At 63.4% G+C, this 57144-nt stretch carries 51 protein-coding genes, 2 tRNA genes and 1 pseudogene (1 of these 54 only partly in view); 35 read left to right on the top strand and 19 right to left on the bottom strand.

Going from position 1 to position 57144, the window contains the following annotated elements; translation table 11 throughout:
* The 3 genes in view from minD to H7A85_RS18210 are tightly spaced (at most 56 nt apart) and all read left to right on the top strand, a layout consistent with a single transcriptional unit that may run on beyond the window.
* Positions 1–483, top strand: partial view of a septum site-determining protein MinD gene (gene minD, locus H7A85_RS18220; RefSeq protein ID WP_182421944.1) — the 3' portion only. It extends 333 nt beyond the left edge of the window; the window shows 483 of its 816 coding nt (coding positions 334–816); its start codon lies off the left edge, out of view; it ends in the stop codon at positions 481–483.
* A complete protein-coding gene (gene minE / locus H7A85_RS18215; protein ID WP_182421943.1) occupies positions 480–746 on the top strand; it encodes a cell division topological specificity factor MinE in 267 nt (88 codons plus the stop codon). The genes minD and minE overlap by 4 nt, the downstream gene beginning before the upstream one ends.
* A 56-nt stretch (positions 747–802) precedes the next feature.
* Positions 803–967, top strand: a complete 165-nt coding sequence (locus tag H7A85_RS18210; protein ID WP_182421942.1) for a hypothetical protein — start codon at positions 803–805, stop codon at positions 965–967.
* 55 nt (positions 968–1022) lie between these two features.
* Here the strand turns inward: H7A85_RS18210 and H7A85_RS18205 are convergent, their stop codons facing one another.
* Positions 1023–1931 carry an ABC transporter substrate-binding protein gene (locus tag H7A85_RS18205; RefSeq protein ID WP_182421941.1) on the bottom strand — a complete coding sequence of 303 codons (909 nt, stop codon included), beginning with the start codon at positions 1929–1931 and terminating at the stop codon, positions 1023–1025.
* Between the two features lie 199 nt (positions 1932–2130).
* Between H7A85_RS18205 and H7A85_RS18200 the strand changes: the two genes are divergently transcribed.
* The gene (locus tag H7A85_RS18200) at positions 2131–2295 is read left to right on the top strand and encodes a hypothetical protein (protein WP_182421940.1); all 165 of its coding nucleotides are present in this window, start codon (positions 2131–2133) and stop codon (positions 2293–2295) included.
* Positions 2296–2380: 85 nt separating this feature from the next.
* Positions 2381–2725 carry a RidA family protein gene (locus tag H7A85_RS18195; RefSeq protein ID WP_182421939.1) on the top strand — a complete coding sequence of 115 codons (345 nt, stop codon included), beginning with the start codon at positions 2381–2383 and terminating at the stop codon, positions 2723–2725.
* Between the two features lie 195 nt (positions 2726–2920).
* Here the strand turns inward: H7A85_RS18195 and H7A85_RS18190 are convergent, their stop codons facing one another.
* Positions 2921–4465, bottom strand: coding sequence for an undecaprenyl-phosphate glucose phosphotransferase (locus H7A85_RS18190; RefSeq protein ID WP_182421938.1), 1545 nt, complete (start codon positions 4463–4465; stop codon positions 2921–2923).
* Positions 4466–4588: 123 nt separating this feature from the next.
* Positions 4589–5149, bottom strand: coding sequence for a polysaccharide biosynthesis/export family protein (locus tag H7A85_RS18185; protein WP_244631270.1), 561 nt, complete (start codon positions 5147–5149; stop codon positions 4589–4591).
* 218 nt (positions 5150–5367) lie between these two features.
* Between H7A85_RS18185 and H7A85_RS18180 the strand changes: the two genes are divergently transcribed.
* A complete protein-coding gene (locus tag H7A85_RS18180; RefSeq protein ID WP_182421936.1) occupies positions 5368–7269 on the top strand; it encodes a hypothetical protein in 1902 nt (633 codons plus the stop codon).
* Positions 7270–7274: 5 nt separating this feature from the next.
* On the opposite strand, the gene H7A85_RS18175 is transcribed toward H7A85_RS18180, so the two are convergent.
* Positions 7275–7490, bottom strand: coding sequence for a DUF2842 domain-containing protein (locus H7A85_RS18175; RefSeq protein ID WP_182421935.1), 216 nt, complete (start codon positions 7488–7490; stop codon positions 7275–7277).
* A gap of 187 nt (positions 7491–7677) precedes the next feature.
* Between H7A85_RS18175 and H7A85_RS18170 the strand changes: the two genes are divergently transcribed.
* A complete protein-coding gene (locus tag H7A85_RS18170) occupies positions 7678–8781 on the top strand; it encodes a COX15/CtaA family protein (protein WP_182421934.1) in 1104 nt (367 codons plus the stop codon).
* 4 nt (positions 8782–8785) lie between these two features.
* Here H7A85_RS18170 and argC read toward each other — a convergent pair whose 3' ends face one another.
* From argC to H7A85_RS18140, 6 genes are all read right to left on the bottom strand, one after another.
* A complete protein-coding gene (gene argC / locus H7A85_RS18165; RefSeq protein ID WP_182421933.1) occupies positions 8786–9709 on the bottom strand; it encodes an N-acetyl-gamma-glutamyl-phosphate reductase in 924 nt (307 codons plus the stop codon).
* A gap of 45 nt (positions 9710–9754) precedes the next feature.
* The gene (gene speB, locus H7A85_RS18160) at positions 9755–10726 is read right to left on the bottom strand and encodes an agmatinase (protein ID WP_182421932.1); all 972 of its coding nucleotides are present in this window, start codon (positions 10724–10726) and stop codon (positions 9755–9757) included.
* Positions 10727–10863: 137 nt separating this feature from the next.
* Complete coding sequence (gene rpsI / locus H7A85_RS18155; protein ID WP_182421931.1) at positions 10864–11340, bottom strand: 30S ribosomal protein S9; 477 nt, start codon at positions 11338–11340, stop codon at positions 10864–10866.
* Complete coding sequence (gene rplM / locus H7A85_RS18150) at positions 11340–11804, bottom strand: 50S ribosomal protein L13 (protein ID WP_182421930.1); 465 nt, start codon at positions 11802–11804, stop codon at positions 11340–11342. Before rplM ends, rpsI begins: the two co-directional genes overlap by 1 nt.
* A gap of 296 nt (positions 11805–12100) precedes the next feature.
* The gene (locus H7A85_RS18145; RefSeq protein ID WP_182421929.1) at positions 12101–13138 is read right to left on the bottom strand and encodes a heme-binding protein; all 1038 of its coding nucleotides are present in this window, start codon (positions 13136–13138) and stop codon (positions 12101–12103) included.
* A gap of 262 nt (positions 13139–13400) precedes the next feature.
* Positions 13401–16718, bottom strand: a complete 3318-nt coding sequence (locus H7A85_RS18140) for a DEAD/DEAH box helicase (protein WP_244631269.1) — start codon at positions 16716–16718, stop codon at positions 13401–13403.
* 174 nt (positions 16719–16892) lie between these two features.
* Between H7A85_RS18140 and H7A85_RS18135 the strand changes: the two genes are divergently transcribed.
* Entirely contained in the window at positions 16893–17666 is a 774-nt protein-coding gene (locus H7A85_RS18135; RefSeq protein ID WP_244631268.1) for a polyphosphate kinase, read from the top strand.
* Positions 17667–17682: 16 nt separating this feature from the next.
* Here the strand turns inward: H7A85_RS18135 and H7A85_RS18130 are convergent, their stop codons facing one another.
* On the bottom strand, positions 17683–18105 hold the full coding sequence (locus H7A85_RS18130) for a DUF4174 domain-containing protein (protein ID WP_182421927.1): 423 nt from the start codon (positions 18103–18105) through the stop codon (positions 17683–17685).
* A 118-nt stretch (positions 18106–18223) separates the two neighbouring features.
* On the opposite strand from H7A85_RS18130, the gene pncA reads away from it, so the two are divergent.
* Entirely contained in the window at positions 18224–18853 is a 630-nt protein-coding gene (gene pncA, locus H7A85_RS18125) for a bifunctional nicotinamidase/pyrazinamidase (protein WP_182421965.1), read from the top strand.
* A 19-nt stretch (positions 18854–18872) separates the two neighbouring features.
* Here the strand turns inward: pncA and H7A85_RS18120 are convergent, their stop codons facing one another.
* Positions 18873–19460: an NAD(P)H-dependent oxidoreductase gene (locus H7A85_RS18120; protein ID WP_182421926.1), complete on the bottom strand. Its 588-nt coding sequence runs from the start codon at positions 19458–19460 to the stop codon at positions 18873–18875.
* 111 nt (positions 19461–19571) lie between these two features.
* Entirely contained in the window at positions 19572–21206 is a 1635-nt protein-coding gene (locus tag H7A85_RS18115) for a peptide chain release factor 3 (RefSeq protein ID WP_182421925.1), read from the bottom strand.
* 224 nt (positions 21207–21430) lie between these two features.
* On the opposite strand from H7A85_RS18115, the gene H7A85_RS18110 reads away from it, so the two are divergent.
* From H7A85_RS18110 to H7A85_RS18075, 8 genes are all read left to right on the top strand, one after another.
* Positions 21431–22198, top strand: coding sequence for a FadR/GntR family transcriptional regulator (locus tag H7A85_RS18110; protein WP_182421924.1), 768 nt, complete (start codon positions 21431–21433; stop codon positions 22196–22198).
* Between the two features lie 48 nt (positions 22199–22246).
* Positions 22247–23248 (top strand): D-erythronate dehydrogenase, encoded by a 1002-nt coding sequence (denD, locus tag H7A85_RS18105; RefSeq protein WP_182421923.1) that lies wholly within the window; start codon positions 22247–22249, stop codon positions 23246–23248.
* Entirely contained in the window at positions 23245–24087 is an 843-nt protein-coding gene (locus tag H7A85_RS18100) for a TIM barrel protein (protein WP_182421922.1), read from the top strand. Before denD ends, H7A85_RS18100 begins: the two co-directional genes overlap by 4 nt.
* Positions 24074–24853 carry an SDR family oxidoreductase gene (locus tag H7A85_RS18095; RefSeq protein ID WP_182421921.1) on the top strand — a complete coding sequence of 260 codons (780 nt, stop codon included), beginning with the start codon at positions 24074–24076 and terminating at the stop codon, positions 24851–24853. Before H7A85_RS18100 ends, H7A85_RS18095 begins: the two co-directional genes overlap by 14 nt.
* Positions 24854–24961: 108 nt before the next feature.
* Positions 24962–26020 (top strand): sn-glycerol-3-phosphate ABC transporter ATP-binding protein UgpC, encoded by a 1059-nt coding sequence (gene ugpC, locus H7A85_RS18090; protein ID WP_182421920.1) that lies wholly within the window; start codon positions 24962–24964, stop codon positions 26018–26020.
* A gap of 94 nt (positions 26021–26114) precedes the next feature.
* Complete coding sequence (locus tag H7A85_RS18085) at positions 26115–27431, top strand: ABC transporter substrate-binding protein (protein ID WP_182421919.1); 1317 nt, start codon at positions 26115–26117, stop codon at positions 27429–27431.
* A gap of 79 nt (positions 27432–27510) precedes the next feature.
* The gene (locus H7A85_RS18080) at positions 27511–28452 is read left to right on the top strand and encodes a sugar ABC transporter permease (protein ID WP_182421918.1); all 942 of its coding nucleotides are present in this window, start codon (positions 27511–27513) and stop codon (positions 28450–28452) included.
* Between the two features lie 13 nt (positions 28453–28465).
* Complete coding sequence (locus tag H7A85_RS18075) at positions 28466–29368, top strand: carbohydrate ABC transporter permease (protein ID WP_182421917.1); 903 nt, start codon at positions 28466–28468, stop codon at positions 29366–29368.
* Between the two features lie 13 nt (positions 29369–29381).
* On the opposite strand, the gene H7A85_RS18070 is transcribed toward H7A85_RS18075, so the two are convergent.
* Positions 29382–30191: a transglutaminase family protein gene (locus tag H7A85_RS18070; protein ID WP_182421916.1), complete on the bottom strand. Its 810-nt coding sequence runs from the start codon at positions 30189–30191 to the stop codon at positions 29382–29384.
* A gap of 299 nt (positions 30192–30490) precedes the next feature.
* Between H7A85_RS18070 and H7A85_RS18065 the strand changes: the two genes are divergently transcribed.
* Positions 30491–31330 carry a type 1 glutamine amidotransferase gene (locus H7A85_RS18065; RefSeq protein ID WP_280514933.1) on the top strand — a complete coding sequence of 280 codons (840 nt, stop codon included), beginning with the start codon at positions 30491–30493 and terminating at the stop codon, positions 31328–31330.
* Between the two features lie 27 nt (positions 31331–31357).
* Here H7A85_RS18065 and H7A85_RS18060 read toward each other — a convergent pair.
* Positions 31358–31433, bottom strand: a tRNA-Lys gene (locus H7A85_RS18060).
* A gap of 150 nt (positions 31434–31583) precedes the next feature.
* Here H7A85_RS18060 and H7A85_RS18055 point away from each other — a divergent pair.
* The 3 genes from H7A85_RS18055 (at position 31584) to glmS (ending at position 35660) form a co-directional block, all read left to right on the top strand.
* Positions 31584–32324 (top strand): cytochrome c biogenesis protein CcdA, encoded by a 741-nt coding sequence (locus H7A85_RS18055; RefSeq protein ID WP_182421914.1) that lies wholly within the window; start codon positions 31584–31586, stop codon positions 32322–32324.
* Positions 32325–32363: 39 nt separating this feature from the next.
* Positions 32364–33725 carry a bifunctional UDP-N-acetylglucosamine diphosphorylase/glucosamine-1-phosphate N-acetyltransferase GlmU gene (gene glmU / locus H7A85_RS18050; protein ID WP_182421913.1) on the top strand — a complete coding sequence of 454 codons (1362 nt, stop codon included), beginning with the start codon at positions 32364–32366 and terminating at the stop codon, positions 33723–33725.
* Between the two features lie 108 nt (positions 33726–33833).
* Complete coding sequence (gene glmS, locus H7A85_RS18045; protein WP_182421912.1) at positions 33834–35660, top strand: glutamine--fructose-6-phosphate transaminase (isomerizing); 1827 nt, start codon at positions 33834–33836, stop codon at positions 35658–35660.
* A 10-nt stretch (positions 35661–35670) separates the two neighbouring features.
* Here the strand turns inward: glmS and recG are convergent, their stop codons facing one another.
* Positions 35671–37779, bottom strand: a complete 2109-nt coding sequence (gene recG, locus H7A85_RS18040; RefSeq protein WP_182421911.1) for an ATP-dependent DNA helicase RecG — start codon at positions 37777–37779, stop codon at positions 35671–35673.
* Positions 37780–37913: 134 nt separating this feature from the next.
* Here recG and H7A85_RS18035 point away from each other — a divergent pair, with 134 nt between their 5' ends.
* Positions 37914–38210, top strand: coding sequence for a succinate dehydrogenase assembly factor 2 (locus tag H7A85_RS18035; RefSeq protein WP_182421910.1), 297 nt, complete (start codon positions 37914–37916; stop codon positions 38208–38210).
* A gap of 137 nt (positions 38211–38347) precedes the next feature.
* A complete protein-coding gene (gene mfd, locus H7A85_RS18030) occupies positions 38348–41719 on the top strand; it encodes a transcription-repair coupling factor (protein ID WP_244631275.1) in 3372 nt (1123 codons plus the stop codon).
* Between the two features lie 9 nt (positions 41720–41728).
* On the opposite strand, the gene H7A85_RS18025 is transcribed toward mfd, so the two are convergent.
* Positions 41729–43471 (bottom strand): extracellular solute-binding protein, encoded by a 1743-nt coding sequence (locus H7A85_RS18025; RefSeq protein ID WP_182421963.1) that lies wholly within the window; start codon positions 43469–43471, stop codon positions 41729–41731.
* Between the two features lie 322 nt (positions 43472–43793).
* On the opposite strand from H7A85_RS18025, the gene H7A85_RS18020 reads away from it, so the two are divergent.
* Entirely contained in the window at positions 43794–44414 is a 621-nt protein-coding gene (locus tag H7A85_RS18020) for an invasion associated locus B family protein (protein WP_244631274.1), read from the top strand.
* Between the two features lie 67 nt (positions 44415–44481).
* Here H7A85_RS18020 and hspQ read toward each other — a convergent pair whose 3' ends face one another.
* Together hspQ and H7A85_RS18010 are read right to left on the bottom strand one after the other, a co-directional pair.
* On the bottom strand, positions 44482–44820 hold the full coding sequence (gene hspQ, locus H7A85_RS18015; RefSeq protein ID WP_182421908.1) for a heat shock protein HspQ: 339 nt from the start codon (positions 44818–44820) through the stop codon (positions 44482–44484).
* An 8-nt stretch (positions 44821–44828) separates the two neighbouring features.
* The gene (locus tag H7A85_RS18010) at positions 44829–46052 is read right to left on the bottom strand and encodes a UbiH/UbiF family hydroxylase (protein WP_182421907.1); all 1224 of its coding nucleotides are present in this window, start codon (positions 46050–46052) and stop codon (positions 44829–44831) included.
* 162 nt (positions 46053–46214) lie between these two features.
* Between H7A85_RS18010 and pcsA the strand changes: the two genes are divergently transcribed.
* The 11 genes and pseudogenes from pcsA to H7A85_RS17955 form a co-directional block, all read left to right on the top strand.
* The gene (pcsA, locus tag H7A85_RS18005; RefSeq protein WP_182421906.1) at positions 46215–46925 is read left to right on the top strand and encodes a phosphatidylcholine synthase; all 711 of its coding nucleotides are present in this window, start codon (positions 46215–46217) and stop codon (positions 46923–46925) included.
* A gap of 3 nt (positions 46926–46928) precedes the next feature.
* Positions 46929–47909: a quinone oxidoreductase gene (locus H7A85_RS18000; RefSeq protein WP_182421905.1), complete on the top strand. Its 981-nt coding sequence runs from the start codon at positions 46929–46931 to the stop codon at positions 47907–47909.
* Positions 47910–47972: 63 nt separating this feature from the next.
* Positions 47973–48062 (top strand) — tRNA-Ser (locus H7A85_RS17995).
* Between the two features lie 647 nt (positions 48063–48709).
* The gene (locus H7A85_RS17990; RefSeq protein ID WP_182421904.1) at positions 48710–49849 is read left to right on the top strand and encodes a septal ring lytic transglycosylase RlpA family protein; all 1140 of its coding nucleotides are present in this window, start codon (positions 48710–48712) and stop codon (positions 49847–49849) included.
* Between the two features lie 112 nt (positions 49850–49961).
* Positions 49962–51128 carry a D-alanyl-D-alanine carboxypeptidase family protein gene (locus H7A85_RS17985; protein ID WP_244631267.1) on the top strand — a complete coding sequence of 389 codons (1167 nt, stop codon included), beginning with the start codon at positions 49962–49964 and terminating at the stop codon, positions 51126–51128.
* Positions 51125–51835 carry a dTMP kinase gene (gene tmk, locus H7A85_RS17980; RefSeq protein WP_244631266.1) on the top strand — a complete coding sequence of 237 codons (711 nt, stop codon included), beginning with the start codon at positions 51125–51127 and terminating at the stop codon, positions 51833–51835. Before H7A85_RS17985 ends, tmk begins: the two co-directional genes overlap by 4 nt.
* A complete protein-coding gene (locus tag H7A85_RS17975; RefSeq protein WP_182421902.1) occupies positions 51832–52863 on the top strand; it encodes a DNA polymerase III subunit delta' in 1032 nt (343 codons plus the stop codon). Before tmk ends, H7A85_RS17975 begins: the two co-directional genes overlap by 4 nt.
* An 89-nt stretch (positions 52864–52952) precedes the next feature.
* Positions 52953–54500 carry a methionine--tRNA ligase gene (gene metG, locus H7A85_RS17970; protein WP_182421901.1) on the top strand — a complete coding sequence of 516 codons (1548 nt, stop codon included), beginning with the start codon at positions 52953–52955 and terminating at the stop codon, positions 54498–54500.
* Complete coding sequence (locus tag H7A85_RS17965) at positions 54500–55309, top strand: TatD family hydrolase (RefSeq protein ID WP_182421900.1); 810 nt, start codon at positions 54500–54502, stop codon at positions 55307–55309. The genes metG and H7A85_RS17965 overlap by 1 nt, the downstream gene beginning before the upstream one ends.
* Before the next feature lie 122 nt (positions 55310–55431).
* Entirely contained in the window at positions 55432–56112 is a 681-nt protein-coding gene (locus H7A85_RS17960; protein ID WP_348519704.1) for an MBL fold metallo-hydrolase, read from the top strand.
* A gap of 112 nt (positions 56113–56224) precedes the next feature.
* Positions 56225–56782, top strand: a pseudogene (locus H7A85_RS17955) (IS630 family transposase); the annotation flags it as partial.
* Positions 56783–57144 lie beyond the last annotated feature (362 nt).

Raw genomic sequence — 57144 nt, 5'->3', positions numbered from 1 at the left:
ATGTTCGATTGGGTCATCTGCGACAGCCCGGCCGGCATCGAGCGCGGCGCGACGCTGGCCATGCGCCATGCGAACGTCGCGGTCGTCGTGACCAACCCGGAAGTGTCCTCGGTTCGCGACTCCGACCGGATCATCGGTCTTCTCGATTCCAAGACGCTGCGTGCCGAAGACGGCGGGCGGATCGACAAGCACCTCCTCCTGACGCGCTACGATGCTGTGCGCGCCGAGCGTGGCGACATGCTGAAGGTCGAGGACGTTCTCGACATCCTCTCGATCCCGCTTCTCGGCATCGTGCCGGAAAGTGCGGAAGTGCTGCGCGCCTCGAACCTCGGAACGCCGGTCACGCTGAGCGATGCGGCGAGCGCTCCGGCCCGCGCCTACATGGACGCGGCCAAGCGCCTCATGGGCCAGACGATTCCCATGAGCGTTCCGTCTGACAAGAAGGGACTCTTCGGCAAGTTCTTCGGGCGGAGGGCGGCATGAGTCTTTTCGGCTTCTTCAACAAGCGCACGACGGCCCCGGCCGCTCGCGAGCGCTTGCAGGTTCTGCTGGCACACGAGCGCGCCGAGATCGGACAGTCCGATCTGGTCGCCGTGCTTCGCGAGGAGATCCTCGCCGTGATCGCCAAGCACGTCGCGATCAGCCGCGACAAGGTGAAGGTCAAGATGGATCGTGGCGAGCAGATCTCGACTCTCGAGGTCGATATCGAGCTGCCTCAGCTTGCGAGCGTTGCGACCACTCATTGAGCGTGTCCGGCGAGTGCTCGCCGGACCGTCATGCCATCGTGAAAAAGGAGATAGCGATGAATCGAGCCGAACTCCTCGTCCGTCTGCAACGGGTCCAGGAACTCCCCCAGATGCAGGGTCGGAACATCCGCAGCATCGCGGCGGTGCTGTCGATGGAAGCGCTCCGAAAGCACGTCGAAGTCTGCGAAGCGCAGGCCGAAAAGACGGCCCCCCGTCAGTGATCGAGAAGGCCCGGAGCGATCCGGGCCTTTTCCGTTTCCGGTTCGCAGGCGCTTCCTACTTCACCAAGCCCTTGCCCCGCAGATAGTCCTGAGCCACCGTCTTGGCCGGTTCGCCGCCGACTTGAACGCGCCCGTTCAGTTCCTGGAGCGTAACGAGATCGAGCCCTTCGAAGACGGGCTTCAGCAACTCTTCGATCTGCGGGTTCGCCTTGAGGACGTCTTCGCGCACGATCGGAGAAGGCTGGTAGACGGGCTGCACGTTCTTGTCGTCTTCCAGCACGACGAGGCCGGACGGGGCAATGCCGCCGTCCGTTCCGTAGACCATGGCCAGATTCACGCCGTTCGTGTTCTGGGCGGCCGCCGCGATGGTCGCAGCCGTATCGCCACCCGAAAGCGTCAGGAGTTGCTCGGGCTTCAGGGTGAACCCGTAGGTCGTCTGGAACGAAGGAAGGGCGGAGGCGGAATTGACGAACTCGGCGGATGCCGCGAGCTTCGCCTCACCACCGCCCGAAACCCAGCGCCCGAAGTCGCTCAAGGTAATGACCTTGTTCTCTTCCGCGACATCCTTGCGGGCGGCGATGCCCCAGGTGTTGTTGGCCGGCGAGTGCGTCAGCCAGACGATCTTGTTGGCATCGTAGTCGAGCTTCTTGGCTTCGGCGTAGGCCTTGTCGGCGTCCTTCCAAAGCGGATCCTCGGCCTTGTTGAAGAAGAAGGCGGCGTTGCCGGTGTACTCCGGATAGATGTCGATCTCGCCGGCCGTGATGGCATTGCGCACCACCGGCGTTCCGCCGAGCTGGATGCGATCGGTGGCTTCGATCCCGGCGTTCTGCAGAACCAGGAGGATCATATTGCCGAGGACGCCCCCCTCGGTATCGATCTTCGACGACACGACGACCGGTGCGGCCAACGCGCTTCCGGATGCTAGGACGGTTGCCAGAACTGAGATCACTACGCGCAAGGCCATCGTTTCCACTCCAATCGGGGCGACGATTCGAGCGACGTCGCTTTCGCCTTTCCATTCTGTTGCTTCACGCCGGAACCTCAAGGGCACGGTCCGGTCAGGACGGAACTTTCCCGAAAACGGTCCGGCGAAAAGTTAACAACGATGGAACCAATCCTGATTCGGCGGATTCCGCGAACTGGACATGGAAAGGGCGGGACCCATGACGATCACCGACATCGTGCGTGCCTATGAGAACGGACTCATCACCGGCGACGAGGCCATCGAGCAGGGAATGGTCGAGAGCCTGGACGGTCTCTATGAGAAATTCACGCGTGTGTCGCGGTTCCAGCCCGACGACGGGGTTGGAATGCGCCGCTTGATTTAGCGGTAGCTTCCACGTTGGATCGACGGCGAGATGTGGCTAAGCTTATGGGCGAGCCAACATCTTACCGAATGATTCGGAGCATAGAATGAGCATTCGTCGTATCGATCCCGGACGCCGCATGAGCGACGCCGTGGTTCACGGGAACACGGTCTATCTCAGCGGCCAGGTCGGAAATCCCGGCGACGACGTGACGCAGCAGACCCATACGGTCCTGGAGCAGATCGACGCTTTGCTTGCGGAAGCGGGCACCGAAAAATCCAAGATTCTACAGGCCACGATCTGGCTTGCGGATATCAAGGACTTCGGTGCGATGAACGCGGTCTGGGACGCCTGGGTCGATCCGGCGAACCCGCCTGCACGTGCGACTGGCGAGTCGAAGCTCGCCACGCCAGACTACCTTGTCGAGGTCATCGTCGTCGCCGCGGTTTGAACCTGAACCGAGGACGGCACTCCGCGATCGCGATGGCGGAGTGACCGGAAGCCTCCGTTCGCCCTTCGCTTAGGCAATCGTAGGCAGGCGCGGCTGATCGATAGGCCGCGATCTGCGAATGCCACCGCCCACCCCACGGATGGGGTGGGCGTCAAGTCGTATTATCGTCGCGCCATCGAACCCTTATGGGTGCTTTCAGTAGGCGTTGCGTGTCGTGACCAGGCTGAGCGGGGTTGCGGCGAGGATGTAGAGATCCAGGAGCACCGACCAGTTCTCGATGTAGAAAAGGTCGTGTTCGAACCGCTTCTGCAGTTTGATGTCGTCGTCGATCTCGCCGCGCCAGCCTTTGATCTGCGCGTAACCCGTGATTCCCGGCTTCACCTTGTGGCGTCCGAAATAGCCGTCCACGATCTCCGTAAACGTGACCTGCCGGCTGGATTGGGCCGCCACCGCATGAGGGCGGGGGCCGACCATCGACAGGTTTCCAGCGAGAACGTTGAAGAGCTGTGGCAGTTCGTCGATCGAGGTACGCCGAATGAACTTGCCGACTCGCGTCACGCGGGGGTCGTCGCGTGTGACGAGCTTGCGCGCAGACGGGTCGGACATTTCGTGCCGCAGCGAGCGAAACTTCCAGACGTCGATGATCTCGTTGTTGAATCCGTGGCGCTTCTGCCGGAAGAAGATCGGCCCGGGGGTGTCCCATTTGATGGCCAGCGCCGTCAGCAGCATGATCGGCGAAACCGCAGCTAGCGCCACCACGCCGAACGCAAGGTCGAACACGCGCTTGGCCACGCGCGACCAGTCGGCGATCGGTCGGTCGATCACGTCCAGCATGGGTACGTCGCCGGCATAGGAATAGGATCGCGAGCGGAAACGCAGGTTCTGCGACAAGGCCGATATGCGGATATCGAGGGGAAGCACCCAAAGCGCCTTGAGGATCGCGAGGATCCTTCGTTCCGCCGAAAGCGGCAGCGTGATCACCAGCATATCGATCCGGGCGAGCCGGGCGAATTCCGTCAGTTCGGCGATCGTACCCAGCTTCGGATAGCCGGCGACGATGGGGGGCGAGCGGTCGTCCTCGCGATCGTCGAAGATCCCGCAGATCCGAATATCGCTGTCCGGCTGCTTCTCCAGCGTCCGAATAAACTCTTCCGCGGCGCGTCCGCCGCCGACGAGGACAATGCGTCGTTCGAGCCGACCCGTGCGTGCCCAGTGGCGAACTCGGGCAGCAAGCAAGCTCCTCACGAGGGACAATAGGAGAAACGAGACCACGCCCGATATCGCGAGCCAGGTCATCTGGTCGGGCAGGCTGAAGGAACCCAGGGCAAAAGCCAAGGCTGCGGACAAAGCAGCGCCGCCCGACAGTCCCAACGCCAATCGACGCGACTGCCGCCGCTGCGACCGCAGTTGGGACGCTTCGTAGCCGTGCAGAAGGGAAACGATCGAAACCGTCCCGAGCGCAAACCCCACAGTCGACACAACGGGGTGGGCGACATCGACGTAAGCGTGCAAGGCGTAGCGCATTCCGGTGAGGAAGGTGACGAGGATCGCGAACTCGGCGAGGCCCGAAAGACCCGATAGGAGCCGGGGGGACAGGACGTGCCCCGAGAACTGCGAGGCCGCACGGCGCGCCGCGGCGTTGAGATCGATGCTGATCGGCGCAGGGGCGCCGCCGACGCCTTGGAACGTCCGGATAGCCTCGCGTGCAAGGGTCGTATGCTCGCTTTGGTCGGCTATCATTTCGGCCCCATGGCGGTCGTTAGCTGCGTTCGTGCAGCCTCCATCATGAGCGAAAAGTCTAAAACCGTTCCTTCGCGAACGGTATCATTTGAAGGAATCTCGATGTTCGGCGCAGGTTCGGTTTCAGAAAAGCCGCTCGCGCACGGAGATCGTGTCTCCCGGAAGCACCGGATCGGACAAGACGACACGACCGGTCATCACCTGCCCGTTGACTTGCCGCGTCACGTCGACCGTTCGTTTTTCGGCACGGGAGGTGAAGCCGCCTGCGATCGCAACGGCGTTCTGAACGGTCATGCCCGGCACGTAGGAATACTGGCCTCCGGTGGTCACTTCGCCCATCACGAAGAAAGCCCGGTACTGTTCGACCTGAACCGACACGTCGGGATCGCGCAGATACCCGCCACGCAGCGCGGCCCCGATCTCGGCCCGGACCTCGTCCGGCGTCTTGCCGCGAGCGGGAACGGCACCGACGAGTGGAAGGGACAGATAGCCGGCTTTATCCACGGTGTAGGTATTGGAAAGGCTGTCCTGTTCGAACACGGTGACGCGAAGCCGGTCGCCTGCGTCCAAGCGGTACTCGGTGTTGAGCGCAGCATGAAAAGCCGGCGGCGGTGGCGGAGCCGACACGCACCCGGCAAGCATCGAGCCGGCAAGCGCGATGATGAACGCACGGGCGGTGGACATGGGTTTCTCCATGGTACGGCACCGTCGCGGCGCAGGTCCGATCACTTCGAGGATAACGTAACGTCGTTAGGGTTAATCAACTGTAAAATTTCCGCCTCATTGCTGCTGGCTGCGTGGCTACTATCCTCGAAACAGGAAGTCGATGTCGCCGTCCGATTCTAGGACGGCGATCGCTGGGACGCGCCATCGCGTCGAAATCCAATGGGAAAGACGAACGGGTGCTCAAGGTTCTGTGGATCAACCGGTCGGTCCTAATGCTGACAACCGCGTTGTTCACGGGCGCGGCGCTCTTGGCCGCAACGATCGCGCCACGCGACCATCGCGTTTCGTTCGAAGTGTCGGGAACATCGGACCAGATCGCGCGATGGGTGCGAGCCGTCGACGTGTCGGAGCCGTCAGGCTCCACGCATGACGGCGGTCTTGTCGGACGCTGGATCGACCTTTTTTCATCGAGGGCTTCGGGATCTGCCGACGAGCGACACGTTGCGTCCGCCGGCATCGATAGGACAGGTGTCGGTTCGATCGTCATCTGGGCGGAGGATGTCGATGCGGATGCGGCGCGAATACGTGCAACGGCTCTGTTGGATGAGGTGAGAGCTGCGGAAGCTGGCGGGATGCCCACCCCGTCGCCAGCCCAATCGCCCGTCCTACGACCTGACCCGCAGGCACCGAGCCTGACAACAGCCGTGTCGGAAGCTGGAAACCGTCTGCGGGACAAAGAGGCGGTCGTGATACGGTCGCGCGACCGTTTGGATGCTTTCGACAGGGAACATCCGGCAGACACGCTGGGGGAGCCGCTTGGGAATGATGCCGCAGGCGGGCAACGAGAGCGACAACGGCGCGCCGATCTGGAGGCACTCCGCGCTGACGTGCGGCGCGGACGTGTGTCGGATGGTGATACGGCCGGATCCGATGTTTCCGGGCTAGCCGAATGGGCGCGGATGCAAACCACGCGAAACCGGCTTGCGGCGCAGGTCGAGGACCTGTCCCGCACACTGCTCGACGGTCATCCCCGAATGGCGATGGCGCGACTGCGGCTGGCAGACCTCGACCGCGAGGTTTCCACCGCACGCGAACGCGTGGATCGAGTTCTGAGTCGGCGTATCGTCGCTCTCGAGAAGCAAGCCGGTGACGCGGACAGGCGCCGACGCCGGACGCAGGAGCTTTCAGCGGAACGCGAGAAACTTCAGGCGGACCTCAACAAGTCATCGGAAGCGGTCGAAGTCGAAAGGCGACTCCTAGCCGAGTTGCGGCGCGCCGACGAGGCAACGACGATGTCGGAGCTGCCTGTCGAGCCGGTCCTCGAGCCGGAAGCCGCCGAGCGTCCCACCGCCGAGACGCCGCTCGAGATCACGGAGCTTCCGGCGTCCGTGGACGGGCGGCCCGTGTGGCCGCTGATAGCCGGTGCCGCCCTCCTAGGGCTACTCGGGTCTGCGGCGTTCGTGACGGTGGGCTCGCTTCGACAGCCGGGCCGGAAGAGGATGACAGCGCCCTCGGTCGCGCCCGTCGCCATTCCGGCGGCGCCGGGCAAGCCGCGCGGCGACGGTAGTTTCAGGTCACCGGCGATGGACACCGCCTCGATCGACGATGTCATCGGGGCGATCATCGCGAGCGAAATCTCCCGCGCGGTCGTCGTAACCCCGGAGCCGACCCTGAGCCGCCCGATAGCGACCGAGATCGTCCGCCGTCTGGCTCTTCGAGGGCATTCCGTGGCGTTGATCGACGTCGGCGGCGAGCAGCGTTCGGCTCTCGCCATGGGGGTGCCGCCGGGTTCCGTGGGGCTCTCGGATATGGCGTCGGGCGAGGGTACCTTCGCCGAGGCGGCGCGGCGAGATTTCGCAACCGCGGCCGACGTGTTTCCGCTCGGTCGCCAGCCTGAGTGGTTGAACGAGCGTTCGCGAGACCTCGCGGACGCGATGGAGTTCGTGGAACGGAACTACGAGACGGTTATCGTCGACTGCGGGGCACTGGCGGAGCGCAAGGTCGCCGATGCGATGACGGTCGAGGCAGCTCTGCTTCTGGCCACCGGCTCGGCAGGAGCGACAACGGTCGAGGAGGCGGTGGCTCAGCTCCGGGCCTCAGGATTCGATGACATGGTGGTCGTGGGCGAGGGGACGTAGCGGACCTATCGGCGGCTCTTCGGCTCCCGTTCCATCCACCGGATGACGAACATTGCCGGCACGATCCAAAGCAAGCCGGTCAGCAGAAAATATAGGAGATGCACGTAGCCGGGCGACTGGCCGAGGCGGAGCGAGGCGTAGGCGGTCGCCAGAACGGCGTAGGCGATCACCAGAAACAGGAGGATCACGGCTCCGATGAGTTTCTTCAACCGGACGGGCATGGCTCTTCTCGCGCACGAAACGATGCGGCTTCCTCGCAGGTCGTGCCGCTGAGAACAAGAAGGTAGGACAATATGAACCTTGCCTTCTGGAACCGTTCGTAAGAGAGCTGGCTTGGAAAAGCCGCTGCGGGCTGGGCTCGCGGACCCTTTGCGGCGGCCTTCGTTTCGGCGAACGCTAGGCGATTGCATGACATCGATCACGACCGACCCGACCCGATCCATCCAACGTCGCTTGGCGGATCGCCGCGCGATCCGTATCTGGCTCTATCTCGTGGCGGCGATGGTGATGGCGCTCGTCGTCGTCGGCGGCGCGACGCGGCTCACCGAGTCGGGCCTTTCCATCACGGAATGGAAGCCGATCCATGGGATCGTACCACCGCTGTCCGACGCGGAATGGCAGGAGGAGTTCGATCTCTACCGTCAGATTCCGCAATACCAGCAGATCAATCGCGGCATGTCGCTGTCCGACTTCCAGACCATCTACTGGTGGGAGTGGACGCACCGTTTCCTCGCCCGCGCCGTCGGCTTCGTTTTCGCGCTACCGCTCGCTTGGTTCTGGATCGCGGGGCGCGTCGAGTCTTGGTTGAAGCCGAGGCTGGTGGGCCTTCTGGCACTCGGAGGCCTACAAGGCGCGATCGGCTGGTGGATGGTCGCCTCCGGTCTCGTGGAGCGGACCGATGTCAGCCAGTATCGGCTGGCCATCCATTTGACGACGGCTTGCATCATCCTGACGGCGACGCTCTGGATCGCTCGGGGGCTGTCCTCCAGACCGGCCGCCGCGCCGCCGACGGCGCATTCGGGCAAGGTTGGACTGCTGATCGTCGCGCTGACGCTCGTTCAGATCTATCTCGGCGGCCTCGTTGCCGGCTTGAACGCGGGCTTGAGCTTCAACACGTGGCCGCTGATGGACGGGCAGATCATCCCCTCCAACCTTCTGCCGATGTCGCCCATCTGGCGCAATTTCTTCGAGAACGTGATGACCGTGCAGTTCGTCCACCGGACAGGCGCCTACGTTCTGCTGACGGTCGCCCTACTTCATGCGTTCGCCGCATGGCGGATCGCTCCGGGCTCGCATCATGCGAAGGGAGCGCAGCTCTTGGCGCTGGCCGTCACGGGACAGGCCGCGATCGGGATCGCGACCCTTCTGCTTCATGTTCCAATCGATGCGGCGCTGACGCACCAGGCCGGCGCCTTGCTCGTCCTGACCGGTGCAGTGGCGCATGCGCGAGGCATGCATGGACGCTACCCGCTCGCGCAGCCCGGCGTCGAGTTGCGCGCCGTCGGCGCCTGAAATCTCAAGCCGAAAGCATCAGGTCCATGTTTTGGACGGCGGCACCGGACGCCCCTTTGCCGAGGTTGTCGAGGAGAGCGACGAGATTGGCCCGGGCGCCGTCCGGCGAGGTGAAGACGAAAAGCTTCATCCGGTCGGTTCCAGCCAGCTCCGTCGCGTCGATACGCTTGAGGGTCGCGCCCTCGCTGAGAGGCACGACGGTCACGACGTCCTGACCTGCGTAGTGATCGGCCAGTGCGGCATGAAGCTGGGACGGCGTCCTCGATTCGTCGAGCAGCAGGGGGATCTGAACGATCATGCCCTGCGGGAACTTGCCGACGGACGGCGCAAAGATCGGGTCACCAGCCAACTGCCCGTAGACACGCATCTCCGGCAGGTGCTTGTGCGCCAGATCGAGGCCGTAGAGGAAATGCGGTGCGGTGATGCGATCCTCGCGCGTTTCGTCCTCCATCTGCGCGATCATCTGCTTGCCGCCGCCGGTGTATCCCGAGACGGCGTTGACCGAGACGGGATGCTCAGCGGCGAGAAGGCCAGCCTCTCGCAGCGGGCGGAGAAGGGCGATCGCACCCGTCGGGTAGCAGCCCGGATTGGCCACGAGGCGGGCCGAGCGGATCGCGTCGCCTTGGCCCCGCGTCAGTTCGGCAAAACCGTAGGCCCATCCATCCGCCGTCCGGTGCGCCGTGCTCGTGTCGATGACGCGGGTGCGGCCGTTGCCCGATAGCAGCGATACGGCCTGCCGCGCGGCATCGTCCGGCAGGCACAGGATCGCGATATCGGCTTCGTTCAGAAGATCCTCGCGGATCGCCTCGTTGCGCCGCTCCGCCTCGGGGATCGAGAGAAGTTCCACGTCGTCGCGGCCCGCCATGCGCGAGCGGATCTGAAGGCCCGTGGTTCCATGCTCGCCGTCGATGAAGATGCGCGGTTTCATATCGATACCCGTCGTGGATGGAATGCGGAAGGCTTTGGCGAAACGTCAGCCCTGACGCTTGGCCTTCTTATCGGCAAGGATGCCGAGAATGTACACGGCGACGGTGGAGCCGGCGATCGCCGTCATGTCGGCGTGATCGTAGGGTGGAGACACCTCCACGACGTCCGCGCCCTTGAGATCGAGGTTCTTCAAGTGATGGAGAACCGCGAGCATCTTCGCGCTGCTCGGACCGCCCGCGACCGGCGTTCCCGTTCCGGGTGCGAAGGCCACGTCGAGGCAGTCGATGTCAAAGGTCAGGTAGCAATTGGTGCCGCCCGTCCGCTCGTAGATCCGTTTGGCGATTTCGGCCGAGCTGAGATCCTCGACCTCGTGGCCGTAGACGATCTCAAGACCGCCTGTCTCCGGCGCGTGGGTGCGGATGCCGATCTGGATCGACGTGTCCGGATCGATCAGCCCGTCGCGCAGGGCGGCCGAAACGAAGGAGCCGTGATCGACGCGCGGGCGCCCATGCGTGTCGCCTGCCAGTGGCCACGTGTCCTGATGCGCATCGAAGTGGACGAGACTGAGCTTGCCGTGCCGCTCGGCATGCGCCTGCAGCAGCGGATAGGTGATCGAGTGATCGCCGCCCAGCGTCAGCAGGAAGTCGGTCTTCTCCAAAAGCTCGCTCGCTTCCTTGCGCATGGCGAGATGCGCACGCTCGGGCAAGCGATAGTCGAGTAGGCAATCTCCATAGTCGACGACGTCGAGGACCTCGAAGAAGTCGGCATGGAACGGGTATTGCGGGTCGTTGTCGAAGATCGCCGAAGCGCGGCGTATGGCCTGCGGCCCGAAGCGGGTTCCCGGCCGGTTGGAGACCGAGGCGTCGAACGCGATGCCCCACACGGCGACGTCGGTGCCCGAAACGTCCTTGGTATAGCGCCGCCGCATGAAGGAGAGGGCGCCGGCATAGGTCGGGTCGCTGGCCGCTCCGAACGGAGCGGATGCGGTGAAGGCGTTGTCGATCGCTTTGGTGGCCATGATGATCCCGGCGTTCGTGGTCGAGGCGATCCATAGCGCCCGCGCGTGAAAGCATGAAGTCCTTCGAACGGCCGCACGCATACGAAAAAGGGCCCCGGTTTCCCGGAGCCCTTCGATGGCGAATGGTGCCGAGCCGATCAGCGCTTCGAGAACTGGAACGAACGGCGAGCCTTGGCGCGGCCGTATTTCTTGCGCTCGACGGTACGCGAATCGCGGGTCAGGAAGCCGCCCTTCTTGAGAACCGAGCGAAGGCCCGGCTCGTAGAAGGTGAGGGCGCGCGAGATGCCGTGGCGAACGGCACCCGCCTGGCCCGACAGACCGCCGCCCGCCACCGTCACGACGATGTCGAACTGGCCGTCGCGCGAGGCTGCGACGATCGGCTGCTGAAGCACCATCTGGAGCACCGGACGCGCGAAGTAGTCCGTGTAGTCCTTGGTGTTGACGGTGATCTTGCCGGAACCCGGCTTCACCCACACACGAGCGACGGCGTCCTTACGCTTGCCGGTCGCGTAGGCGCGGCCATGGGCGTCGAGCTTCTGCACGTGAACCGGAGCGGCATTGGTCTCGGCGACGTTCGAGGTCGCGAGGTCCTGCAGCGAGTTGAGATCGGCCATTATGCAGCCCTCGTGTTCTTGGAGTTCAGCGCCTTGACGTCGAGCGTCTCGGGCGACTGAGCAGTGTGCGGATGCTCGGTGCCGGCATAAACGCGCAGGTTCTTGAGCTGGCGACGGCCGAGGGGCCCGCGCGGAAGCATCCGCTCGACGGCCTTCTCGAGAACGCGCTCGGGGAAGCGGCCCTCGAGGATCTCGCGAGCCTTGCGCTCCTTGATCCCGCCGATGTAGCCGGTGTGCCAGTAGTAGGTCTTGTCCTGGTACTTCTTGCCCGTGAACACGACCTTGTCGGCGTTGACGATGATGACGTTGTCACCGTCGTCGACGTGCGGCGTGAAGGAGGGCTTGTGCTTGCCGCGAAGGCGAAGCGCGACGAGGGAGGCGAGGCGACCGACAACGAGCCCTTCGGCGTCGATGACGATCCACTTCTTCACCACCGTCTCGGACTTTTGCGAGAAGGTCTTCATTCGGAAATCCTTGGGTCGTTCGCTGCTTGGGAAGAGATCGAACTCGACCCGTGCCAATGAACGCAGGCTTCCCCGCGTTCGATTGACGCTCCATAGCCGCGAGTTGCGTAGAACGCAAGCGCTCAGCGCTACACCAGTGCTGCAGACGGTAAAAATAAGAGAGCAATTTCAATGTCTTGATATTGTGGTATTATAGAACCCCAAATTTGGCACTCAAGTACCACATAAGGCGCGTCAGGAAACGAAAAAGGGCGCCTTGGGAGCGCCCTTATTTATCACAGCTATAATCGAACGACTTACCGCTCGACCTCGATCAGGATCTCGTTGCGCTTGAGAAAACCCGGGGTGATCGGCGAGTTGTAGAAGGCGTAGACCGGGTCGCCCTTCTGCTTCAGCGACTCGTCGGAGATGTAGTTGTAGAGCGTCATCAGCTTTTTGCTGGCAACGGAGGCGGTGAAATTGCCGTTGAACCGGATGGCGACCAGCCGGCGGGCTGCAACCTCATGGATGCGGACGTCGTCCGAATTCGGCGTCGGGAGGCTGGCCTTCGTGTATTTCTTCGGCATGACGAAGCGGATCGCCCAGCCCTTGACCCGGCCTTCGCCCTCGGACAACTGCTGGAGCACCGGCACCGTCATCGCGATCTTCTTGCCGGACCGGTTGTTCGCGGTGATGAAATCGTAGAGCGTCTCGAACCCGCGGCGGCGAGCCTTCTCGTGGTAGCCGGTCTTGATCGTCTCGGCGACGACCAGCGCATCGTAGTCGCGGATCTCGATATCCCCGTCCTTGCGCACGACGTCGTAGTCCGGCTCCTCGGCGTGGTCGGCGATCTTTTTCGTGATGTAGAAGGCACCACCAATCGCCAGGATCGCGCCGCCGGCGACGAGGGCCGTCGTGACGTTCGGACGGTCGCGGAAGTAGTCGGCGCCGCGCTGATAGCCGCGCCCGCCCTTGAAGCTCGACCGATGGGTTAGGGAAGGCCAGAACGACGACAGGGCCGGTAGATGGCTGCGAGCGTCGCGAACCTGATCCTGCAGATCGTTGGCGCCGTCTAGAAGCGAACGCCGTGCCTTGTTGACCCCAGCCCGCGCGTCGTCGGCCGAAGGCAGCGACAGGTTGGAAAGGAAAGACGGCAGGTAGCGGGAATAGGACGGTTCGGCCGTATCGTAGAGCCGGTGCAACTCGCGGTCCACCGCGCGGCGCAGGCGCTCGGCTTTCGAGGGCTTCGGGTTGATGCGCTCGACGATCTGGGACTCGAGGTCGGACAGGCGTTCCCCGATGTCGCCGATCGCGTCGGTCAACCGATCATAGGCCGAGGGCTTATCGCGGAACATCTCTTTCTCCTCAACTGATCCAACATGGCGCCGCGCGGAGTTCTGCTCCGGCAAGCGGCGCGAGGCAGGGGCGTAACGCCTCCACACGCCCTTAGTTGCGGCGCGAAAGGAAATCGGGAAGGGAAAGGCCGTTCGTTAAATTTCCGCAACCTTTGTCGCAACCTTTAGGGTCAACAACCAATTCATGAGCATCGGGTTTTTCATGACCTGATACTCCAGCCAAATTGGGCGGCCCTCGTGCCGCCCTTTTTTGTGTCCGACATCAGCCTCTTGGTTCGATCGTATCCAACACCTGTCGGGCGGCAACGAAGCGCTCCGACAGTTTGGACGCCGCAATCGGCGCGACGAGCTTCGCCTCGTTCCACTTCCACCCGGCCGGACAGCCGAGCTTGCGGGCGGCGTCCGCCTGCGCACGGGTGCGAAAGGTGATCGCCGTGCCCTTCGGGCCCGAGGCCAGCTTCTGCAAGCCGAGCTCGCGGCACCGAAGCTTCAACTCTGCCAGTTTCAGGAGAATCTTCGTTTCGCGCGGGATCGCTCCAAAACGGTCTGTGATCTCCTCGATCAGGAGTTCGAGCGTCGAACGCTCGCGCACCTGATCGATCCGGCTGTAGAGATTGATACGTGCGGCGGGATCGGGAATGTATTCAGCCGGAATGCTGCCGATGGCCCCGATCGCCACATCGGGCGTCCAATCGTCGGGCGCTTGCCTGCCTTCGGCGACAATGAGGGCGCGCTCTAGAAGATGTCTGTAGAGGCCGAGCCCCACGAGTTGCAGATGCCCCGCCTGTTCGTCGCCGAGGAGTTCTCCCGCGCCACGCAGGTCCAGGTCGCGAGCGCTGATCGCGAACCCGGCGCCAAGGCTCGACATCGCTTCCAGCGTGCGCAGCCGGCGCTCGGTGTTCTCGCCAAGTGTCTGGCCGCTTTCCATCAAGAGATATACGACGCCGCGGCGCGAGCCGCGCCCGACACGGCCGCGGATCTGATGGAGCTGCGCCAACCCAAACCGGTCGGGCCGCCAGACGATCATCGTGTTGGCGGCGGGCACATCCAACCCGCTTTCGATGATGTTGGTCGCCAGAAGAACATCGCCCCGTCCTTTGGAGAAGTCGAACATCGTCTCGTCGACGACGTCCGGCGCCAGTTTCCCGTGCGCCACCGCGACCGCGAGATCCGGCACCAGCGCGCGAAGGCGTTCGGCCATCGGTTCGATATCCTCGACGCGCGGACAAACGACGAAACTCTGACCGCCGCGCCGGCGCTCGCGCATCAGCGCATCGCGAACGAGATTGTCGTCGAATTCGGCCAGCACCGTTCTGGTCGGGCGGCGCAGCGTCGGCGGGGTCGCGATCACGCTGATCTCGTTCAGGCCGACGAAGCTGGCCTGCAGGGTGCGCGGTATGGGGGTCGCCGTCATCGTCAGGATATGACGATCTTGCGCCATGCGCCGCAAAGCCTCCTTCTGCTTCGTGCCGAAACGCTGCTCCTCGTCGATCACCACGAGACCAAGATCAGCGAAGTCGATCGTGGACGAGCACAGAGCGTGGGTGCCGACCACGACGCGGATCTCGCCGCTCTTCAAGCCGTCCTTGATCCGCTTGGCGTCGCTCGCGCTCGTCAGCCGAGAAAGATGCGCGACTTCGATCCCAAGCGCATGAAAGCGCTTGGCGGCCGAGCGCGTGTGTTGTTGGGCGAGAACGGTGGTCGGGGCGACGATGGCCACCTGACGCCCGGCAGATGCGGCAACGGCGGCGGCACGAAGCCCGACCTCGGTCTTACCGAAGCCGACATCGCCGCAAATCAGTCGGTCCATCGGTCGCCCGGATGCCATGTCGGCGAGAACGGCATCCACCGCACTTTCCTGATCCACGGATAGCTCATACGCGAATCCTGCGCAGAAGCGCTCGTAGTCGCGTCGGTCGGGACGCAATGCGGGGGCCTTCGCCTGACGGCGCTCGCGCATAAGCTCGACCATGCCGGCCGCCGTCTTCTGCACACGCTGCATCAGGTCGTTGCGCCGGTTTTCCCAGCTTTCGCCCTTCAACTTGTCGAGGCGCAGATCGCCGGTTTGACCGCCGTATCGCCACAGCGCGCCCACGTCCGACATCGGCACGATCAGCGAGGCGTCGTCCGCGTAGCGGAGGCGGAGCACGTCGTGCGCCTTCCCATCCCGCTCCAGATGTTCCAGCCCTTCAAGAATGCCGACCCCATGGTCGAGATGGACCACGGCGTCGCCGATCTCGTAGTCTTCGGTGCTTCCCATCAAAGCGGACGCCGCGCTCCGATCGTCGGAGGCCGCGTTTCGTCCGCCGAGATCGCGCGGGCATACGACGAGAATGTTCCGGTCGGCGAGGTAGAAGCCTTCCTTGATCGGAAGGATAGCGGTCCAGCGTGTCCCGTCCTTCGCCCCCTTGACGCTTTTCCAGTGTCCTGCCCGCTCCCAGGTGCCGCCGAGGTTGCGACGCGCCCTTCGCTGCCAGTCGTTGAGAACGAGTTTCGAGTTGGCCGCCAGCACTACGCGAAGCGGCGCCCCTTTTTCCTCGATAAAGTCGCGCAACGCGTCCCACGGCTGCGAAGCGGCGGAGAAGGACCCCACGCTGCTGCTCGCGCCGTCCGGCAGATCGTCGATGACGGCGCCGAGACGCTTGCGCACCTTCCCGACCCATTCCTCGTCGCCCAGCAGGAAGCGCTCGGGGGAAGGCGTGCGACCTTTTCGCTCGCCGCGATCCTCCGTTTCGCGAAAGGCTTCGTCCGCAGCTTGAAGAAACGCTTCGGCCCGTCGTTCGACCCCATCCTCGATCAGGAGTTCGCTTTCGCCGAGATAGTCGAACACCGTTTCCAGGTCGCCGTGGACCTGGAGGAGACGGATTTCCGGCGTCGAGGCTGCGCTCGTTTTCTCGGGGTCCGCTCCGACCAGTTCGCTGGCCGGGTCGATGATGAGCATCTCGATTTCGGAGATCGTTCTCTGAGTGATCGGGTCGTAGGAGCGAATGGCGGTGATGCGACCCTTTTCGTGCTCGATACGGCAGGGAAGCTGTCCACCCGCCGGAAAGAAATCGACGACCTTGCCTCGAATCGCGGCCTCGCCCGGCTCGTCCACCCGGTCGTCGAATACGTAGCCGAGCGCCTCTAAGAAGGGTTTGACCTCTTCGACCTCGAACACGTCTCCCGGACGGAACTCGCGATGGAGCTTCTTCCAGACCGACCGGGGAGGAACGCGGCGCATCAAGCCCTCGGCCGTAGTCACGACGATGTCGGGAAGGTTCGCCGAGTTGGTCAGCCAGCGCAGCACACCCATCCGCTGCCCCATGACGGAAAGAGATGCCGACAGACCGTCATAGGGCAGACAGTCCCAAGGGGGCAGGTAGGCCAGCTTCAGCTTCGGCTCGAGGGCGCAAAGGATTTCCGAGATATCCCGGGCTCGGCGCACCGTCTGCGCGACGAAGACGAGCGGGAACTTCCGAGGAGCGTTCCAGGTCTCCAGGACGCGAACGGCCGTGGCGCCGACGGGGTGGAGCGGGCTGATCGCCGGAACGACGGAGGAACGGGTGTCGAGATCGGCGGACTGAAACATATTACGCATCACTCTGAACGGTCGGACTGAACTGCCGGTGAAACGCTCGGCCCCGGAGTCCGATCCGCGCATTTCTCCGCATGGTTCGTTTGGACGCAGTCCCTTGATGAAGAAAAGGCAGAGACGATGAATGCCAAGGCCTCTTCCTCCGACACCGAACATCGCCCGCTCGATCGGTTGGACATGTCGAAGTCGATCGAGCACGACGAGTACGATCGTCGGCTGAAGGCGGTGCAGACCCGATTTCAGAAGATTCATCAGGCTTATCTGCATACGAAGGACACCGCAGTCGTCGTCTTCGAAGGCTGGGATGCGGCGGGAAAGGGGGGCGCGATCCGTCGTATGTCGGCGGTGATGGACCCGAGGGGTTTCAAGGTCTGGCCGATCGCCGCGCCGACGCCGGAGGACCTACGCCACCACTACCTCTCGCGCTTCTGGAGCCGGTTGCCCGGCACGGGAGAGATCTGTGTGTTCGATCGGTCCTGGTATGGACGCGTTCTGGTGGAGCGCGTCGAGGGATATGCCAAGCCGTCGGAATGGGGCCGCGCCTTCGAGGAAATCAACCAGTTCGAGAAGCTATTGGCGGACGCGGGGACACGGATCGCCAAGATCTTCCTCTACATCACTCCCGACGTGCAACTCAAACGCTTCGAGGATCGGATGAAGGATCCGTTGAAGCGTTGGAAATTGTCCTACGAGGACTTTCGCAATCGCGAGAAATGGGCGGAATACGAAAATGCGGCCAACGAAATGTTGGAGCGAACGTCGTCCCGTTCGGCACCGTGGCTCGTCGTTCCGGCCAACGACAAACGCTACGCGCGCATCGCCGCGCTGGAGGAGATCGCCGATCGGCTGTCGGACGGCGTCGATCTCGAACCTGTCCCGGTGGGCAAGGATGTCGAGAAGCAGTTCGCCAAGCTCATGAAGCAAGAGAAGAGCGCTCGAAAGGATCGCTGAACGACGGTGCCGGCGCTCAGCGCGAACGGTTACCCCGCCGCATCGGCATGGCGTCGACGACTGCGTTGATGTCCGCCAAGGGAGCGGGAGCGTCCGCACGCCATTTCACGCCGCCGTCAAGCCCGATGAGGACGATTGCGAACTCGTCGTTGGAAACGCGGAAGGTTCGGCGCCATCCCGCACCGTCGCTCTCGCGCGCGGCCTTTCCACGAACCGGATTCACGTCATCTCCAACCACGGCCAGAACCTCCATCCGGCGCTCTTCGAGATCCCGGTCTTGACCGTCGAGAAGCGCCGCCTGTTCCTGCCATCGCGGATCGCCCGGCGTCGGCGCGAACACGATCAGCACGCGGCGCTCCCATTTGAGAGCAGTTACCGAGCTTGGCATCGCGGAAGCAGCAGCGGTCATGGCGAGCGTGGCTACGATGGTCGTCAGCATGGACCTGGCCTCCTTCTGTTCCTGGAACGCCGACTGGAAATTCCCGGTTCCCGCCGGTGAGCGACCATGTTTGTATGCGGCGCGACAAGAGGTGCCAGGCGGCTTGGGAAAGATGGGAATGACGATTCGTATCGAAGAGCGCGACGCGCTGATCGTCGTGGATGTCCAGAACGATTTTTGCCCCGGCGGGGCGCTGGCCGTCGCCGGGGGCGACAGCGTGGTGCCGATCGTCGACCGGTTGATGGAGCGGTTTCCCATCGTCGTTCTGACGCAGGACTGGCACCCACCCGGGCACGTTTCCTTCGCCTCTACACATGCCCGCGAAGCGTTCACGACGATCGAGCTTGCCTATGGCACGCAGGTGCTATGGCCCGATCACTGCATTCAGGGAAGTAGCGGTGCCGAGTTTCACCCGTCGTTGCGAATCGCGAGGGCGCAAGCCGTCATCCGAAAGGGATACAACGGCGGCATCGACAGCTATTCAGGGTTCCAGGAGGCCGATCGGACGACGCAAACGGGGCTCACGGGCTATCTTCGCGAGCGCGGCGCGGAACGGGTCTTCGTTTGCGGCCTCGCGACTGACTACTGCGTCGCCTGGACGGCTTACGACGCCAAAACGGAAGGCTGGCCGGTGATGGTCGTCGAGGACGCCTGCCGCGCGATCGACCTCGACGGCTCCCTCGAAGGTGCCTTCGCCGAAATGGAACGGCGAGGCATCGACCGAATCACGGCCGCAGACCTCGATTGAGGTCTGCGGTGTCTGGGCTTTACGCGTCGGCGTAGGCGTCCGCCTGTGCAGATGTCTTGGGCTCGGACGTGCGCTCGATCCATTTGGTGAAGCGATCGATGTAGCCCTGCAGGAACTCGCGGGTATGCTGGCTGACGATGTTGCCGGCGTCGTCGAAATCTTCGGCCTTGTAGTGCAGATACACTTCCGGCTGACCCATCAGCACGACGTCCACGACGCTCAGAACACTCTTGAGATGGTTCTGGCCCGCCGATCCGCCTCCGGCACCCGGCGACGTACCGACGAGACCGCCGGGCTTGGCGCTGAACGAGTTCTGGCCATAGGGGCGGGTGCCCCAGTCGATGGCGTTCTTCACGACCGCCGGGAAGGATCTGTTGTATTCCGGCGTAACGAACAGGACGGCGTCGGCGGTTTCGATGTCGCGCTTGAAGCGTGTCACGGCCGCCGGCACGTCGGCCCAGAGATCGTCGTTGTACATCGGCAGATCGGCCAGTTCGACCAGCCGGAAATGCAGCTTGGGCTCCGCGAGCTTGCCGAGGGCAATGGCGAGCTTGCGATTGATCGAATCGCGTCGAAGCGATCCGACGAGAACGGCGACTTCAGTCATGGGATACCTCTCGATCCTCGATGGGCCTAATGTGCGCCGCGGCAGATCGAGCGCAACCGGCTTTTCGGCCCTTCGGGTGAACACATCGTCGTCGTTCGCCGTGCGGAGACTTCAGGTCGCCACCAACTCGCGCGTTTCGTCGAAGCGAAGGTCCGGGTTGCGCTCGCGCGCATAACGCAGTTCCCAATCGTTCTTGGGCAGGAACACCGGGCGCCCATCGCGGTCCTCCGCGATCGACACCTTGTTCTCGTCCACGAAGGTCTTGAGCTTGCGCTCGTCCGCCGAGGAGATCCAACGCGCGGTCGCATAGGGGACCGGCTCGAAACCGATATCCGTTTTGTACTCCTGCTTGATGCGCGAGGCGAGAACGTCGAGCTGAAGCGGGCCGACGACGCCCACGATCCAGTTCGAGCCGAAGATCGGCTTGAACACCTGGACGAGGCCTTCCTCCGCAAGATCCTCCAGCGCCCGGCGCAGCTGCTTCATGCGCATCGTATCTTCCAACCGGACACGTCGCATGACCTCGGGCGCGAAGGACGGCAGGCCGGTGAAACGGAAGCTCTCGCCCTCGGTCAGCGTGTCGCCGACCCGAAGCGTCCCGTGGTTCGGGATGCCGATCACGTCGCCGGCGAAGGCTTCCTCCGTCAGGGCGCGCTCCTGAGCGAAGAAGTAGATCGGGTTGTTGACCGCGAGCGCCTTGCCCGAGCGCACGTGATTGAGCTTCATGCCGCGCTTGAAATGGCCCGAGCAGAACCTGACGAAGGCCACGCGGTCCCGATGGTTGGGGTCCATGTTGGCCTGCACCTTGAACACGAAGGCGGACACGTCGTCCGAGCGCGGATCGACCGGACCTTTGTCCGAGGGCTGTGAGCGCGGCGGTGGCGCGAAGCGCGACACGATGCGCAGCAACTGCTCGACGGAGAAATCGCGAAGCGCGCTGCCGAAGACGACCGGCGTCAAATGGCCCTGGCGATAGGCTTCCGGATCGAATGTGGAATATCCTTCGCGGGCCAGCTCCGCTTCCTCGCGAAAGCGCGCGAGAACATGGGCCGGGATGATCTCGTCGAGCGCGGGATCGTCCAGCCCCGTCATCTGGCGAACGCTGTCGCACGTTCCGTTGGCGCGGATCTTCGAATACAGGAACTCGTTGGTTTCCAGGTCGTAGCAGCCCTGGAAGTCCGAACCCATGCCGATCGGCCAGACCTGTGGCGACACGTTGAGCGCCAGCGCCTCTTCCAGTTCGTCCAGCACCTCGAACGGGTTGCGGCCTTCGCGGTCCACCTTGTTGGCGAAGGTGATGATGGGAATGTCCCGGAGGCGGCAGATCTCGAAGAGCTTGCGCGTCTGGCTTTCGATACCCTTGGCGACGTCCACCACCATGATGGCGCTGTCGACGGCGGTGAGCGTCCGATAGGTGTCCTCGGAAAAGTCGCTGTGGCCCGGCGTGTCGAGAAGGTTGAAGGTGATGCCTTCGCGCTCGAACGTCATCACCGAGGAGGTGACGGAAATGCCGCGCGACTGCTCGATCTCCATCCAGTCGGACCGGGCGCGGCGGTTCTCGCCGCGCGCCTTCACCGCGCCCGCCATGTTGATCGCCCCGCCGGCCAGAAGCAGCTTCTCGGTCAGCGTGGTCTTGCCGGCGTCCGGGTGCGAAATGATGGCGAAGGTGCGCCGCGCGGCGTAGCCTTCGGGTGTCTTGGCGACGCCCGCCGGGGCGGACGCGGAAAGGTCCGTTGCGGCGCTCATATCGAATGCCTTTCAAGAAGTCGTGTCGGAAAAGCGCCTTGCGCTGCGATTGCGCCTTCCATGGCCGGAACCTAACCGAACTGCAAGACGCAGCCTGCAAATGGTGTCTCCGGAATGCGCGTCGGCGTTGCATCGCAGCACAACCGGCCAATTGACAGACAATTGCTGGCCTGAAACCCTGCCACTGGTCCGCTGGCCGTGCCAGCAGGCAGGAGCTTGAATTCATGTCCCTGTCGGAATTCGTTCTGGAGAACGCGCCCGAGCTTCGCGAAGCGATCGTGCGGCGCAACGTCCGCGATGTGGTCGCCGGCAAGATCGCGATGATGATCGCATCTGGGATCCTGAAGGTGGGCGACGATCTGCCGAGCGAGCGCGAACTGGCGGCGGCGCTGCAGGTCAGCCGCGAGACTGTTCGCGGCGGGATCCAGATTCTGGCCGCGCGCGGGCTCGTGGCCGTTCTGCAGGGAGCGCGCACCCGCGTGCGATCCGACGAGGTGGGGCCGGAGTTCAAGCGACTGCGCGAGCCGCGCCTGATGAACGTCTACGGCCTGGAAGATATCCACGCCGCGCGCCTGATGAACGAAACCGCAGTCGTCGCCGACGCGGCGGAGCGGATCGACGACGAGACACTGCGCTACCTTCGTCAGTCGCTGAAGGCGCAGGAAGCGACATTCGACGATCCCGTTCGCTTCCTCATCACCGACCGGGAGTTTCATCTGGCGATCTACCGGTGCTCCGCCAACCCGGTCCTGGCAGACTTCGTCGTCGATCTCTACGCCTACATGTTGGAACAGCGCTGCCGCGCCGTATCGCAACCCGGGGCGATCGCCCGCAGCTACGCCGATCACGTCGCCATCGTCGCCGCGCTCGAAGGGCGCGACCGAGCCGCGACGGTCGAAGCGTTCGAAGTGCATATCGAGCGGATCTACCGCACCACCTTGGACGCGATGCATCGGACATCGGCGGGCGAACCGGAACGACGAATGGCTTGAATGAGTGCCGCGCCGCAGGAGGTGGCACGGCGCTATGGGAGGAAGACGATGACGAAGGTTCTCATCATCGGCGCGGCCGGGATGATCGGGCAAAAGCTCGCGGAGGCCATTTGCGGGGAAGGAAAGCTCGGCGGACGGGCCGTCGAAGCGTTGACGCTCGTCGACGTCGTCGAGCCGTCGAAGCCCGCGGGGCGGATCGGATCGGTGCGGACGGCTGCCGTCGATATCTCCGTTCCCGAAGCCAGCGAACCGCTCGTGACGGCGCGTCCGGACGTCATCTTCCACTTGGCCGCGATCGTCTCGGGGGAAGCGGAGGCCGACTTCGAGAAGGGCTACCGCATCAACCTTGACGGGACGCGCGATCTCTTCGAAGCCATCCGCCGGGAGCATGCGGCGAGCGGCTACACGCCGCGCGTCGTCTTCGCATCGTCCATCGCCGTGTTCGGCGCGCCCTTCGCCGAAGTGGTGCCGGAGGATTTCGCGCCGACGCCGTTGACGAGCTACGGCACGCAGAAGGCGATCTGCGAGCTTCTCCTCGCCGACTATACGAGGCGCGGATTCCTGGACGGCGTTGGGCTTCGCCTGCCGACGATCTGTGTGCGTCCCGGCAAGCCCAACAAAGCGGCGTCCGGCTTCTTCTCCAACATCCTGCGCGAGCCGCTGGCGGGCCAGGAAGCCGTGCTTCCCGTGTCGGATAGCGTCCGCCACTTTTTCGCCAGCCCCCGCTCGGCGATCGGCTTCTTCCTGCACGCGGCCACGCTCGACACCTCACGGATCGGGCCTCGTCGCAATCTCAACATGCCGGGCCTTTCCGCCACGGTGCGGGACGAACTCGCGGCATTACAGACGGTCGGGGGCGACGAGGCCCTCGCGCTCGTGCGCCGCGAGCCGGACGAGACGATCATCCGCATCGTCGATGGATGGGCGCCCGACATCGAGGCGCGGCGGGCTCGCGAACTCGGCTTCACCGTGGAGGATACATTCGAAGAGATCGTCCAGGCCCATGTCGAGGACGAACTCGGCGGTCGCGCATCGATGGGTGGTCGATGACCGCACGGCTCCGCTTCTCGGCCAATCTCGGCTTCCTCTGGACGGAACTGGCGCTGCCGGATGCGATCCGGCGCGCGAAGGCAGCGGGTTTCCAGGCGGTCGAGTTCCAATGGCCGTATGAAACGGATGCCGGTGCCATGGCGGAGGCTCTTCGAGAGACCGGCTTGCCAGTTCTGAGCCTGAATACGCGCAAGGGAAATCCTGGTGAGTTCGGTCTTTCCGCGCTGCCCGACCGGGAGGAGGAAGCGCGCGAAGCGATCGAGGAAGCGTTCGCCTATGCCGATAAGGTGGGTGCGGGAGCCATCCACGTCATGGCGGGCATCGCTTCCGCAGGTGACGTCGAGCCAACGCAGCGAACGTTCGACCGCAGTCTCCATTTCGCGTGCGACCTTGCGGAGCGAAGCGGGCGAACGGTTCTCATCGAGCCTTTGAATGCGCGCGACGCGCCGGGCTACGTCCTGCGAACGATCGAGCAGGCGGCAACGATCGTATCGCGCGTCGATCGCCCTTCGCTTCGTATCCTCTTCGACTGCTACCACGTGCAGATCGAGGGTGGGGATCTTCTGCGACGCTTCCAACAGCACCGCGCGCGGATCGGCCATATCCAGTTCGCCGCCGTTCCCTCGCGAACCGAACCCGACGAAGGCGAGGTGGCCTACGATCGCCTCCTGCCGCTTCTCGTTTCGGAAGGCTGGAACGGGTTCTTCGGCGCCGAGTATCGCCCCCGCGAAGGCACGGATGCTGGCCTCGGCTGGAAACGACGTTTCGAAGGGCACTGCGATCGAGGAATCGCAGCCGACAATCTCATGGAACGGGAGTGCATGCATGCCGACGGTTGACGACCAAGCAACGGGTCAGACGAAGGTCGCGCTGGTGACGGGCGGCGGAACAGGCGTCGGCCGGGCGATCTCGCATGCGCTCGCCGCAGCCGGATGGACGGTCGTGATCGCCGGTCGCCGGGCCGAGGTTCTGGAGGCGGCGGTCGCGGCCTATCGAGGTGCGTCGGGAGCGCTTGAGGCCATCTCGGCCGACATCGCCGATCCGGTGTCGGTGTCCACCCTGTTTTCCAGCATCGAGAACCGGTTCAAACGCCTCGATCTTCTGGTGAACAACGCGGGATCGTTGGCACCGCCTGTTCCGATGGAAGAGCTTTCGTTCGAGCAGTGGAACACCGTGGTATCCGCCAATCTGACCGGTGCGTTTCTTTGCACTCAGCAGGCGTTCCGCATCATGAAGGCGCAGTCGCCACGCGGCGGGCGGATCATCAACAACGGATCGGTGTCCGCGACGACGCCGCGCCCGAACTCCGCGCCGTACACGGCGACCAAGCATGGAATTCTCGGACTGACGAAGTCCACGGCGCTCGATGGCCGCCGCTTCGACATCGCCTGCGGTCAGATCGATATCGGGAATGCCGCCAGCGACATGACGACGGCGATATCGGCAGGCGCCCTGCAGGCCGACGGATCGACGGCGGCCGAACCCACGATCGACCCGGCGCTCGTGGGCCAAGCGGTCGTTAACATGGCGGCGCTTCCGCTGGAGGCCAACGTCCTGACCATGACGATCATAGCGACCAAAATGCCGTTCGTCGGCCGGGGGTAGGCGCGGGGAACGACGATCGAACAAGCGCCTTCGAGGCGATAACGACCGAACGGCACGATGCGGGGGGAGGCTCGCGGTGCTGTTTCGGGTCCAACGGGAGGAAACTGCATGGCGTCTGTCGATATCGCCGACGTTCGGAAATCCTTTGGTGCCCATCCGGTCATCAAGGGCGTCAACATTCAGATCGACGACGGCGAGTTCGTCATCCTCGTGGGCCCGTCCGGCTGCGGCAAGTCCACGCTCCTGCGGATGCTGGCCGGGCTGGAGCATGTGTCCGGCGGCGAGATCCGGATCGGCAACCGCGTCGTCAACGACGTACCACCAAAAGACCGGGACATCGCCATGGTGTTCCAGAACTATGCGCTCTACCCGCACATGTCGGTGGCCGACAACATGGCTTTCTCGCTGGCGCTGAAGAAGGCCTCGCGAGAGGAGATATCGGCCCGGGTCAAACCGGCGGCCGAAATCCTCGGCCTGTCGCATCTCCTCGATCGCTTCCCGCGCCAGCTTTCGGGCGGCCAGCGCCAGCGCGTCGCCATGGGCCGGGCGATCGTACGCGATCCGCAGGTGTTCCTGTTCGACGAGCCCTTGTCCAACCTCGACGCCAAGCTGCGCGTGTCGATGCGCACGGAGATCAAGAACCTCCATCAGCGCCTGACGACCACCACCGTCTACGTCACGCACGACCAGATCGAGGCGATGACCATGGCCGACAAGATCGTCGTCATGCATGACGGCGTGGTGGAGCAGGTCGGTGCGCCGCTCGAACTCTACGACCGGCCGAACAATCTCTTCGTCGCAGGCTTCATCGGCTCGCCGGCCATGAACATGCTGCATGGGCGCCTCGACCCGAACGATCCGACGCGCTTCGTCACCACGGACGGCATCTCGCTGCCGGTCAGCGGGCGCCACGAAGCGGCAAGGGGGCGCGATCTCGTCTACGGCGCGCGGCCGGAGGCCATCCGACTGGGCGGCACCACGCCCATCGAGGTGGTAGTGATCGAGCCGACCGGCTTCGAAAGCCAGGTTTTGGGCGAACTCGGCAAGACGGCGGTGACCTGCGTGTTCCGGGAGCGGGTCGCGCTGAAGCCCGGCGAGACGTTGCACGTCTCGATCGACCCGGAAGCAGTTCATCTCTTCGACGCCGGCACAGGCCAGCGTCTCTGAAGCCGACCGTCCGCCGGCGGGCGGGCAGACAATGACGTGGGCGGATGCGGGAAGCGCACCACGCGAAACCAACATACCCGCGAAGGAGGAAACCATGGTCAATCGCAGGCAGATTCTCACCGGGACCGCAGGGTTCGTCGCCGCCGGCGCATTGGGGGGCCGCTTCGGCCTGACCCGTGCGCTCGCGCAAGGCGCCGAGCCGAATTTCACGCCCGAACAGGGCGCGAGCCTGCGCCTTCTGCGCTGGGTGCCCTTCGTGCCGGCCGAGGAAGCGGCCTGGCTTGCCAATACGGCGAAGTTCACCGAGGCGACGGGTGTGCAGGTCCGGATCGACAAGGAAAGCTGGGAGGACGTGCGTCCGAAGGCGGCCGTCGCGGCCAATGTCGGTTCGGGACCGGACATGGTGATGAGCTGGTTCGACGATCCGCAGCAGTACCCGGACAAGCTCGTCGATGTGACGGATCTCGGCAACTATATCGGCGGCGCCAACGGCGGTTGGTATCCGGGCCTCGAATCCTACGCCAAGCGCGACGATGCCTTCATCGCTCTGCCCATCTGCGCGATCGGCAATGCGGTAATCTATCGCGACAGCCATATGAAGGCGGCCGGTTTCTCCGAGTTTCCGAAGGATACGGCCGGCTTCCTGGAACTCTGCAAGGGCCTCCAGGCCAAAGGCACGCCCGCCGGCTTCCCGCACGGCAAGGCGGTCGGCGACGGAAACAATTACGCGCATTGGCTCTTGTGGAGCCACGGCGGCAAGATGGTGGACGAGGACGGCAAGGTCGTCATCAACAGCCCAGAAACGCTGGCCGCCGTGAACTACGCCATGGAGCTCTACAAGACCTTCATTCCCGGCACCGAAAGCTGGCAGGACGTCAACAACAACCGCGCCTTCCTGGCGGGCCAGGTGTCGCTGACGGCGAACGGCGTGTCGGCATACTATGCCGCACTGAAGGATCCGGCACTGGCCGAACTCGCGGCGGACATGCGCTCGACCAACCTGCCGATCGGCCCGGTCGGCGAGTCCGTGGAACTGCACCAAGCTTCCACCATCTCGATCTTCCGCCATACCAAGTACCCGGAAGCCGCCAAGGCCTATCTGAAGTTCATGTATCAGGCCGACAACATGAACGCCTGGATCGAAGGCGCCAGCGCCTATTGCTGCCAGCCTCTGAAGGCGTTCGAGAACAATCCGGTGTGGACGTCGAACCCCATCCACGCAGCCTATGCGCGCGCCTCGGCGACGCTGCGACCCAACGGATACGCCGGTCCGCTGGGCGCCGCCTCCGCCGGCACGATGGCCGACTACGTGCTCGTCGACATGTTCGCCGAAGCGGTGACCGGCCAGTCTTCGCCGGAGGACGCGATCGCCAACGCCGAGCGCCGAGCCAACCGCTACTACCGCGTCTGAACGACGCCCCGACGCAGTGGGACCCGCGCCGGGCGCGCGGGTCCATCCTTCTTCAACTCGCGCGGGATCGGGACTTGCCATGACCATCGGCGCTGCGGACGGGACCATCCCCCGGCCGTCCTTCTTCGAACGGCTTTCGCAAAGCAGGAACGGGCTCGGTTTCCTGTTCATGCTGCCGGCCGCCATCTTCCTCCTGTGCTTCCTGACCTATCCGCTCGGCCTCGGCGTCTGGCTCGGCTTCACGGATACGCGCATCGGACGCCCCGGCGTCTTCATCGGGCTGGAAAACTACGCCTACCTGATGGAGGACAAGGTCTTCTGGATGTCGGTGTTCAACACCGTCGTCTACACGGCGGTCGCCTCCATCCTGAAGTTCGCTCTCGGCCTGTGGCTGGCGATCATTCTGAACGAGCATCTGCCGTTCAAGACCTTCTTCCGTGCCGTGATTCTGCTGCCTTGGGTGGTTCCGACGGTTCTATCGGCGCTGGCCTTCTGGTGGATCTTCGACAGCCAGTTCTCGATCATTTCCTGGGTGCTGATGCAGGCCGGTCTGATCAGTTCGCCGATCAACTTTCTCGGCGATCCGACCAACGCCCGGATCTCGGTGATCGCCGCCAATGTCTGGCGCGGCATCCCCTTCGTCGCGATTTCGCTTCTGGCCGGGCTCCAGACCATCCCCGTGTCGCTGCACGAGGCGGCCGCGCTCGACGGAGCAACGTCGTGGCAGCGCTTCCGGCGCATCACCCTGCCGCTGCTGACGCCGATCATCGCCGTGGTGATGACCTTCTCCGTCCTGTTCACCTTTACCGACTTCCAGCTGATCTACGTCCTGACCAAGGGCGGGCCGGTCAACGCGACGCATCTCATGGCCACCCTGTCGTTCCAGCGCGGCATCCCCGGCGGTGCGCTGGGCGAGGGGGCGGCGATCGCGGTGGCGATGGTGCCCTTCCTGCTGGCCGCCATCCTGTTCAGCTTCTTCGGTCTGCAACGCCGCAAATGGCAGCAGGGCGCCACGGATTGAGGATCGAGACACGATGACAGCCCCAGCCGTTGAAGGCACCGGTCCGCAACTGACCGACGACATCGTCGGCATGTCCCACCACGATACGTTGGCGAGGAAGATCCTGGTGATCTACCTGCCGCTCGCCGTGTTCATGTTCGTGCTCCTGTTTCCGTTCTACTGGATGGCGATCACCGCCGTGAAGCCGAACGACCAGCTGACGAACTACTCGGCCTACAGTCCGTTCTGGGTGGTCGGGCCGACGCTCGACCACATCAAGTACCTCCTGTTCGAGACGTCCTATCCCGGTTGGCTCTGGAACACGTTGATCGTGGCGGTCTGTTCCACCGTGATCGCGCTCGCCGCGTCCGTCTTCGCGGCCTACGCGATTGAGCGCGTCCGGTTTACCGGCGCAAGGGTGACCGGCCTCCTGATCTTCCTCGCCTACCTTATTCCCCCGTCGATTCTGTTCATTCCGCTGGCCTTCATCGTGTTCCAGCTCGGAATGTTCGATTCGCGCCTAGCGCTGATCCTGACCTATCCGACCTTCCTGATCCCGTTCTGCACTTGGCTTCTGATGGGCTATTTCCGCTCGATCCCTTTCGAGCTCGAAGAAAGCGCGCTGGTGGACGGGGCGACGCGATGGCAGATCCTCACGAAGATCGTGCTGCCGCTGGCGGTTCCCGGCCTGATCTCGGCGGGGATATTCGCCTTCACGCTGGCCTGGAACGAGTTCATTTACGCACTGACGTTCATCCAATCGTCCGAGAACAAGACGGTGCCGGTCGGCGTCCTGACTGAGCTCGTTCGCGGCGACGTCTATGAATGGGGGTCGCTGATGGCGGGGGCGTTGATCGGCTCGCTGCCGGTCGTCATCCTCTACTCGTTCTTCGTCGACTACTACGTGTCGTCGATGACGGGTGCGGTGAAGGAATGAGTCGGCGTCCCGCTCAGTTCGTCACTTCGTAGGTCACGACCTCGAAGTGGCTGAGCTGGGTCGGGCCGAAGTTGGTGGATAGCGCCACATCCGTCGCATCCCGCCCGGTCGCCATCAGGATGCGGCCGATGCGCGGCGTGTTGTGGCGCGCGTCGAAGGTATGCCAATGGCCGCCGAGATAGACCTCGAACCAGGCGCTGAAGTCCATCGGATAGGGAACGGGCGGAATGCCGATATCGCCGAGATAGCCGGTGCAGTAGCGCGCCGGGATGTTGAGGCAGCGGCAGAGCGTGATCGCGAGATGCGCGAAATCCCGGCAGACGCCGGTTCGATCGATGAAGCCGCCATGGGCCGAGCGGGTCGAGTCGGCGTTCTGGTAGTTGAAGGCGATATGGTTGTGCACGAAGTCGCAGACCGCCTGCACGCGGCCCCAGCCGAGCGGGGTGTGCCCGAAGTTCGCCCAGGCGAAGTCGGCCATTCGATCGGTGTCGCAGTATCGGCTGCCGAGAAGGAACACGAGCACGTCGTCCGGTAGATCCTGCACGTCGTGCTGGTAGGCATTCCACGACACCGGATCCGGACGTCCGCTGTCATGGACGTCGAACGAGGTCGACACGCGCGTTCTGCCCGGCTGCGCTACGATGCGCGTGCACGAGTTGCCGAAGCCATCGGTGTAGGCCCAGACCGGCATAGGTGGATCGAAGGTCAATACCTGTTCGGTCAGCAGATCCTTCCGGCGAGATGGGTGGATATCCAGCGCCAGAAGCATCGGCGTCGGCTGGATGCAGTCGAAACCAAGGGTGAAGCCAGCGCGGATTTTCATGCGTCCTCCAGATCGACCCTTCTGCGATGCCCAACGGCACCTTCGTTCGAACGACAAACTGTCGCGACGAAAACAACCGACTAGAGGTCTTGCGGTGGAAGATTAGACGATGGCGTTCGAATGCTGTCGAATTGCGCTGGATGCCTCTGAATTTTGCGTCACCCAATGTCCGTCTGAACAAAGTTCAAGCGATCGGCAGGCGTTCTCAAGCCAGTGTGTTCGTCCTGTGACAATGCCGCTCATAGGCCGCCGCGACGTTTCGCCTATGTCCGGTCTCCCATCCCGAACCTGGATATGATGTGCCCCCACGCTTTTTGATTGTCGCCAGCGAAACACCATCCCAACGCGACGAGCGCCGAAAGCGCTCCGGCGCGGCATCCGATGAAAGCTATGCGGAGACGCTCCGAGCCATCCGGCCGGACATCGAGTTTCGGCACGTTTCCTGCGTCGACGACCCCGGATCTGAACCTCCGTTCGACGCGTCCGATATCGATGCCGTGTTCTTCGCCGGATCGCCTATCCAGATGCATGCGCAAACGCCAGAGACGCGATCGGCCGCCGCGTTCATGACGCGGATCATGGAAGCGGGTCTTTTGGTGTTCGGCTCTTGTGCCGGGCTCCAGATCGCGACCGTTGCAGCCGGTGGCCGCGTCAGGCCGAGAGGGCCGATGATGGAAGCCGCCTTCTCACGCGGCATCGTGGCCACCAAGGACGGCGCGGGCCATCCGCTTCTAGAAGGCCGACCGCTGACTTGGGACGCGCTGACGATGCATTCCGACGAGGTGGAGAGCCTGCCGGCCAATGCCTTGCTTCTGGCGAGTTCGAATACGACACCTGTTCAGGCTGTCGAAATCCGGCTGGGCGAGGGGGTGTTCTGGGGTGTTCAGTATCATCCCGAGCTGTCCCTCGCCGAGATCGCGAGTTCGTTGCGAGGACAGGCGGACGATCTCGAGGAACAGGGTTTGGCGCGCGACGAGGGCAGTGTCGCTGCCTACGCGGAACGCATCGAGACGTTGTCTGTAGCTCCCGGGCGACGTGATCTCGCGTGGCAGCTTGGCGTCGGCGACGAGGTCGTGGACGATGTCCGCCGCACCAACGAATTGCGCAACTTCATACGAATGAGCGGTTTTTCCTGCTGAAGGAAGCAGGGTCGGGCAGACGAAGGATGGTGAGCGCGGTGGGACTCGAACCCACGACCACATGATTAAAAGTCACGTGCTCTACCAACTGAGCTACGCGCTCGACCTTGAACACCGCTATCGGATGAATCGCGCGGACCATAGAAAGGCGCCCGCGCCCGGTCAACTCTTCACGCTCCCATTTGCCGGGAAAATCACGGTCGGCTAAGAGGCGCGGACCCGAGAGGCGGTCGCAAGGTCGGAGTCCGAACCATTGTTCAACGAGCCAACCTACACCGCGGCGCTTTTGGCGGGTGCGCTATCGTTCCTGTCCCCCTGCGTCCTGCCACTGGTGCCGCCGTATCTCTGTTACATGGCGGGCGTTTCCGTCGACGACCTGCGTCAAACGTCGGAGCGTGGCGGCGGCGTTCAGCTGCGACTGATCGGCACGGCGGCTCTTTTCGTGCTCGGGTTCTCCACCGTGTTCGTCGCGTTGGGCGCGGGCGCCAGCGTCGTCGGGCATCTGCTACGCCAGAACCTCGATTGGCTGAGCGTCGTCGCCGGTCTTGCGATCATCGCGATGGGTCTGAACTTTCTTGGGGTGTTCCGCCTCGCATTCCTGTCGCGGGAGGCCCGGTTCCAGGCGCCTGCGCAGCGCCGTAGCCTTGGAGGGGCGTACCTGATGGGGCTCGCCTTCGCGTTCGGCTGGACTCCCTGCATCGGACCGGTCCTTGGCGCGATTCTCGGGGTCGCGGGAGCGACTCAAACGCTCGGGTCGGGGGCAAGCCTCCTAGCGATCTATTCGCTGGGCCTTGGCATTCCTTTTGTTCTCGCGGCGGCTTTTTCTGCGACTTTCCTCCAAGGACTGCAGGTCTTTCGGGCGCGTCTGCCGCTGGTCGAAAAAGCCATGGGCGGTCTTCTCGTGCTGACCGGTGTTCTCTTTCTGACCGGCGGAATGCAACGCGTCGCGTTCTGGCTGCTCGAGACATTTCCCGCGTTTCAAAAAATCGGGTAGCACGGCACTGGACGCGCCGACCCGAACCGGAGAACTGGAATGTCGAGAACCTGCCTCACCATCGTGCTCGCGGCTGGCGAAGGCACCCGCATGCGCTCCAGTCGAGCCAAGGTGTTGCACGAAGTGGCCGGTCGTTCGCTGGTCGGCCACGTTCTGGAAGCGGCTGGGGAAGCGGGAACGGACAAGGTCGCCCTCGTCGTCGGACGCGACGCCGAACTGGTGACTTCGGAAGCAGGACGTATTACGCCCGGCACTCGGACGTTCGAGCAAACCGAGCGCAGGGGGACTGCGCATGCCGTTCTGGCCGCGCGCGAGGCGATCGGCGAGGGCTACGACGACATCCTCGTTCTCTTCGGCGACACGCCGCTTCTGACACGCGAGACCATGCAGCGAGCGCGCGCCGAGCTGGCCTCTGGCGCCGCCGTCTGCGTCGTCGGGTTCGAGACGCAGAACCCAACGGGGTACGGCCGGCTTCTGATGGCTGGTTCCGATCTCCTGGCGATCCGCGAGGAGAAGGATGCCTCGGACGACGAGCGCCGCGTGCGCCTGTGCAACAGCGGCGTGATGGCGATCGACGGCCGGCACGCGCTGCGGCTGCTGGATCGGATCGGCAATGCCAATGCCAAGGGCGAGTTCTACCTGACTGATATCGTCGAACTTGCTCGCAACGAGCATTTGAACGTTCGTGTCGTCCTTGCGGACGAGATCGAGACGCTCGGCGTCAATACGCGAGGCGATCTGGCCCATGTGGAGCATCTCTGGCAGCAGCGGCGCCGAACGGAGATGATGGCGGGCGGCGTCACCCTGCGGGCACCCGAGACCGTGTTCTTCTCTTTCGACACCGCAATCGAGGCCGATGTCGTGGTGGAGCCAAACGTCGTATTCGGGCTAGGTGTCCGGGTCGCGTCCGGCGCCACGATCCATGCCTTCTCGCATGTCGAGGGCGCATTGGTCGGGGCCGACGCATCGATCGGACCCTTCGCCCGCCTGAGACCGGGCACGACGATCGCACGCAAGGGGCGGGTCGGCAATTTCGTGGAGACCAAGAACGTTGCGCTCGGAGAGGGAGCGAAGGTGAACCATCTGACGTATCTCGGCGATGCCTCGATCGGCGCCCGCACCAATGTCGGCGCCGGAACGATCACATGCAATTTTGACGGCCACAACAAATTCCGAACGGAGATTGGCGAGAACGCCTTCATCGGCTCCAATTCGTCGCTCGTTGCGCCGCTGACGATCGGAAACGGTGCCTATGTGGGTTCGGGCAGTGTGGTGACGGAGGATGTGCCGGTGGACGCTCTCGCCATCGGTCGTGCCCGGCAGGTGGTGAAGCTCGGTCGAGGCCGTGAGATCGAGGAGCGGAATGCCGCTCTCAAGGCGTCTCGCTCGAAGCCCGTCTGATACCCAATCGGAAACCGAGCGACATCAATATTGACCCCAGCGTTAAGCGGCGGGTGCCGGCCGGCGTGCTAGCAAACGCAAGCTACGAGAATCAGGAAGCGGCGGATCATGTGCGGCATCATCGGTATCATCGGCCAGGAGCCTGTCGCCGTCCGCCTGGTAGAGGCTCTCAAGCGGCTGGAATATCGCGGATATGATTCGGCCGGCATCGCGACGCTTCAGGACGGCGCGATGGATCGCCGCCGCGCCGAGGGCAAGCTGCGCAACCTCGAAGCCAGACTGGCCGAGGAGCCGCTGGGCGGAACGATCGGCATTGGTCACACCCGTTGGGCGACGCACGGCGTTCCCAACGAGACCAACGCCCATCCGCACCGGACGGGGCGCGTTTCGGTGGTTCATAACGGCATCATCGAGAACTTCCGCGAGCTGAAGGACGAACTGCTCGCCGGCGGATACCGCTTCGAAAGCGAGACGGATTCGGAAGTCGTCGCCGTGCTGGTGACACAGGAACTCGACGGCGGCGCGACGCCCCGCGACGCCGTCGCCGCGACGCTTCGCCGCTTGGAAGGCGCGTTCTCGCTGGCCTTTCTGTTCGCCGGCGACGAGAACCTCCTGATCGGCGCGCGGCGCGGAAGCCCGCTCGCGGTCGGGGATGGCGAAGGGGAAATGTTCCTCGGCTCCGACGCGATCGCGCTGTCCCCCTTCACCGATGCCGTGCGCTACCTGGAAGAGGGCGACTGGGTCGTCATCACGCGCAACGGAGCGGAAATCTTCGACGCGGACGATCGGCCCGTGAATCGGCCGGTTCGGCGCACGGTCGGCAAGGCCTTCTATGTCGACAAGGGCAATCATCGGCATTTCATGCAGAAGGAGATCTACGAGCAGCCCGAGGTGCTGTCGCACACGCTCGGCGCCTTCGTGGACATGACCACCGGGCGCACCCGCATCCCCGGTGCGCAGACGTTCAGCTTCGCCGACGTTCGGCGCATTGCGATCTCGGCCTGCGGCACCGGCTATTATGCGGCGCTGGTCGGTCGTTACCTGTTCGAGCGCTATGCGCGGATCGCCTGCGATCTCGATGTCGCCTCCGAGTTCCGCTACCGCGAAAGCCCGCTGGGCGACGTCGATCTCGCGCTGTTCGTTTCGCAGTCCGGCGAAACGGCCGATACGCTCGCCTCGCTTCGCTATGCCAAGTCGGTCGGCCTGAAGACGGCCGCGGTCGTCAACGTGCAGGAATCCACGATCGCAAGGGAAAGCGACCTCGTATTCCCGACGCTGGCGGGGCCCGAGATCGGCGTGGCCAGCACGAAGGCCTTCACCTGCCAGTTGATGGCGCTGGCGGCGCTGGCGATCCGGGCCGGCGTCGATCGCGGCGTGATCGATGGGGACGGCGAGCTGGAACTGACGCAGGCCCTGGCCGAGGCCCCGCGCATGGTGAACGAGGCTCTGAAGCGCGAGGACAGCATCGAAAGCCTCGCCAAGGACATGGCGACGCATCGCCATGCTCTGTTCCTCGGTCGCGGTTTCTCGTTCCCGCTGGCGATGGAAGGCGCGTTGAAGCTGAAGGAGATCAGCTACATCCACGCCGAAGGATATGCCGCGGGAGAGCTGAAGCACGGGCCGATCGCGCTGATCGACGAGACGATGCCCGTGGTCGTCATCGCGCCGCACGACCGGGTGTTCGAGAAGACCGCGTCCAACATGCAGGAGGTCGCCGCGCGCGGCGGCAAGATCGTGCTTCTGACCGACGAGACCGGGGCGGCGGCGCGGGCCGTGGATAAGGCCCAAACGATCGTCCTGCCGGACATGCCGGAGATCCTGACGCCGATCGTCTACGCCGTGCCGCTGCAGCTTCTGGCCTATCACACGGCGGTTCAGATGGGCACGGATGTCGACCAGCCGCGCAATCTGGCGAAATCCGTCACCGTCGAATGACCGGGACAACCTAGCCCGCCCGCAGGAGCTTGATCGCGTCGTCCTTGCCGAAGAGGTAGAGAAGGCTCCGAATCGCCTGGCCGCGGGTGGACGACAGGTCCTTGTCCTGCAAAAGCAGAAGGCGAGCGTCGTCGCGGGCGATCTCGAGAAGGTCGGCGTGCTCGTCGAGCCGGGCGATGCGGAAGGCCTGCATCCCGGATTGACGCGTGCCGAGAAGATCGCCTTCGCCGCGCAGGCGCAGGTCTTCCTCCGCGATGCGGAACCCGTCCTCCGTTTCGCGCATGATCGCGAGGCGCGCCTTGGCCGTCTCGCCGAGCGGCGCCTTGTAGAGGAGAACGCAGGAGGACGGCTTGTCGCCGCGCCCGACGCGGCCGCGAAGCTGGTGCAACTGCGATAGGCCGAAGCGTTCGGCGTGCTCGATCACGATGATCGATGCGTCCGGCACGTCGACACCGACCTCGATCACCGTTGTCGCCACGATGAGGCGCGTTTCGCCGGACTTGAAAGCCGCCATGGCACGGTCCTTCTCGTCGCCACTCATCCTGCCATGAACGAGACCGACCCGCTCCCCGAAGAACTGGCGAAGAACCTCGGCGCGTTCGTCGGCGGCGGTCAGCTCGCTCTTCTCGGTTTCCTCGACCAGCGGGCAGACCCAATAGATCTTCTCGCCTTCCTCGATCGCCTGACGGGTTCGCGAGATGATATCGTCCAGCCGCTCGAACGGCATCGCGACCGTGGTGATCGGCTTCCGGCCGGCCGGCTTGCCGTAGAGGCGCGAGACGTCCATGTCGCCGAAGGCAGCCAGAACCAGCGTGCGCGGGATCGGCGTCGCCGTCATCACCAGAAGATCCGGCGCCTGTCCCTTGCGCGTCAGGCTGAGGCGCTGGTGGACGCCAAAGCGATGCTGCTCGTCCACGATCACGAGGCCGAGGTCGAGATAGGCGACATCGTCTTGGAACAGGGCGTGCGTGCCCACGATGATATCGACCTCACCGTTCGCCATCGCGGCCAGCTTGGCGGCGCGAACGCGGCCGTTGTCGCGCCCGGTCAGGAGCAGGATCGAAAGCCCGGCCGCCTCGCAGAAGCGGGACAGGCCGGCGAAGTGCTGCCGCGCGAGGATCTCCGTCGGTGCCAGGAGCGCGGACTGGGCACCGGACTCCTTGGCCGCTGCCATGGTCAGAAGCGCGACCACCGTCTTGCCGGCGCCAACATCGCCTTGGAGAAGGCGAAGCATGCGCATGGGCTCGGCCATGTCCGCATGGATTTCGCTGATCGCCTGGGATTGGCCTTCCGTCAGCTTGAAGGGGAGGCTGGCCTCGACCTTCTGTCGCAGGCGCCCGTCACCCCCGAGCCGTCGTCCTTTCTGACGACGCACGCGCTCCCGCGCCAAGGCCAGCGCCATCTGGCTGGCCAGAAGCTCGTCATAGGCGAGGCGGCGGTAGGCCGATTGCTTTGGATCCAGATCCAAGGGCTCAGCTGGCTTGTGGAGTTGCGTCAAAGCTGGCTGGAAAGCCGGAAAGCGTTCGCGTGCTAGAACGCCGGGCTCGATCCATTCCGGGAGGGTCGGAACGCGTTCCAGCGCGCTCTCGACGCTGCGGCGCATGACGCGGCTCGTAAGGCCGGCCGTCAACGGATAGACGGTTTCCAGAAGCGGCAGGCTGGCCTCGTCTTCCAGGCGCCCGACGAAGTCGGGGTGGATCATCGAGGCCCGGCCGTTGAACCACTCGACCTTGCCCGAGACGAGCATGATCTCGCCGATGGGCAGGAGCTTTTCCAGCCATTGCGGCTGCGCGCGGAAGTAGGTGAGGGCGATCTCGCCGCTCGCGTCCCGCCCTACCACGCGGGTCGGCTGGTTGCGCGCCTCGCGCGAGGGCACGATGTGGCGCTCGATTCGAAGCTCCAGCGTCACCAGCGTATCGGGCGGCGCATCGGCCACCAGTTCACGCCGCCGCCGGTCGATGAGGCCGCTAGGCAGGTGGAACAGGAGGTCGCGAACCCGCGCGCCGTTTTCCGAACCCGGCACCGCGACGAGCGTGTTCAAAAGCGCTGAGAGCTTCGGACCGACGCCCGAGATCGTCGACACGGAGGCAAACAGGGGATCGAGTTCGATAGGGCGCATGCGCCGGCTTTTATCGGGTGTTGCGACATCGGCAAAGGCTGACAGGCCCGGGCGCGGCCACTATATCCCGCACAACGACGGTGGACCGCGACGTGCGTTCCGCCTTTTTGAGCATGACCGAAGCGGATAGCGCGATGACGGGAACGACACGAAGCTCCAGCGACCTCGATCCTCGCCGGAGAAAGGCTCTGTTCCGCTCGTGGCATCGTGGCACGCGGGAGATGGACCTCGTTCTCGGTCGCTTCGCCGATGCCGAGATCGATCGTCTCGACGACGAAGAGCTCGCGATTTTCGAGCATCTCATGGAGGCGCCGGACCGCGACCTGTTCTCCTGGCTCACGGGGTCGATCGAAACGCCTGGGAATTACGACACGGTCGTCTTCCGTCGTATCAAGGCCTACTACGAGCTGAACGAGGGTACGGCCTCGTGACCAATCCTGCCATGCTCCAGAAGCTCCTGAGGAAGGCGAGCGGCGTTCGCATCGGCAATGTGCTCGATGGATACGAGCCGTTCCTTCTGGCCGAGATCGCGCGATCGCGCGGCGGATCGAAGCCGATCGTCTTCGTGATGCGCGACGGCAACCGGATGGGCGAACTGGAGGACGCGTTGCGCTTCGTCGCGCCCGACCTGCCCGTTCTCACGCTGCCGGCTTGGGATTGCCTTCCCTACGACCGCGTCGGTCCGTCGTCGGACGCGGCCGCACGGCGCCTTTCAGCCATGTCGGCGATCGGGGCGCTGAGGCGCGACCCGCACCGGGCCATTATCCTGACCAGCGCAAACGCGCTTCTGCAGAAGATGCCGCCGCGAGCGGTTCTGGAGGACGAGACGATCTCCGCCAAGGCCAGCGGGCGCATCGCGATGGATCACATCGTGAAGGTGCTCCAGCGAGGCGGGTTCGAGCGCGTGACGACGGTTCGCGATCGCGGCGAGTTTGCGGTGCGCGGCGGTATCCTCGACCTCTTTGCGCCGGGTGACGACGAGCCGCTGCGCCTCGACTTCTTCGGCGATACGCTGGAGTCAATCCGCTCGTTCGATCCCGCCACGCAGCGCACGACCGGTCAGCGCAAGAGCTTCGAACTCGCGCCCGTGTCCGAAGTCGCCTTGAGCGACGAGACGATTTCGCGCTTCCGCACCAACTACGTCAAGCGCTTCGGCGCCCCGTCGCGCGACGACGCTCTTTATACCTCGATCAGCGAAGGCCGGCGTTTCAGCGGCATGGAGCATTGGCTGCCGCTGTTCTACGAAAGCGTTGAGACGCTGTTCGATTATACCGATGGTTTCCCGATGGTGCTCGACCATCTCGTGGTCGAAGCGGTCGGCGAGCGGCGCAAGCTGGTGCTCGACTACTACGAGGCGCGGCGTCGCGGCATTGCGGAAGCGAGTGCGGGATCGGTGCCCTACAACCCGCTGGGACCGCAGGAACTCTACCTGACCGAGGACGAGCTGAACGGGCGGATTGCAAGCGCCGACCCGGTTCGCTTGTCCGCCTATGCGGTCACCGATGCAGGGTTCCAGACCGACACGATCAATCTCGATGTCCATCGTGGGCGCAACTTCGCGGCCGAGCGTCAGACGGAGGACGTCAACGTCTTCAAGGTCGCGGTGGACCACATTTCGCGGCTGCGTGCCGGGGGCAAGCAGGTCATTCTCGCGGCCTGGTCGGAGGGTTCGCGCGAGCGCCTGACGCAGGTCGTCGAAGAGCATGGGCTCGGCAATATCAAGCCGGTCGACACGCTGAAGCAGGCGCTGGAGGTTGGACGCAACATCGTCGCGACCGCTGTGCTTGGCATCGAGGCGGGCTTCGAGACCGATCGGATCGCCGTCGTCGGCGAGCAGGATATCCTCGGCGATCGACTGGTGCGCCGGGGGCGGCGGAAGAAGCGGGGTGCGGACTTCATCTCGGAGGTCACGGGCCTCGACGAAGGGGACATCGTCGTCCACGTCGATCACGGCATCGCGCGGTTCGTCGGCCTTCGCAAGATCGAGGCGGCCGGCGCGCCGCACGACTGCCTGGAGCTTCGCTACGCCAACGACGACCGGTTGTTCCTACCGGTCGAGAACATCGAGCTTTTGTCGCGCTACGGCGGCGAAGGTTCGGAAGCCATTCTCGACAAGCTGGGCGGCGGTGCGTGGCAGGCGCGCAAGGCCAAGCTCAAGAAGCGGCTTCTCGACATGGCGGGCGGCCTGATCCGCATCGCCGCCGAGCGCGAGATGCGCGGTGCGCCAAAGCTCAATCCGCCGGACGGGCTCTGGGGCGAATTCCAGGCGCGCTTCCCATACGAGGAAACGGAAGATCAGCAGAACGCGATCGACGCGGTGGCCGACGACCTTTCCGCCGGCAAGCCGATGGATCGCCTCGTGTGCGGCGACGTCGGCTTCGGCAAGACGGAGGTGGCACTTCGCGCGGCCTTCATCGCCGCGATGAACGGCCTGCAGGTCGCGGTCGTCGTGCCGACGACGCTTCTGGCGCGCCAGCATTTCAAGACATTCTCCGAGCGCTTCCGCGGGCTGCCGCTGAACTTGGCTCAAGCGTCCCGGCTGGTGACCACGAAGGAGCTCAACCAGACCAAGAAGGAGTTGGCGGGGGGCCAGGTCGATATCGTCGTCGGCACCCATGCGCTTCTCGGTAAGGGGATGGACTTCAAGAACCTCGGGCTTCTCATCATCGATGAGGAGCAGCATTTCGGTGTGAAGCACAAGGAACGGCTGAAAGAGCTGAAGTCGGACATCCACGTCCTGACTCTCTCGGCGACGCCGATCCCGCGTACGCTGCAGCTGGCGCTGACGGGCGTGCGCGAGCTATCGCTCATCACCACCGCGCCGGTGGACCGCATGGCGGTGCGCACCTTCGTCGCGCCGTTCGACCCGCTGGTGGTGCGCGAAACGCTTCTGCGCGAGCGCTATCGCGGCGGGCAGAGCTTCTACGTCGCTCCGAGATTGGCGGATCTTGCCGGCATCAAGGAGTTCCTGGACGATCAGGTGCCGGAGCTGAAGGTCGCCATCGCGCACGGCCAGATGCCGGCCGGCGAACTCGACGACATCATGAACGCCTTCTACGAGGGGCAGTACGACGTTCTGCTCTCGACGACGATCGTGGAGTCGGGGCTCGACATTCCGTCCGCCAACACGATGATCGTGCATCGGGCGGACATGTTCGGTCTGGCGCAGCTCTACCAGCTGCGCGGACGCGTCGGCCGTTCGAAGCAGCGCGCCTATGCGCTGATGACGATCCCCGCCAACAAGACGCCGACGGCCGGCGCCGATCGGCGGTTGAAGGTGCTACAATCGCTGGACACGCTGGGCGCGGGCTTCCAGCTCGCCAGCCACGATCTCGACCAGCGCGGCGCCGGCAACCTTCTCGGCGACGAGCAGAGCGGCCATATCAAGGAGGTCGGCTTCGAGCTGTACCAGCAGATGCTGGAAGAGGCGGTGGCCGAGATGAAGGGCGTCGAGGTCGAGAGCGATGGCTCGTGGTCGCCGCAGATCACGCTCGGCACGGCCGTCATGATCCCGGAAGGCTACGTGCCCGACCTCCAGCTTCGCATGACGCTTTATCGACGTCTGGCGGACCTGACGGAGGCTCGCGAGATCGACGGGTTCGGGGCGGAGCTGATCGATCGGTTCGGCCCGATGCCGGTCGAGGTCGAGCATCTTCTGAAGGTCGTCTTCATCAAGGCGCTTTGCCGCAAGGCCAACATCGAGAAGCTCGATGCGGGGCCGAAGGGGCTCGTCGTGCAGTTCCGCGAAAAGAGCTTCGCCAACCCAGGTGCATTGGTTCGGTACATCTCGGAACAGGGCTCGGCGGCGAAGATTCGCGCCGATCAGTCCATCGTCCTCATGCGGGACTGGACCAAGCCGGAACAGCGTCTCAACGGCGCGGCGGGCATCGCCACGCAACTGGCCAGGTTTGCCGACGAGGTGTTGAAGAAGGCGGCCTGACGGCCGTCTTCAGCTCTTGCTGTCGCCGATCCAGAAGGCGGGCAGGTAGTAGCCCGTCAGCGGCGTCACCGCGGGGTGGCGCACATAGTCCCAGCGCGCCATCCACTGCTCCGGCACGTAGTACAGCGGCACGACGTAGTGGCCCGAAATCAGAAGGCGGTCGTAGGCCCTGACGGCGGACACGAAGTCCTCGCGCGTGCGCGCCGCCGTCATGTCGGCAATCAGCGCGTCCACGCCGGCATCCGCGACGCCGGCATAGTTGAACGAACCCGGCCGGTCCTTCGCGATGGAGCCCCAGCGGTTGACCTGTTCTGCGCCGGGCGACAGCGTGCCGCTGAACGCCGAAATCAGGACATCGTAGTCGAAGCTTTGCTTGCGCTTCTGATACTGCGCGTCATCCACCTGTCGAACGGTCGCCGAAACGCCAATGCGGGATAGCGTGCGCGCCCAGCCAAGCGCGATCCGCTGCTGGTCGGTGGACTGGACCAGAATCTCGAAGGCAAGCGGCGCGCCATCCGCATCAACGAGCCGCGAGCCTTGTAGCGTGAAACCTTGAGCGCGCAAGCGATCGAACGCCTGCTTGAGGATGATCCGGTCCGCACCGGAACCATCGCTCACCGGCGGCTGCCACGATCCATCGAGGACCGAAGGGTCGATGGACGCTTCGTAGGGCGAGAGCAGCCGGCGCTCACGCGTATTGGCGGGGCGACCGATGCTCGACAGCTCGCTGTTGTCGAAGAAACCTGCAAGCCGCGTATAGGCCCCGTAGAAGAGATTGGCGTTGGCCCATTCGAAATCGAACAGCATGGCCAGCGCTTCGCGAACCTTCGGGTCGGCGAAGACCGGACGGCGGGCGTTGAAGAAGAAGGCGTTGAGATTGGCGGGACGGCCTGTCGGGAACACGTCCTTGACCACACGCCCTTCCGCCACAGCCGGAAAGTCGTAGGCCGTGCGCCAATGGCGCGGGTTCGGCTGCTGGTAGAGGTAGACGGAGGACAGGCCCTTCTTGAACGCCTCGAACTGGGCGTTCTGATCGCGGTAGTACTCGACGACGATCTCGTCATGGTTGTCGAGACCGCGCTTGGACGGCAGGTCCTTCGCCCAATAATCCGGGTTGCGACGATACACGATGCGCTGCCCGGGCTCCACTCGATCCACGAGATAGGGACCGGAGCCGATGGGTTTGGCGATGGTGGTTCGGCTGATCGTCTCGGCGTCGAAGCTCCCTTCGGGCAGAACGGGCAGCCCGGCGAGAAGCAGCGGTAGTTCGCGGTCGGCCTTGTCGTTGAAGGTGAAGCGAACCCCGTTCGGCTCGGCGCGCGCGACGCTCTCGACCTTGGACAGCCAGTTCGAATATTGCGGCCGGACGCTGCCCTGGACCCGCAGGAGATCGGCGGTGGCGATCACATCCTCCGGCCGTATGGTGCGGCCGTCGGAAAAGCGGGCTGCCGGATCGAGCTGGAACTCGACGAACGTCCGTTCCTCATCGGTTTCGACGCTTTTTGCGATCAAAGGGTAGAAGGTGAAGGCCTCATCGACCGAGCGTTGCATCAACGGCTCGTAGACGAGATTGCCGAACTCGGGATCGGCGAAGATGCCGCGTGCCGTCGTCAGCGCGCCGCGAACGCTGACCGGGTTGAGGTTGTCGAAATCTCCGAACACCCCGTAGACCATGCGCCCGCCTTTCGGCGCGGCCGGATCAGCATAGGGGAAGTGATCGAAGCCGGCGGGCAGGGCAGGTTCCCCCTGCATGGCGATCGCATGGGTCGGCTCGGCTCGGGCATATTCGGTTCCGATCGTGACGAGGCACGCGGCGCCCAGCAACAGCGTCTTGGAAAGCCGCCGATCCCGCGAAGCCCTACTCGAGCGAAACCACCTCATGCCGCCTGCACTCCTTCCATTTCGAGCGGGAAACTAACGAAGCGGCATGGGTTTGCCTACCTCCGGCCAGCGCCGCGCAAGCTTCGCGCAGGTCTTCAAACGGCCGTATTTGCAGACGACCGCACAGGCCGCTAAGAGATCGCCGACCCACGACATTCGTGTCGAACCCAGGAAGGAAGCAACACCCGTGAGAATCCGCTTCAACGCCCGCGAGCGCGCCGCTACGATTGCCGGCTTGGCCCTCCTTGCCGCAGTCCCGGCCACGGGAGCGGTTGCCCAGCAGGTGCCCCCGGCCGAGTGGTTCAAGGTCTGCTCCAAGCAGGGCGACAACAACATCTGCAACACGCAGTACACGATGATCGCCGACACCCGTCAGCTGATCACCGCCGTGAACCTCATCAACGTTTCCGGCAAGGTGACGCAGAAGGTTCTCCAGGCCGTGGTGCCGACGGGCCGGGTGATCCCGGCCGGCGTCCAGCTGCAGATCGACGAGAACAAGCCGCAGGCGCTGAACTACTCGGTCTGCTTCCCCGACCGCTGCATCGCGGAGGTCGAGCTGTCGGACGCCGTCGTCGCTTCGATGAAGAAGGGCAAGGTTCTGAAGGTCACGTCCGTGAACTTCCAGCGCCAGCCGAACCCGATCAACGTCACGCTCGCCGGCTTCACCCAGGCCTATGACGGCCCGGCCCGTGCCGAGCCCGAACTCGCCCAGCGCCAGCAGCAGCTGAACGAGGCCCTGCAAAGCCAAGCCGAAGCGCGGCGCCAGCGTTTCGAGGACGCGCAGACCAAGGCCAAGGAAGCACCGGCTCAGTAAGCGGCTTCGTTTCGCGCTATGAGGCATTCTACGGCGGTCCTTCGGGGCCGCCGTTTTCGTAGGCGCGTCAGTTCAGGTGGAGTTCCTTCAGCCGGTACATGCCGTCCTCCGGACCGTCGAAGATTTCCTCCACCTGCGGGTGGCGCACCGGGCCACCCGCTTCATCGGGCAGCAAATTCTGCTCCGACACGTAGGCGACGTATTCCGTTTCCGCGTTTTCGGCGAACAGGTGATAGAACGGCTGGTCCTTTCGCGGTCGCATGTGCTCGGGAATGGACTCGTACCATTCGTCCGTGTTGTCGAACTCGGGATCGACGTCGAAGATCACGCCGCGAAACGGAAAGATCCGGTGGCGTACGATCTGGCCGATGAAGAAACGCGCCGTCTTGGATTGGCTGGAACTCATAAAGCCCCTTACCGGGAAGAACGCCGCTCCGGCAAGGCCGGGCGCAACCTCGACAGCGCGGAACGCAGCGCCGAACCGGGCTCTACGCCTTCCCGCATGATCGTATGCCGAAGCGCCGGCCAGCGGCCGAGCGCCCCTAGACCAAGCGCTCGGATCGCCTGAACGGGGAGCATGCTCGTCAGCAAAGAGCGGTTCAAGAGATCGACAGCCAGCGAGCGCGAGCGCACGTCGACGCTACGACTGCGCTCGTAGGCGTTCAGCATGCGAGACCCGCCCGGATCGTCCCGGTTCTGAATAGCCGCTTCGATCAGATCGTCCACGTCGCGCAGACCGAGGTTCAACCCCTGCGCGCCGATCGGAGGAAACACGTGCGCCGCTTCTCCGACGAGCGCCGTGCGATCGGCGGTCAGGCGGTTTGCGGTGCTGCCGGACAGGGGGAATGTCTGGACCTTGGAGTCGATCGTCACCTTGCCGAGGATCGAGTGGAGACGCTTTTCGATCTCCACCCCGAGGTCATCGGCGGGAAGCGCCACCAGACGCGCGGCTTCCGCGGGCGTCTCTACCCATACGAGCGACGAGCGATGGCCGGAAAGGGGAACCTGCGTGAACGGTCCAGATGGCGTATGGAACTCGGTCGAAACCCCGTGGTGGTCGCGTTCATGCCGGAAGTTCAGGACAATGGCCGTTTGCGGATAGGCCCACGAGCGCGTGGTGATCCCGGCTTTCTCTCGAACCTTCGACGCCCGTCCGTCCGATCCGACGAGAAGGCGACAGGCGAAGCGCCGGCCGTCTTCCGTTTCGATCGTCGCGCGATCACCCTGTATACCGATATCGCTCAAGGCCATCCGCACGACGGTGAGATGCTGCGAGAAGTCCGAACCTTGTTGCGCGATCGCGGCGAGGAGGTCCGCGTTCAAGGCGTTGATCCCGAAAGATGGGAGGCCGACCTCCGACGCACGGAACTCGATCGGTGGCGCCCGAAGCAGCCGACGTGTGTCGTCGATCAGCCGCATGGCGAACATCGGCTGTTCGAGTCCACTCAGCCGATCGAGAACGCCAAGCCGTCCAAGCAGCTTGAGCGATCGACCGAAGAGGGCCGTGGAACGCCCGTCCGTCGACGCCTTGGGCGCAAGGTGAAGCGTATCGAACCCGGCTTCGGCAAAGGCGAGCGCAGCGATGGAACCCGTCAATCCGCCGCCGACGACCGCCACTTCGTATCGCGACGTTTCCATGGGCATTTCCTTTCCGCTCTCACGCCGGTGGGAATGGACGCGAAAGCTTTCAACACTTTCGGGACATACCGGAGAGGGTGTGGATGGCAATGGCGCGGAGCCTGCGTTAACTGAACGCAGATCGATATACGAAGAGCGACGGGCGAAGTGGAAACGAATTTCATGCAGTGGCGCGCGTTCTCCGTCCACCTCCTGACGGCGAGCGGCGCGTTCTGGGCGTTCATGTCCATCATCGCCGCGGCCGAGCGTCACTGGGTCGACATGTTTGCCTGGCTCGGGCTCGCACTGTTCGTGGATGGGATCGACGGTCCGATCGCGCGCAAGGTGGACATCAAGCGACGGTTGCCGAACTGGTCCGGCGACATGCTGGACTCGATTATCGACTACTCAACCTATGTCCTGATTCCCGCGTTCGCCCTTTATCAGTCCGGGATGATCGGACGGCCGCTGTCCTTCGTCGCTGCGGCGCTCATCGTTATCACTAGCGCCGTCTACTATGCCGACACGCGCATGAAGACGAAGGACAATTTCTTCCGCGGCTTCCCCGTGACGTGGAATATGGTGGTCTTCACGCTGTTTGCCGCAACGCCGAACGAATGGACCGCCTTCGTCTTCGTGGTGCTGTGCTCGATCGCCACCTTCCTGCCGATCAAGTTCCTCCATCCCGTACGTGTCGAACGGTTGCGCCTTCTGAACCTCTCCATCCTCGGTGTCTGGTGTGCGCTCGGCATTCTTGCGATGTTGTATTCGTTCGATTCACCGGTCTGGCTGCGAGCCGGCATCCTGTTGTCGGCCCTATACCTTTTTTCGATCGGCGGAATCCTTCAGTTGGTGGATCGCGTTCGCGGACGCAAAGCGGCGCAGGAGATCTGACAAATGAATCACGCGATCGTCGTCGAACGGATCGGTGGGCCGGATGTGCTCCGTTGGCAGGAGCATGACATCGCGGCACCTGCACCGGGCGAGTTGCGGGTCCGGCAGTCCGCCGCCGGACTGAACTTCATCGACGTATATTTCCGGGACGGGACCTACAAAGCACCGTCCTTCCCGTTCGTCCCCGGCAAGGAAGGCGCCGGTGTCGTCACCCAGCTCGGTCCCGAGGTGACTGACTTCGCGGTAGGCGATCGTGTCGCCTATAGCGGTGCCAACGGAACCTACAGCGAGGAAGTCAACGTTCCCGCCGCCATTGCCGTCAAAATTCCCGATGGGGTCGATGACGAGATCGCTGCAGGCGTCATGTTGAAGGGCATGACGAGTGAATACCTCCTGCGCCGCACGTTTCCGGTCGGTCCCGACCATACGATTCTCATCCATGCGGCCGCTGGCGGTGTCGGGTTGATCGCCGGACAGTGGGCCAAGCATCTGGGTGCCACGGTGATCGGCACCGTAGGATCCGACGAGAAGGCGGATCTCGCCTTGGAGCATGGATACGATCACGTCGTGAACTACCGCACGGAGAACTTCGTCGAACGTGTGCGGGAGATCACGAAGGGCGAGAAATGCGATGTGGTCTACGACTCGGTCGGCCGCGACACCTATCCAGGAAGTCTGGATTGTCTCAAACGGCGTGGCCTTTTCGTCAGCTTCGGTCAGTCGTCCGGCGTCATCGCCAACTTCGATCTCGCCCTCCTGAATCAGAAGGGATCGCTCTACGCCACGCGCCCGAGCCTCTTCGGCTATACGGCGACAAGGGCGGAACTCGATACTTCCGCGAGCGCTCTGTTCGACGTGGTTCGCAGCGGCGCGGTGAAGCCTCGTATCGGCCAGTCCTTCCCGTTGCACGAAGCGCAAGCTGCCCATAGCGCACTGGAAGGTCGGTCCACTACCGGCATCTCCATCCTGACGATCGCGCGATGAACATCCCGGCGAGCGCGACTTTTCCTTGCGATCGCAACGTGAACCTTCTAATCGACCGGACACGGATGGGTGGCCGAGTGGTTTAAGGCAGCGGTCTTGAAAACCGCCGTGCGGGGAACCGTACCGTGAGTTCGAATCTCACCCCATCCGCCAAAGCTCAGTTAGCGTTTTTCGGTAGATTTTCTCTTCCAGACCAGGAGGCCGGGGCGGTGGCCGCCGAGCTCTCCACTGTCACGGGGCAAGCAATCACGTGCGGGCGAGGCGGCGGTACGGGTAGCCCCAAGGTGCAGACGCGTTGGATGATAGCACGCCGATAAACCTCGAGCAGAAACCGTTGGCGGTGACAGTCTTATGCGCTCTAGCTGTGATGGAAATCAACGTGATCCGAGATTTCTTGCCAAGGCGTTTCGCTTTGGCTCGCTACCTTAGGGCATGTCTTCTGGGCCTGGCGGGCGCGCTCGGGCTCACTCAGCATCGCTGTTCTTCGTCGTCTTCGGCATCTCAGACCTCAAGAAGCGAAGGCTCCGTACGCCGGTCACGGAACGTTTTATCGGAGAAACCTCGAGCGGCGCTCTATCAGCGTCGGTACGTCCCCATCCCATCCTACACGGGATGAGCGGTATCGCCACCAACCGTTAAGGTTTGTGTTCGAAGATGGGCAGAGCGGGCTGGCTGCATCGATACACGTCGTATGTGCCGCTCACTTGCCTTCCGTTCATGAGTTGATAACGTCTCCCCGTCAGTTATCGCATCTCATGATGGGTTCGATCGACCGCGTGAGTTCGAGAGTGGGGGCGTAGATGATGCGGGAAACCGGACGTGGCCGGGTGGCGAAGCTCGGTTTGTTCGTCACTGCGTCGATGGCTCTGGCAGGGTGCCAGTCCACTTCGTCTTCGACGCATGACGAGCTGGCCCCCGAGGACGACGCTCCGATCTTCAGCTCCAGCATTTTCGGTGTCAAAGCCAGTCCGCGCGTGACGCGATCGAAGACCGTGCCGAAAGGCGGGGGGCGCGATCAGACGGGTAAGCCCTACGTCGTTCGAGGGAAGTGGTATTATCCCAAGGAAGAGCCGGGATACGTCAAGAGCGGCACGGCATCCTGGTACGGCGCAAACTTCCACGGGCGGCTGACCGCCAACGGCGAAGTCTACGACATGTACCATCTGTCGGCCGCGCATCCGACCTTTCCGCTGCCGTCCTACGCGCGCGTCACCAACAAGGCGAACGGCAATTCCGTACTGGTTCGGGTCAACGACCGCGGACCCTATATGCACGACCGGGTGCTCGACGTATCGGCGAAGGCGGCAGAAGTTCTGGCGTTTAAGAACGACGGCATAGCCGACGTGAAGGTGGAATATGTCGGCCGCGCGCCCCTCGAAGGCGACGACACGCGTATGCTTATGGCGTCCTTCCGACCGGGCGATGGTCGCGCGATCGACAGCGGCTTGCCTTCCGGAGTGATGATCGCATCGCGCAAACCCGCCGAGCCGACATTGCTCGCCTCGCTCTTCACGTCGAAGAAGGCCGTCGCGCAGCCTCGCGCGACGCCGGCGGCGAAGCCGTCCATGCGCACGCCGTCGATCGAGGATCTGATCCAAACCTACGATCGAGCGGCAGTCCCCGTTCCCCTGTCACGCAACGCGCTTCTATCGTTCGCTTCGGATGAGCCGAAGCTGGGATCGCATCTTGCACTCTCGCAGATCATGTCGGGCGTTGGCATGCGGGAAACGATCGAGATCGGCGAAATCGATGATTTCGGGGTGTTGGCTCGGGTCAGCGACCTCCTGGGAGATCGCGGCGTCATGCGGGAAGAGAAAACCGGCGGCCGAACGTCGCTGGCGGTGGATCTGCGTGCAGGGCAGGATGCCGACGGAATCCTGCAAGAAATCTGGTCGGCCGGTGCAAGCGACGCGTTCGTGCTCAAAACGGATCAACACTGACGCCTTGTTGCGATCGCGTCAGATTTGGCCCTTCGCGGAACATCGCCATCGTCTTAGGATGTGATCACGCTTCGGCCTTTGGGTTTCCATGCGATCTGTTCCGAGTTTCCGATTGTCTCTCCTGGTGTGGGGCGTCTTATCGCTCCTGCCGGTTTCAACGGCTCTGTCGCAGGGGCAGGTTGCGGATTTTCCGCCTGAAACGGCGGCTAAAGTCGTCGTCCTCATGGATGCCGATACCGGCGCGATCCTGCTGGACAAGAATGGCTCCGCACCATTTCCGCCAGCGTCGCTTGCGAAGTTGATGACGGCGGAGATCGTGTTCGGGGCACTCAAAACAGGTGAACTTGCGCCTGAAGCCGCCCTTCCGGTATCGGACCATGCCTGGAGAACGGGCGGAGCGCCATCTCGCACGGCCACGATGTTTGCGTCCGTTCGCTCGCAGATCCCTGTCGACGCTCTGGCGCAGGGCCTGACCGTTCAGGCCGCCAACGACGCCGCCCTGATTCTTGCCGAACGGATCGGGGGAACCGACGCAGGGTTTGCCGCCCTCATGAATCAACGCGCGACCGAACTCGGGATGATGGGCAGTCGTTTCGTCAATTCCACTGGCCTTCCGCAGGAGGGCCAGGAAGTCACCGCTGAGGATATGGCCGTATTGGGACGGCACGTGTTCCAAACCTACCCCGATTGGTACGCCCTGTACTCGCAGCCCGATTTCGAGTGGAACAAGATTCGCCAGCGCAACCGAAACCCCTTGCTTGGATCCGTCGACGGGGCCTCGGGGATGGTGGCCGGCTTCTCCCCGGAAGGCGGATTTGCGCTTGTCGGAGCCGCGACGCGAGATGGACGGACGACCATTATGGCGATGGCCGGAGTTGAGAGCGAGCCGTTGCGAGTTCGCGAAGCCGCGAAGCTGTTCGGATGGGCGCAGACGAGCTTCGAGAGGAGCGTCCTGTTCAAGGCGGCTGTTCCTGTCGCCGAAGCGCCGGTCTTTGGGGGAGTTGTACAGTCCGTTCCGCTCGTGCTCTCCGAGGATCTATCGGCACTCATTCCCATTGCTCGATCAGACTTGGTGAAGGCTACGGTGCAGTACGACGCTCCGCTGATGGCGCCGATCGAAAAGGGACAGAAGCTGGGGGTGCTGAACATCGAAATCGCAGGCCAGCATTCTTTGGCACGCGACCTGATCGCCGGTGCGGATATTGGGGGAGGGACTTTCTCGAGCCGAGCCGCCGGCGCCGTTAGCGAACTGGCATTCGGTTGGATTCGAAGTCTTTGACGCAGCAGTCACGCGATCTCATTTTGCCGCCGCGCGGCCGGTTCGTAACGTTCGAGGGCGCCGACGGAAGCGGAAAAACGTCTCAGATCGCTCGCTTGGCAGCTATGCTGGCGGACGGCGGGATTCGGGTGGTTACGACCCGCGAACCGGGAGGTTCTCCCGGCGCGGACGCCATCCGGGAAATCGTTCTGAATGGCGTTGCCCAATCGCTCGGGACTGAGACGGAAGCCATTCTCTTTGCGGCTGCACGGTACGACCACATTCGAAGTCTCATCGAACCGTCTCTGGCGTCCGGTGCATTTGTCCTTTGCGACCGCTTCATCGACTCGACGCGTGCCTATCAAGGCACCGACCCGCAGGCGGACGCCGCATTCCTGACCGAACTGCAGATGGCAACGGTCGCCGGTTTGATGCCGGACGTGACCTTTGTTCTGGATGTCCCGCTCGAGATCAGTTTGAAGCGTACGGCGCGGCGGCGGGGCCTGGACGCGCCGGACCGCTTCGAGAAGGACGATCACGCAACGCAAGAAAATCGAAGACTGGCGTTCTTGTCCATTGCGCATGCGGAACCGGAGCGCTGCGTTCTTATCGACGCAAGCCGTGACGAAGATGTCGTTGCGGCGGAGATCGCAGGGGTGATGCGCGAGCGGTTCGATATCGTTCGAGCCGTCGGGATGCGCAATAGCGATGTCGAAGGGCTGCGATGAGCGTCGAAACCAAAGCCGGATTCGACGATATCGACGGGGTCCCACCTCCCAGTGCTACTCCATTCGCCATCGGACATGTGCAGGCCTGGGAGGATCTGGTGGCCGCTACTCGAAGCGGACGAATGCATCACGCGTGGCTGATCCAAGGGCCCTTGGGCATCGGAAAGGCCACGATGGCCTTCGGATTCGCACGGCATCTTCTAGGCGCGGTCTGGGAGCAGATTGACGATCGGAGGATGTTCGAGGCGTCGAACCCTATTTTCCGTCAGATCGCATCGGGCGCCCATCCCAACGTTGTCCATATACGACGGGCGGAAGCCGATCGCGGGGACGGTTTCAAGACGCAGATTACGGTCGACGAAATTCGCCGCCTGCAGCACTTCTTTCAATCGACCGCGCCTTCCGGGTGGCGGATCGCCATCATCGATCCGGTGGACGATCTGAACCGGAATGCGGCAAATGCCCTCCTCAAGATCCTCGAGGAACCGCCGCCTCGGTCGATATTCCTTCTCGTGAACCATCTTCCCGGGCGAATCCTACCTACCATCCGCTCCCGTTGTCGCGTTCTACGGCTGGATCTCTTGTCCGCGAGACAGGTCGAAAGCGGGCTCCATCAACTACTAGGGCCTGGCGCTTCCAACGTGAGTGCATCAGCGCAGTCCGCCGATGGGAGGCTGCGCGACGCCCTGCAACTTCAGCTGTCGGGCGGCAGCGAAATTGCCGAGACTGTTCGACGGCTGTTCGCTACAGGACCGGTCGATTGGACAGAGGTTCAAACAGTTGCGGAGGCCGTCGGCGGCAAGGGGAGGGAAGCGGTTTGGACGTTGTTCGAAACCGGCATCTTCGGCGTTCTGGCGGAGGAAGCTAGGATCGCGCTGAATGAGCAGCACTTGTCGAAGGCTTCGAAGATATCCTGTTTGTGGGAAAGCGAAAGCCGAAGGTGGACGGATGCGCTCGCCTACAACATCGACAGGAAGCAGATCGTCCTGACCTTCTTTCGCAATCTGGAACAAGCGCGAGCATCGTGAAGCCACCGAACGTTCCGTTCTGCGTTCGTTGAGTGAGCGACCGGCATGGGCTATCTCCACATGCAGACAACACCCGTAGAAGACGCGATATGGCTGAACGATTCTATCTTACGACCGCGATCTCGTATCCGAACGGGCGTCCTCATATCGGACACGCTTACGAACTGATCGCAACGGATGTCATAGCGCGTTTCAAGCGTCTGGACGGTTACGACGTCCTATTCCTGACGGGGACGGACGAGCACGGCATCAAGATGCTGCAGACGGCACGAAACCTCGGGCTGTCACCGCTGGAACTGGCGGACCGAAACTCGGCGGAGTTTCAGGAAATGGGGCGCCAGCTCGCGAGTTCGAACGACGACTTCATCCGCACGACGGAGGAGCGCCATCGAGCAGCGAGCCAGGAAATCTGGCGCCGGATGGCACAGGCCGGCGATATCTATAAGGACTCCTATGCCGGTTGGTATTCGGTTCGCGACGAAGCCTATTATGCCGAGGAAGAAACACGTCTGACGGAAACGGGCACTCGGATCGGTCCGCAAGGGTCGCCCGTCGAATGGGTGGCCGAGGAAAGCTATTTCTTCAGGTTGTCGGATTTTGCCGATCGTCTCCTGCGCCATTACGAAGACAACCCGGATTTCATTGGGCCCAACGAGCGTCGAAACGAAATCATCTCGTTCGTCAAATCTGGATTGAAGGATCTTTCGATTTCTCGAACGACCTTCGATTGGGGCATTCCCGTTCCAGAGGATGAAAGCCACGTCATGTATGTCTGGGTCGACGCCCTGACGAATTATCTGACGGCGACCGGATTTCCAGGGCAGGGGGAAAGGTCCGCCTTCTGGCCGGCGGATCTTCACGTCATTGGAAAGGATATTGTCCGCTTCCATGCCGTCTACTGGCCGGCTTTCCTTCTATCGGCCGGTCTTCCATTGCCGAAGCGAGTGTTCGTTCACGGATTCCTCTTTAATCGTGGAGAGAAGATGTCGAAGTCCGTAGGCAACGTGATCGACCCGGCTGCCTTGATTGCGACCTATGGTCTCGATCCGTTTCGCTATTTTTTGCTTCGCGAAGTTCCATTCGGACAGGATGGCAACTACTCGCATGAGGCGATCGTAGGGCGGATGAATTCTGAGCTCGCCAACGATCTCGGAAACTTGGCGCAACGCTCGCTCTCCATGATCGCGAAGAACTGCGACGGACGCATGCCGACACCAGCCGAGTTCACTCAAGCCGATCTGACGATACTGCAAATGAGCGGTCAACTGCTGGAACGCTGCCGTGCTGCGATCGACAGGCAGGAATTGCATCTGATGCTTGCCGCCATCGTCTCCGTCGTATCCGAGACGAACCGCTACTTCGCGGGGGAAGAGCCTTGGGTGCTTCGCAAAACCGACCCCGTGAGGATGGGGACGGTACTCTACGTGACGTCCGAGGTTCTCCGCCGCGTGGGGATTCTTCTACAGCCCGTCATGCCCGCGTCGATCGGGAAGCTCCTCGATCTGCTCGGCGTTGGCCCGGACGAGCGTGACTTCGGTGCCATATCCCATGGGCAGGTCCTGGAAGCGGGTCGATCGCTGCCGGCGCCGAGCGGTATCTTCCCTCGATATGTCGAACCTGCATCCGAAGCCCCGTAATGGCCGATCTATTCCTTGTCGACAGCCACTGCCATCTCGATTTCCCGGATTTCGACGCGGACCGCGACGAAGTAATCGCGAGAGCCACGTTGGAAGGCGTCGGCATCATGGTTACGATTTCGACGAAGGTTTCCCGCTTCTCGCGCATCGAAACTCTGACGTCCAAATATCCCAACGTCTTTGCATCGGTGGGTACGCATCCGTTGAGCGTCGCCGAGGAGAACGACATCTCCGTTTCGCAGCTTCTGGAAATCGCGCAACATCCCAAAGTGGTCGCGATCGGAGAGGCAGGCCTGGATTTCCACTACGACGGTGCTCCTGCCGACACGCAGGAACGAGTGTTCCGTCGCCACATCGAAGCGTCTCGCCAGTCACAGCTGCCGCTCATCATCCACTCGCGCGATGCGGATACGAAGATGGAGCATATCCTGGTCGATGAGGTGGGGAGGGGGGCTTTCCCCTTCGTTCTTCACTGCTTCACAGGAGGCGAGCGTCTGGCGGAGATCGGTATCGAACTCGGGGGATATCTATCCTTTTCTGGTATCGCCGCGTTCAAAAGCTCGGAAGCGCTTCGCGCGATCGCTCGATCGATTCCTCCTGAGCGGCTACTCGTGGAAACCGACGCTCCCTATCTCGCGCCGCCGCCTTTTCGGGGCCGACGAAACGAGCCTTCCTTTGTTCGCAAGACTGCGGAAAGTTTGGCTTCAGCCTTCGAGCAGGACATAGAGATCTTCGCTCGACAAACGACCGACAACTTCTTCCGGTTGTTCTCCAAGGTTCCCGATCCCCGGTCGGACGCGAGCTTTTGAGTAGGCTCCTGCGTCTGACCGTTTTGGGTTGCGGTTCGTCGCCTGGCACGCCGCGCATTACGGGGGATTGGGGACGCTGCGACCCACGAAACCCGCGCAATCGGCGCACAAGATGCTCGGCGATGGTCGAGTTGATAGCGCCCACGGGTACCACTCGCATCGTCATCGACTGCGGTCCGGATTTTCGACAGCAGATGCTTTCCGCAGGCGTCGACCGGATCGACGGCATCGTTATCACACACCCACACGCTGACCATATCCACGGTCTCGACGATGTCCGCAGCTATACCCTGGATCAGCGCAGCCTGATCGATCTCTATGCAGATGCGGCAACTCATAAGCGGCTGCTCGAAGCCTTCGGCTATTGCTTCCAAACCCCAACCGGGAGCTCGTACCCGCCGATCGTTCAGCACTGTGAAATAACGGCGGGCCGGCTATTCTCGATCAGCGGACCTGGGGGAGAGATCGAGTTACTCCCTTATACGCAGGTGCATGGCGCGATCACCTCGAACGGTTTCCGGATCGGACCCTTCGCTTACTCAAGCGACGTATCCGATCTTCCGGCGGACGCGCAAACAGCCATCTCCGGGGCAGGCTGTCTCGTGATTGATGCGCTTCAATACAATCCGCATCCCAGCCATTTCTCTCTCGACGAGGCAGTCGGCTGGATCCATCGGCTTGGAGTGCCCAAGGCGTATCTCACGCATATGCACACACCGCTCGATTACGGCACGCTTTGCTCGACACTTCCTCCAAATATCCAACCTGCGTACGATGGGCTTACGATCGAATATGCTGTTTGATGATAACGCTAAGAGACTAAAGGCTGCCCGCCACTCAGCTATATAAAAAAAGTTCCATAATCCATATTATCGCACAATTTTATGAGTGATTTCGTTCTGAAGAATGCAAAGCGGCCAACTCGATCTCGACCCGACCAAGCTCGTCTTCATCGATGGCGAGAGAGACCCGTGGCTCGTGAACGGGTTGAGTACGAAGATGGCGCGGCTGCGCGGCAGGGCACCGCGAGGCGAGCGCTGTCGATCCGGCGTGCCGCATGGCCATTGGAAAACTACGACCTTCGTTGGTGCCTTACGGTTCACCGGCATGACCGCGCCGTTTGTCTACGACGGCGCGATGAACGGCACGGTGTTCCTGGCCTATGTCGAGCAGGCTCTGGTTCCAACGTTCGCGCCTGGAGACACCGTCGTCATGGACAATCTACCAGCGCATAGGGCGGAGGGCGTGCGTGTTGCGATCGAGACGGCCGGCGCCAGCTTGCGCTTCCTGCCGCCTTACAGTCCGGACTTCAACCCGATCGAGAACGCCTTAGCCAAGTTGAGGGCACTGCTGCGCGCCCGCGCCAAGCGAACCGTCGACGCCCTCTGGACCACCACCGGCGAACTCATCCCAGCCTTCACACCAGCCGAATGCGCCAACTGCTTCGCCGCCGCCGGATACGAACCGGATTAAACAGAGTCTGCTCTAGCGTCTGAAGCCGACCATATCTTGACGACCTCAAGGTCGATGCCCTGCGTCACTGCAGCCAAGGCTGCTCACGCACCGCTGGAGTCCTGGTCGAATCGATGCCTGCACCGCGATGGTCAGACGTTCGAGCTCGCCGCGATCCTCGGCCTTGGCAGACGTGACGCGAAGCGCCAACAGATGCCTGAGGGTGTGACCGCCAGATGCAGCTTGGAACCCTTCTTGGTTTCGTCTGCGGGGGGATCTTGAGCGCTATGCGCCGGGTGTGGCGCGGCGTTTCGGTCTGGGGGCTGGGGCGTCGCCGATGGAGGCGGATGGCGAGCCCGCGGCGGAAAGCGACTGACCGGGCG

The sequence above is a fragment of the Aureimonas sp. ME7 genome (assembly GCF_903970965.1).
Classification (GTDB): Bacteria; Pseudomonadota; Alphaproteobacteria; order Rhizobiales; family Rhizobiaceae; genus Aureimonas.
Note: the sequence above shows the minus strand (reverse complement) of the source record. Positions and strands in the feature narration are given on the sequence as shown.

Bases quoted from the DNA above. Each gene is read 5' to 3' on its own strand.
- minE (WP_182421943.1), top strand. From the start codon at position 480: ATGAGTCTTTTCGGCTTCTTCAACAAGCGCACGACGGCCCCGGCCGCT.
- H7A85_RS18210 (WP_182421942.1), top strand. From the start codon at position 803: ATGAATCGAGCCGAACTCCTCGTCCGTCTGCAACGGGTCCAGGAACTC.
- H7A85_RS18205 (WP_182421941.1), bottom strand. From the start codon at position 1,931: ATGGCCTTGCGCGTAGTGATCTCAGTTCTGGCAACCGTCCTAGCATCC.
- H7A85_RS18200 (WP_182421940.1), top strand. From the start codon at position 2,131: ATGACGATCACCGACATCGTGCGTGCCTATGAGAACGGACTCATCACC.
- H7A85_RS18195 (WP_182421939.1), top strand. From the start codon at position 2,381: ATGAGCATTCGTCGTATCGATCCCGGACGCCGCATGAGCGACGCCGTG.
- H7A85_RS18190 (WP_182421938.1), bottom strand. From the start codon at position 4,465: ATGATAGCCGACCAAAGCGAGCATACGACCCTTGCACGCGAGGCTATC.
- H7A85_RS18185 (WP_244631270.1), bottom strand. From the start codon at position 5,149: ATGTCCACCGCCCGTGCGTTCATCATCGCGCTTGCCGGCTCGATGCTT.
- H7A85_RS18175 (WP_182421935.1), bottom strand. From the start codon at position 7,490: ATGCCCGTCCGGTTGAAGAAACTCATCGGAGCCGTGATCCTCCTGTTT.
- H7A85_RS18170 (WP_182421934.1), top strand. From the start codon at position 7,678: ATGACATCGATCACGACCGACCCGACCCGATCCATCCAACGTCGCTTG.
- argC (WP_182421933.1), bottom strand. From the start codon at position 9,709: ATGAAACCGCGCATCTTCATCGACGGCGAGCATGGAACCACGGGCCTT.
- speB (WP_182421932.1), bottom strand. From the start codon at position 10,726: ATGGCCACCAAAGCGATCGACAACGCCTTCACCGCATCCGCTCCGTTC.
- rpsI (WP_182421931.1), bottom strand. From the start codon at position 11,340: ATGGCCGATCTCAACTCGCTGCAGGACCTCGCGACCTCGAACGTCGCC.
- rplM (WP_182421930.1), bottom strand. From the start codon at position 11,804: ATGAAGACCTTCTCGCAAAAGTCCGAGACGGTGGTGAAGAAGTGGATC.
- H7A85_RS18145 (WP_182421929.1), bottom strand. From the start codon at position 13,138: ATGTTCCGCGATAAGCCCTCGGCCTATGATCGGTTGACCGACGCGATC.
- H7A85_RS18140 (WP_244631269.1), bottom strand. From the start codon at position 16,718: ATGCGTAATATGTTTCAGTCCGCCGATCTCGACACCCGTTCCTCCGTC.
- H7A85_RS18135 (WP_244631268.1), top strand. From the start codon at position 16,893: ATGTCGAAGTCGATCGAGCACGACGAGTACGATCGTCGGCTGAAGGCG.
- H7A85_RS18130 (WP_182421927.1), bottom strand. From the start codon at position 18,105: ATGCTGACGACCATCGTAGCCACGCTCGCCATGACCGCTGCTGCTTCC.
- pncA (WP_182421965.1), top strand. From the start codon at position 18,224: ATGACGATTCGTATCGAAGAGCGCGACGCGCTGATCGTCGTGGATGTC.
- H7A85_RS18120 (WP_182421926.1), bottom strand. From the start codon at position 19,460: ATGACTGAAGTCGCCGTTCTCGTCGGATCGCTTCGACGCGATTCGATC.
- H7A85_RS18115 (WP_182421925.1), bottom strand. From the start codon at position 21,206: ATGAGCGCCGCAACGGACCTTTCCGCGTCCGCCCCGGCGGGCGTCGCC.
- H7A85_RS18110 (WP_182421924.1), top strand. From the start codon at position 21,431: ATGTCCCTGTCGGAATTCGTTCTGGAGAACGCGCCCGAGCTTCGCGAA.
- denD (WP_182421923.1), top strand. From the start codon at position 22,247: ATGACGAAGGTTCTCATCATCGGCGCGGCCGGGATGATCGGGCAAAAG.
- H7A85_RS18100 (WP_182421922.1), top strand. From the start codon at position 23,245: ATGACCGCACGGCTCCGCTTCTCGGCCAATCTCGGCTTCCTCTGGACG.
- H7A85_RS18095 (WP_182421921.1), top strand. From the start codon at position 24,074: ATGCCGACGGTTGACGACCAAGCAACGGGTCAGACGAAGGTCGCGCTG.
- ugpC (WP_182421920.1), top strand. From the start codon at position 24,962: ATGGCGTCTGTCGATATCGCCGACGTTCGGAAATCCTTTGGTGCCCAT.
- H7A85_RS18085 (WP_182421919.1), top strand. From the start codon at position 26,115: ATGGTCAATCGCAGGCAGATTCTCACCGGGACCGCAGGGTTCGTCGCC.
- H7A85_RS18080 (WP_182421918.1), top strand. From the start codon at position 27,511: ATGACCATCGGCGCTGCGGACGGGACCATCCCCCGGCCGTCCTTCTTC.
- H7A85_RS18075 (WP_182421917.1), top strand. From the start codon at position 28,466: ATGACAGCCCCAGCCGTTGAAGGCACCGGTCCGCAACTGACCGACGAC.
- H7A85_RS18070 (WP_182421916.1), bottom strand. From the start codon at position 30,191: ATGAAAATCCGCGCTGGCTTCACCCTTGGTTTCGACTGCATCCAGCCG.
- glmU (WP_182421913.1), top strand. From the start codon at position 32,364: ATGTCGAGAACCTGCCTCACCATCGTGCTCGCGGCTGGCGAAGGCACC.
- glmS (WP_182421912.1), top strand. From the start codon at position 33,834: ATGTGCGGCATCATCGGTATCATCGGCCAGGAGCCTGTCGCCGTCCGC.
- recG (WP_182421911.1), bottom strand. From the start codon at position 37,779: ATGCGCCCTATCGAACTCGATCCCCTGTTTGCCTCCGTGTCGACGATC.
- H7A85_RS18035 (WP_182421910.1), top strand. From the start codon at position 37,914: ATGACGGGAACGACACGAAGCTCCAGCGACCTCGATCCTCGCCGGAGA.
- mfd (WP_244631275.1), top strand. From the start codon at position 38,348: ATGCGCGACGGCAACCGGATGGGCGAACTGGAGGACGCGTTGCGCTTC.
- H7A85_RS18025 (WP_182421963.1), bottom strand. From the start codon at position 43,471: ATGCAGGGGGAACCTGCCCTGCCCGCCGGCTTCGATCACTTCCCCTAT.
- hspQ (WP_182421908.1), bottom strand. From the start codon at position 44,820: ATGAGTTCCAGCCAATCCAAGACGGCGCGTTTCTTCATCGGCCAGATC.
- H7A85_RS18010 (WP_182421907.1), bottom strand. From the start codon at position 46,052: ATGGAAACGTCGCGATACGAAGTGGCGGTCGTCGGCGGCGGATTGACG.
- pcsA (WP_182421906.1), top strand. From the start codon at position 46,215: ATGCAGTGGCGCGCGTTCTCCGTCCACCTCCTGACGGCGAGCGGCGCG.
- H7A85_RS18000 (WP_182421905.1), top strand. From the start codon at position 46,929: ATGAATCACGCGATCGTCGTCGAACGGATCGGTGGGCCGGATGTGCTC.
- H7A85_RS17990 (WP_182421904.1), top strand. From the start codon at position 48,710: ATGATGCGGGAAACCGGACGTGGCCGGGTGGCGAAGCTCGGTTTGTTC.
- H7A85_RS17975 (WP_182421902.1), top strand. From the start codon at position 51,832: ATGAGCGTCGAAACCAAAGCCGGATTCGACGATATCGACGGGGTCCCA.
- metG (WP_182421901.1), top strand. From the start codon at position 52,953: ATGGCTGAACGATTCTATCTTACGACCGCGATCTCGTATCCGAACGGG.
- H7A85_RS17965 (WP_182421900.1), top strand. From the start codon at position 54,500: ATGGCCGATCTATTCCTTGTCGACAGCCACTGCCATCTCGATTTCCCG.
- H7A85_RS17960 (WP_348519704.1), top strand. From the start codon at position 55,432: ATGGTCGAGTTGATAGCGCCCACGGGTACCACTCGCATCGTCATCGAC.